At 32.7% G+C, this 57671-nt stretch carries 51 protein-coding genes and 1 tRNA gene; 23 read left to right on the top strand and 29 right to left on the bottom strand.

Going from position 1 to position 57671, the window contains the following annotated elements:
* Positions 1-236: 236 nt before the first annotated feature.
* From ACODSB_RS19595 to ACODSB_RS19550, 10 genes are all read right to left on the bottom strand, one after another.
* Complete coding sequence (locus tag ACODSB_RS19595) at positions 237-2528, bottom strand: DUF7619 domain-containing protein (protein ID WP_488938260.1); 2292 nt, start codon at positions 2526-2528, stop codon at positions 237-239.
* Positions 2529-2649: 121 nt separating this feature from the next.
* On the bottom strand, positions 2650-3078 hold the full coding sequence (locus ACODSB_RS19590; protein WP_053471431.1) for a hypothetical protein: 429 nt from the start codon (positions 3076-3078) through the stop codon (positions 2650-2652).
* A gap of 143 nt (positions 3079-3221) precedes the next feature.
* Positions 3222-4094 carry a succinate--CoA ligase subunit alpha gene (sucD, locus tag ACODSB_RS19585; protein WP_053471430.1) on the bottom strand — a complete coding sequence of 291 codons (873 nt, stop codon included), beginning with the start codon at positions 4092-4094 and terminating at the stop codon, positions 3222-3224.
* A gap of 86 nt (positions 4095-4180) precedes the next feature.
* A complete protein-coding gene (locus ACODSB_RS19580; protein WP_053471429.1) occupies positions 4181-4543 on the bottom strand; it encodes a nuclear transport factor 2 family protein in 363 nt (120 codons plus the stop codon).
* A 1-nt stretch (position 4544) separates the two neighbouring features.
* Complete coding sequence (locus ACODSB_RS19575) at positions 4545-5474, bottom strand: UDP-3-O-(3-hydroxymyristoyl)glucosamine N-acyltransferase (protein ID WP_488938259.1); 930 nt, start codon at positions 5472-5474, stop codon at positions 4545-4547.
* Between the two features lie 91 nt (positions 5475-5565).
* Positions 5566-6132 (bottom strand): elongation factor P, encoded by a 567-nt coding sequence (gene efp / locus ACODSB_RS19570; protein WP_053471427.1) that lies wholly within the window; start codon positions 6130-6132, stop codon positions 5566-5568.
* Positions 6133-6258: 126 nt separating this feature from the next.
* Positions 6259-7044, bottom strand: a complete 786-nt coding sequence (gene lpxA / locus ACODSB_RS19565) for an acyl-ACP--UDP-N-acetylglucosamine O-acyltransferase (RefSeq protein ID WP_029270176.1) — start codon at positions 7042-7044, stop codon at positions 6259-6261.
* Between the two features lie 70 nt (positions 7045-7114).
* On the bottom strand, positions 7115-8503 hold the full coding sequence (locus ACODSB_RS19560; protein ID WP_053471479.1) for a bifunctional UDP-3-O-[3-hydroxymyristoyl] N-acetylglucosamine deacetylase/3-hydroxyacyl-ACP dehydratase: 1389 nt from the start codon (positions 8501-8503) through the stop codon (positions 7115-7117).
* A complete protein-coding gene (gene lpxD, locus ACODSB_RS19555; protein ID WP_053471426.1) occupies positions 8496-9539 on the bottom strand; it encodes a UDP-3-O-(3-hydroxymyristoyl)glucosamine N-acyltransferase in 1044 nt (347 codons plus the stop codon). The genes ACODSB_RS19560 and lpxD overlap by 8 nt, the downstream gene beginning before the upstream one ends.
* Positions 9540-9578: 39 nt before the next feature.
* Positions 9579-10808, bottom strand: coding sequence for an HD domain-containing protein (locus tag ACODSB_RS19550; RefSeq protein WP_488938258.1), 1230 nt, complete (start codon positions 10806-10808; stop codon positions 9579-9581).
* Between the two features lie 221 nt (positions 10809-11029).
* Here ACODSB_RS19550 and porX point away from each other — a divergent pair, with 221 nt between their 5' ends.
* The 4 genes from porX (at position 11030) to ACODSB_RS19530 (ending at position 14901) form a co-directional block, all read left to right on the top strand.
* Positions 11030-12583, top strand: coding sequence for a T9SS response regulator signal transducer PorX (gene porX, locus ACODSB_RS19545; protein ID WP_053471424.1), 1554 nt, complete (start codon positions 11030-11032; stop codon positions 12581-12583).
* 112 nt (positions 12584-12695) lie between these two features.
* Positions 12696-13103, top strand: a complete 408-nt coding sequence (gene tsaE / locus ACODSB_RS19540; protein ID WP_488938257.1) for a tRNA (adenosine(37)-N6)-threonylcarbamoyltransferase complex ATPase subunit type 1 TsaE — start codon at positions 12696-12698, stop codon at positions 13101-13103.
* A gap of 175 nt (positions 13104-13278) precedes the next feature.
* Positions 13279-14478 (top strand): alanine dehydrogenase, encoded by a 1200-nt coding sequence (locus tag ACODSB_RS19535; RefSeq protein WP_053471421.1) that lies wholly within the window; start codon positions 13279-13281, stop codon positions 14476-14478.
* Between the two features lie 36 nt (positions 14479-14514).
* Positions 14515-14901: a DUF4258 domain-containing protein gene (locus tag ACODSB_RS19530; protein WP_053471420.1), complete on the top strand. Its 387-nt coding sequence runs from the start codon at positions 14515-14517 to the stop codon at positions 14899-14901.
* Positions 14902-15034: 133 nt separating this feature from the next.
* On the opposite strand, the gene ACODSB_RS19525 is transcribed toward ACODSB_RS19530, so the two are convergent.
* Positions 15035-15700 carry a uracil-DNA glycosylase gene (locus ACODSB_RS19525; protein WP_180860173.1) on the bottom strand — a complete coding sequence of 222 codons (666 nt, stop codon included), beginning with the start codon at positions 15698-15700 and terminating at the stop codon, positions 15035-15037.
* A 133-nt stretch (positions 15701-15833) separates the two neighbouring features.
* Here ACODSB_RS19525 and ACODSB_RS19520 point away from each other — a divergent pair, with 133 nt between their 5' ends.
* The 3 genes from ACODSB_RS19520 (at position 15834) to ACODSB_RS19510 (ending at position 19332) form a co-directional block, all read left to right on the top strand.
* Positions 15834-17999 (top strand): endonuclease MutS2, encoded by a 2166-nt coding sequence (locus tag ACODSB_RS19520; RefSeq protein ID WP_488938256.1) that lies wholly within the window; start codon positions 15834-15836, stop codon positions 17997-17999.
* Between the two features lie 355 nt (positions 18000-18354).
* Entirely contained in the window at positions 18355-18660 is a 306-nt protein-coding gene (locus tag ACODSB_RS19515; protein ID WP_488938255.1) for a GIY-YIG nuclease family protein, read from the top strand.
* A gap of 228 nt (positions 18661-18888) precedes the next feature.
* Positions 18889-19332, top strand: a complete 444-nt coding sequence (locus ACODSB_RS19510) for a thiol-disulfide oxidoreductase DCC family protein (RefSeq protein ID WP_488938254.1) — start codon at positions 18889-18891, stop codon at positions 19330-19332.
* 219 nt (positions 19333-19551) lie between these two features.
* Here the strand turns inward: ACODSB_RS19510 and ettA are convergent, their stop codons facing one another.
* The 3 genes from ettA to holA all read right to left on the bottom strand — a co-directional run bounded on the left by ettA (position 19552) and on the right by holA (position 22580).
* Positions 19552-21243 (bottom strand): energy-dependent translational throttle protein EttA, encoded by a 1692-nt coding sequence (ettA, locus tag ACODSB_RS19505; protein ID WP_111291005.1) that lies wholly within the window; start codon positions 21241-21243, stop codon positions 19552-19554.
* A gap of 82 nt (positions 21244-21325) precedes the next feature.
* Positions 21326-21508: a CAL67264 family membrane protein gene (locus ACODSB_RS19500; RefSeq protein ID WP_053471415.1), complete on the bottom strand. Its 183-nt coding sequence runs from the start codon at positions 21506-21508 to the stop codon at positions 21326-21328.
* Between the two features lie 67 nt (positions 21509-21575).
* The gene (gene holA, locus ACODSB_RS19495) at positions 21576-22580 is read right to left on the bottom strand and encodes a DNA polymerase III subunit delta (RefSeq protein WP_056209552.1); all 1005 of its coding nucleotides are present in this window, start codon (positions 22578-22580) and stop codon (positions 21576-21578) included.
* Positions 22581-22681: 101 nt separating this feature from the next.
* On the opposite strand from holA, the gene ACODSB_RS19490 reads away from it, so the two are divergent.
* From ACODSB_RS19490 to ACODSB_RS19480, 3 genes are read left to right on the top strand one after another with little or no spacing between them, the layout of a single operon-like run.
* A complete protein-coding gene (locus ACODSB_RS19490) occupies positions 22682-23134 on the top strand; it encodes a type I restriction enzyme HsdR N-terminal domain-containing protein (protein ID WP_053471413.1) in 453 nt (150 codons plus the stop codon).
* 12 nt (positions 23135-23146) lie between these two features.
* Complete coding sequence (locus tag ACODSB_RS19485) at positions 23147-24166, top strand: glycosyltransferase family 2 protein (RefSeq protein WP_488938253.1); 1020 nt, start codon at positions 23147-23149, stop codon at positions 24164-24166.
* Positions 24167-24200: 34 nt separating this feature from the next.
* Positions 24201-25034, top strand: a complete 834-nt coding sequence (locus ACODSB_RS19480; RefSeq protein WP_053471411.1) for an OmpA/MotB family protein — start codon at positions 24201-24203, stop codon at positions 25032-25034.
* Positions 25035-25224: 190 nt separating this feature from the next.
* Here the strand turns inward: ACODSB_RS19480 and ACODSB_RS19475 are convergent, their stop codons facing one another.
* The 4 genes from ACODSB_RS19475 to ACODSB_RS19460 all read right to left on the bottom strand — a co-directional run bounded on the left by ACODSB_RS19475 (position 25225) and on the right by ACODSB_RS19460 (position 30038).
* Positions 25225-25845 carry an L-threonylcarbamoyladenylate synthase gene (locus ACODSB_RS19475; protein WP_073481338.1) on the bottom strand — a complete coding sequence of 207 codons (621 nt, stop codon included), beginning with the start codon at positions 25843-25845 and terminating at the stop codon, positions 25225-25227.
* A 140-nt stretch (positions 25846-25985) separates the two neighbouring features.
* The gene (locus ACODSB_RS19470) at positions 25986-28322 is read right to left on the bottom strand and encodes an ATP-dependent helicase (protein WP_488938266.1); all 2337 of its coding nucleotides are present in this window, start codon (positions 28320-28322) and stop codon (positions 25986-25988) included.
* A gap of 534 nt (positions 28323-28856) precedes the next feature.
* Positions 28857-29156, bottom strand: a complete 300-nt coding sequence (locus tag ACODSB_RS19465; protein ID WP_488938252.1) for a hypothetical protein — start codon at positions 29154-29156, stop codon at positions 28857-28859.
* Positions 29157-29270: 114 nt separating this feature from the next.
* A complete protein-coding gene (locus ACODSB_RS19460) occupies positions 29271-30038 on the bottom strand; it encodes a sulfite exporter TauE/SafE family protein (protein WP_180860198.1) in 768 nt (255 codons plus the stop codon).
* A 115-nt stretch (positions 30039-30153) separates the two neighbouring features.
* On the opposite strand from ACODSB_RS19460, the gene ACODSB_RS19455 reads away from it, so the two are divergent.
* Positions 30154-30675, top strand: a complete 522-nt coding sequence (locus ACODSB_RS19455; protein ID WP_053471407.1) for a DUF7935 family protein — start codon at positions 30154-30156, stop codon at positions 30673-30675.
* Between the two features lie 80 nt (positions 30676-30755).
* Here ACODSB_RS19455 and ACODSB_RS19450 read toward each other — a convergent pair whose 3' ends face one another.
* The 3 genes from ACODSB_RS19450 to ACODSB_RS19440 form a co-directional block, all read right to left on the bottom strand.
* Complete coding sequence (locus tag ACODSB_RS19450; RefSeq protein WP_053471406.1) at positions 30756-31655, bottom strand: patatin-like phospholipase family protein; 900 nt, start codon at positions 31653-31655, stop codon at positions 30756-30758.
* Positions 31656-31756: 101 nt separating this feature from the next.
* Positions 31757-33817, bottom strand: coding sequence for a M1 family metallopeptidase (locus ACODSB_RS19445; RefSeq protein ID WP_488938251.1), 2061 nt, complete (start codon positions 33815-33817; stop codon positions 31757-31759).
* Complete coding sequence (locus ACODSB_RS19440; protein WP_488938250.1) at positions 33814-34650, bottom strand: transposase; 837 nt, start codon at positions 34648-34650, stop codon at positions 33814-33816. Before ACODSB_RS19440 ends, ACODSB_RS19445 begins: the two co-directional genes overlap by 4 nt.
* 93 nt (positions 34651-34743) lie before the next feature.
* On the opposite strand from ACODSB_RS19440, the gene ACODSB_RS19435 reads away from it, so the two are divergent.
* Complete coding sequence (locus ACODSB_RS19435; protein WP_488938265.1) at positions 34744-35475, top strand: Dph6-related ATP pyrophosphatase; 732 nt, start codon at positions 34744-34746, stop codon at positions 35473-35475.
* 26 nt (positions 35476-35501) lie between these two features.
* Entirely contained in the window at positions 35502-36005 is a 504-nt protein-coding gene (locus ACODSB_RS19430; protein WP_488938249.1) for a hypothetical protein, read from the top strand.
* Here the strand turns inward: ACODSB_RS19430 and ACODSB_RS19425 are convergent.
* From ACODSB_RS19425 to ACODSB_RS19415, 3 genes are all read right to left on the bottom strand, one after another.
* On the bottom strand, positions 36002-36547 hold the full coding sequence (locus ACODSB_RS19425; RefSeq protein ID WP_053471478.1) for a DUF1697 domain-containing protein: 546 nt from the start codon (positions 36545-36547) through the stop codon (positions 36002-36004). The genes ACODSB_RS19430 and ACODSB_RS19425 overlap by 4 nt on opposite strands.
* 42 nt (positions 36548-36589) lie before the next feature.
* Positions 36590-38368: a hypothetical protein gene (locus tag ACODSB_RS19420; RefSeq protein ID WP_488938248.1), complete on the bottom strand. Its 1779-nt coding sequence runs from the start codon at positions 38366-38368 to the stop codon at positions 36590-36592.
* Positions 38369-38501: 133 nt separating this feature from the next.
* The gene (locus tag ACODSB_RS19415; protein ID WP_053471400.1) at positions 38502-38933 is read right to left on the bottom strand and encodes a hypothetical protein; all 432 of its coding nucleotides are present in this window, start codon (positions 38931-38933) and stop codon (positions 38502-38504) included.
* Positions 38934-39151: 218 nt separating this feature from the next.
* Here ACODSB_RS19415 and recG point away from each other — a divergent pair, with 218 nt between their 5' ends.
* Complete coding sequence (recG, locus tag ACODSB_RS19410) at positions 39152-41260, top strand: ATP-dependent DNA helicase RecG (RefSeq protein ID WP_488938247.1); 2109 nt, start codon at positions 39152-39154, stop codon at positions 41258-41260.
* A 324-nt stretch (positions 41261-41584) separates the two neighbouring features.
* Here recG and ACODSB_RS19405 read toward each other — a convergent pair whose 3' ends face one another.
* The 3 genes from ACODSB_RS19405 to ACODSB_RS19395 all read right to left on the bottom strand — a co-directional run bounded on the left by ACODSB_RS19405 (position 41585) and on the right by ACODSB_RS19395 (position 43748).
* On the bottom strand, positions 41585-42184 hold the full coding sequence (locus ACODSB_RS19405; protein WP_488938246.1) for a PAS domain-containing protein: 600 nt from the start codon (positions 42182-42184) through the stop codon (positions 41585-41587).
* A gap of 79 nt (positions 42185-42263) precedes the next feature.
* Positions 42264-43118, bottom strand: a complete 855-nt coding sequence (locus ACODSB_RS19400) for a hypothetical protein (RefSeq protein ID WP_053471397.1) — start codon at positions 43116-43118, stop codon at positions 42264-42266.
* A 30-nt stretch (positions 43119-43148) separates the two neighbouring features.
* Complete coding sequence (locus ACODSB_RS19395; RefSeq protein WP_488938245.1) at positions 43149-43748, bottom strand: peroxiredoxin family protein; 600 nt, start codon at positions 43746-43748, stop codon at positions 43149-43151.
* A 570-nt stretch (positions 43749-44318) separates the two neighbouring features.
* Between ACODSB_RS19395 and ACODSB_RS19390 the strand changes: the two genes are divergently transcribed.
* The 6 genes from ACODSB_RS19390 (at position 44319) to ACODSB_RS19365 (ending at position 54628) form a co-directional block, all read left to right on the top strand.
* Positions 44319-45377: an efflux RND transporter periplasmic adaptor subunit gene (locus tag ACODSB_RS19390; RefSeq protein ID WP_488938244.1), complete on the top strand. Its 1059-nt coding sequence runs from the start codon at positions 44319-44321 to the stop codon at positions 45375-45377.
* A gap of 114 nt (positions 45378-45491) precedes the next feature.
* Positions 45492-48587: an efflux RND transporter permease subunit gene (locus ACODSB_RS19385; RefSeq protein WP_488938243.1), complete on the top strand. Its 3096-nt coding sequence runs from the start codon at positions 45492-45494 to the stop codon at positions 48585-48587.
* A gap of 56 nt (positions 48588-48643) precedes the next feature.
* Positions 48644-49954, top strand: coding sequence for a TolC family protein (locus tag ACODSB_RS19380; protein ID WP_488938264.1), 1311 nt, complete (start codon positions 48644-48646; stop codon positions 49952-49954).
* A gap of 204 nt (positions 49955-50158) precedes the next feature.
* Positions 50159-51022, top strand: a complete 864-nt coding sequence (locus ACODSB_RS19375; RefSeq protein WP_488938242.1) for a bestrophin family protein — start codon at positions 50159-50161, stop codon at positions 51020-51022.
* A 135-nt stretch (positions 51023-51157) separates the two neighbouring features.
* On the top strand, positions 51158-53578 hold the full coding sequence (pheT, locus tag ACODSB_RS19370) for a phenylalanine--tRNA ligase subunit beta (RefSeq protein ID WP_488938241.1): 2421 nt from the start codon (positions 51158-51160) through the stop codon (positions 53576-53578).
* Positions 53579-54193: 615 nt separating this feature from the next.
* The gene (locus ACODSB_RS19365; RefSeq protein WP_256634851.1) at positions 54194-54628 is read left to right on the top strand and encodes a hypothetical protein; all 435 of its coding nucleotides are present in this window, start codon (positions 54194-54196) and stop codon (positions 54626-54628) included.
* Positions 54629-54959: 331 nt separating this feature from the next.
* Here the strand turns inward: ACODSB_RS19365 and ACODSB_RS19360 are convergent, their stop codons facing one another.
* Positions 54960-55214 carry a hypothetical protein gene (locus tag ACODSB_RS19360; protein WP_488938240.1) on the bottom strand — a complete coding sequence of 85 codons (255 nt, stop codon included), beginning with the start codon at positions 55212-55214 and terminating at the stop codon, positions 54960-54962.
* Between the two features lie 42 nt (positions 55215-55256).
* Between ACODSB_RS19360 and ACODSB_RS19355 the strand changes: the two genes are divergently transcribed.
* On the top strand, positions 55257-56045 hold the full coding sequence (locus ACODSB_RS19355) for a sensor histidine kinase (protein WP_488938239.1): 789 nt from the start codon (positions 55257-55259) through the stop codon (positions 56043-56045).
* Positions 56029-56679: a response regulator transcription factor gene (locus tag ACODSB_RS19350; protein WP_053471388.1), complete on the top strand. Its 651-nt coding sequence runs from the start codon at positions 56029-56031 to the stop codon at positions 56677-56679. Before ACODSB_RS19355 ends, ACODSB_RS19350 begins: the two co-directional genes overlap by 17 nt.
* Positions 56680-56879: 200 nt before the next feature.
* Here the strand turns inward: ACODSB_RS19350 and ACODSB_RS19345 are convergent, their stop codons facing one another.
* Positions 56880-57392 (bottom strand): adenine phosphoribosyltransferase, encoded by a 513-nt coding sequence (locus ACODSB_RS19345; RefSeq protein WP_053471387.1) that lies wholly within the window; start codon positions 57390-57392, stop codon positions 56880-56882.
* Positions 57393-57504: 112 nt separating this feature from the next.
* On the opposite strand from ACODSB_RS19345, the gene ACODSB_RS19340 reads away from it, so the two are divergent.
* Positions 57505-57578: transfer RNA gene (locus ACODSB_RS19340), tRNA-Arg, on the top strand.
* Positions 57579-57671 lie beyond the last annotated feature (93 nt).

The following is a 57671-nucleotide window of genomic DNA, read 5'->3' as shown; positions in this document are numbered from 1 at the left end:
GGCAATGTTCCTTAATGCAGAGAATACATTATTTTAACATTATCATTTACTTTTGTTCGATAAATATATAAAAGCAAAAACTTAAAAACAATTATTTTACACAAAAGAGACAGTTTCCTAATATAGAAAACTATCTCTTTTGGTTGATATAACTGGGTTCTTAAGGAAATGTTAAAATTATTGTTCTCCCCAATAACAAATATATTTTTGAATGACTTTACTTACTTTACTAAAATTTAGTATTTAATAAATTTAGAACTTGAATTCCCTTTATTTGTTTTTACCTGTAAAATATAATTCCCTGTCTGTAGTCTTGAAACATCAATATTAGATGTTTTTTCTGCATTTGGAACCGTGATTATCAGCTGCCCTAAAATATCATAAATATTCAAAGTCTTAATTTCAATTGTATTATTTACAGAGATATTTAAAACATCTTTAACCGGATTTGGATATATATTAAAATAGTTCGAAAACTCGAAATCCTGAGTTCCTAATGTTTTAAAAGTTGAAGTAGCTTTATTGGTTAAAATTGGAAAATTATAATCGAAATAAATATTAGCTTCATTTGTAAAAGAATCACCCACTTTTAAGGTTGGTAACGTTTTAATTTTAAAAGCAATGTATCCATCATTATGAGCATCATCAAAAGGAAGGTTTATTTTTTCAAAGATGAATTCTACTTTATTTCCATTAGAAATTTTAGTGACATACGAGTGACTTGCTCCTGTTGGAACTAATGTAGAAATATCAAACTTTGACAAATCAATTAAATCCTTCACTACGATATTCTCAGCCGGGTAAGTTCCCGTATTTTCAAAACGAATTAAATAATGAACATATTCGCCTATTAATTCTGGTTTTATAACGTCGCCTTCTAAACAGGTTTTATCATTAGGGTCAAAAGATCCAACTACTGTTTGGCGCAATGCAAAAGAGTTGTCAATTGGGGTTACATCAACTTGATTTGATGCAATATTTCCTGTATAAATTAAAATATCATTATTGTTTACAGCCGGAATTTCAGTTGGAGAGTTCACATTAAGAATGATATTAATATCCCTTGCTTCAAAAGGCTTAAGATTAGTAAAACTCCATGATAATTTATTTGCTGTTTGTTCATTAACTAAAGGAGTTGACTTTACTAAATCTAAGATTGCATCATTAAAAACTAAATCTACCACCCCATCCTGTTTAAAATTACCTTTATTTTTATACGTTATTTTATACTTAGCATCAAAACCTGGTCGTGCTGCACCTAAAGGAATTATAGAAACTTCTAAGTCTGCTTTTGGATTTTTTAAACCAACACAAAAATTTTGTATAATAAAATCATCATTAGCTGGGAATTTAACTTTGATTGATTGAGGAGTGATTGTAAAATAATCTGGATTTGCTAATATAGGCGTTATAGTATATGTACCAGCCTGAACAGGGATTTGATAATTACCTGAACTATCAGAAATTACTCCCCATGAAGCTGTTCCATTCGTAATGTTGTATTTCAAATTTGGAATTAATGAATCTGAAGCATTACATTCAGTATTATCAATATTTACTTTATTATTCCCTTTAATTGTATAAAATTTTCCGCCTGGAACAAATGAGCAATATGAACTAACTTTACAGTTTTTATAACCATATTCTTTTACTAAATTTTCTGCGCGTAAAACTCCTTCTTCATCTACACAAATATATTCTAGATTTGGACAAAAACTAAATGTAAATGCACCTCCAAGTACGCTGCCTTTTTTTACAAAAATAGTTGATAAAGGCAAATTATAATCACATTTTAAAGTTTCTAAAATACTAATATGACTAAGTTCTAATGTCGATAAATTATTATTCTCACATTGCAAATATCTCATTTTAATATTATTAGAAAAATCTAAAGAAGAAATTTTATTATTAGTACAATAAAATCTATCCAGATTTTTCAATGTACTTACATCAATCGAAGTAAGTTCATTAAACTCACAATATAAATTAAAAATTTCAGTAGAACCTGTAGTATTTATCGAAGTAAGGTGATTATTATAACTTTGAACGATCTTTAGATTTGTCAGGTTACTGATATCCAAAGATGTTAATTCATTATGTGAACAATTAATACCTTGTAGATTAACTAACCCACTAACATTTAGGCTGGTAATTTTATTGACAGCGCAATTTAAATCAGCTAATGATTTCAAACCTCTCAAATCTAAAGTTTCAATCCTATTGTTATTACAATTTAATGTATAAAGATTAGAAAAATTAAGAATTCCTTCTAAACTAATGATATGGTTTTGACTAACAGAATTATAAAGATCTAGATATATTAAATTTTCAGCTTCGCTTACATCAATTTCACGATCTCCGTTTAAATCTACAGCCGTATAATTTCCAAGCTTATTTTTTGCTTTAGAACTATTACGATCTATACTCAACAATCTATTTTTAAAATTAATATCAGGGAAATCAATAATTTGCGAATTCGCTGAAGAAAAAAGGCACAAAGCCATTAATAATAAGTAGTTTTTGATCATAGGTTTAATTTGTTTTTGATGCCTAAATATATAAAACCAAAAATTAAAAACCTATCTATCAATAAAAAAAGCCTTACTAAGTATTAGTAAGGCCTTCGAAATTTTATAAATTGAAATCAGCTTAAAAAGCCACATTCCATCTTGGTAATTTTGCATTTTCATCTAAGAAATTTTGCAAAACTTGTCCTTCAACTGCAGTTGGAATTGCTTTTACATCTGCATTAAAAGTTTCGTACCAAACTACTTCAAGAACAGAAATGTTCTCTAATTTCATTTGAGCCGGCCATGAATATTTTCTTCCTGTTTTAGCAAATTGATGTCCGTTTACGATTTTATCATATAATCCGCCATTTTTGCTTTTAAGAGTTCCATCATTTTGAACAGTTCCAGTAGAACCTACCATGATTAATTCTTTTGCATCTCCGTCAATTTCATAAACTACAAAGATTCCAGCGCTTCCTTCCGGAGCGTTGCAAACTTCTTCTAAACTATCATTTACAGTAAAAGTAAAACTATTACTTGCTTTAAACTTTTCTAATTCTTTACTCATCATTTTTCATTTTTAAGCTTCTAAGATACTGAGGTTCTAAGTTGCTAAGATTTTTAATTTTATTCCGAACATTTTAAAAATGTAAAAAAGTCTCAACAAATATTGAGACTTTTTTGGAATTTGTTATTTTGAATATTTGGAGATTATCCTAATACTTCTTTTACTTTTTTACCAATTTCAGCTGGTGAATCAACAACGTAAATTCCGTTGTCTCTCATAATTTGTTTTTTAGCAGCAGCTGTATCGTCAGAACCACCAACAATAGCACCTGCGTGACCCATTGTTCTACCAGCAGGCGCAGTTTCTCCAGCGATAAAACCAATAACTGGTTTACGGTTACCATCAGCTTTTACCCATCTTGCAGCATCAGCCTCTAATTGACCTCCAATTTCACCAATCATAATGATTGCTTCAGTTTCCGGATCGTTCATTAATAATTCAACAGCTTCTTTAGTTGTAGTTCCAATGATTGGATCTCCACCAATACCAATAGCTGTAGTAATTCCTAAACCTTGTTTTACAACCTGGTCAGCAGCTTCGTAAGTTAAAGTTCCAGATTTAGAAACGATACCAACTGTTCCTTTTTTGAAAACGAAACCTGGCATAATACCAACTTTAGCTTCTCCCGGAGTGATAACACCTGGACAGTTTGGTCCAATTAATCTAGAATTTCTTTCTTTAACATAATTATTTGCTTTAATCATATCTGCTACAGGAATTCCTTCTGTAATAGCAATAATTACTTTAATTCCGGCATCAGCAGCTTCCATAATTGCATCAGCAGCAAAAGCTGGCGGAACAAAAATGATAGAAGTATCAGCTCCAGCTTGATCTACAGCATCTTTTACTGTATTAAAAACCGGACGGTCTAAATGGCTAGTTCCTCCTTTACCCGGAGTAACACCACCAACAACATTAGTACCGTACTCAATCATTTGAGAAGCGTGGAAAGTACCTTCGCTTCCTGTAAATCCCTGAACAATTATTTTGGAATCTTTATTAACTAAAACACTCATGATATATATTTTATGTAGTTTTTAAAATTGTGTTGCAAAAATAAGGTTTTGTAATGTAATTTGCCTCTTTTATTGTCAAAAAAATATTAAGAAAATTGACTCATTTGATAACCTCTATAAAGCTTATCGTCTTTTATTTGCCAAATCGTTGCAAAATGCGCTAATAACATTTCCTCACGCGGATTCTCGATTGTTTTTACATAATGAGAATAACGTACTGAAACTAAGTCATCTTCGGCAAGAATGTGACTGATTCTGACTTTAGAACGCACATAAGCTCGGCTGAGTTCATTTGTTAATTCAACTATAGCATTATAATCTAACTGAATAAAACCTTTTGTACTGTTCCATTCAATGATTACCTCAGGATGCAGATAAGTTTTTAAAATTTCACTATCAATTAAGGCATCCGACTTATAAAATTTTTGAACAAACTCTTTTATAGACATATTACTTCAATTTATTTAAAATTTCAGGAATCTTTTTGATATTAGCTAATTGCTTTAACTTTTCTCTTGATTCTTCAATTGGAGTTCCAAAATAGGACTTTCCTCCTTCAACCGATTTAGTAACTCCGGTTTGTCCCATAATAACAGCCTTCGCTCCTATTGTAATTCCGCTGGTTGTTCCAACTTGTCCCCAAATTGTAACTTCATCTTCAATAACAACACATCCTGCAATACCAGTCTGTGAAGCAATTAGACATTTTTTTCCGATAACAGAATCATGTCCAACATGCACCTGATTATCGATTTTTGTACCTTCTTTAATTGTAGTGTCTCCGGTAACTCCTTTGTCAATTGTACAAAGAGCACCAATTCCAACATTATCTTCAATTACCACTCTTCCGCCAGAAATTAGCTGATCGAAACCTTCAGGACGTTTTTTATAATAAAAAGCATCAGCACCTAAAATAGTTCCGGCATGAATAATAACATTATCACCAATTACGGTATGATCGTAAATTGAAACGTTTGAGTGAATCAAACAATTCTTTCCAATTTTAACATGATTCCCAATAAAACTATTAGGCTGAATTACAGTACCTTCTCCAATACTAGCTGAAGATGAAATCGCAACATTTGCAAATTGAAATGGTTTAAAATGTCTGGTTAAAGTATTAAAATCTCTGAAAGGATCATCAGAAATTAAAAGAGCTTTACCTTCCGGGCATTCAACCTTTTTGTTTATTAAAACAATTGTTGCTGCAGATTGTAAAGCTTTGTCATAATATTTTGGATGGTCAACAAAAACAATATCACCTGGTTCTACAACATGGATTTCGTTCATGCCTAAAACCTCAAAGTTTTTGTCACCAATAAATTCGCATTTAAGCAAATTTGCAATTTCTTCTAAAGAGTGAATTTTTGGAAATTTCATATTTTTATTTCGTTTTTAGTCTCAGTTTTCAGTCACAGTTTTCAATCAACAAACTGAAAAACTGTGACTGAAAACTGAAAACTTATAAAAACTACTCTTTTACACGCTCCATGTAAGAACCTGAAGCTGTATCGATTTTAATTTTATCACCTTCGTTGATGAACAACGGAACGTTTACAGATGCACCAGTTTCTACTGTAGCATTTTTTGTAGCGTTTGTAGCTGTATTTCCTTTTACTCCCGGCTCAGCGTAAGTAACTTCAAGAACTACAGATGCAGGCATATCTACAGATAAAGGTAAATCAGTTTCAGTATTAATCTGAACCATTACATTTGTTCCTTCTTTTAATAAATCCGGAGCATCTAAGATATTCTTGTTTAAAGAAATTTGTTCGAAAGTTTCAGCATTCATGAAGTGAAATTCATCACCTTCTGGATATAAAAACTGGAATGTATGTGTCTCAACTCTAATAACGTCAATTTTGTGACCAGCAGAAAATGTATTATCCAATACTTTACCTGAAGTTAAACTTTTTAATTTAGTTCTTACGAAAGCTGGACCTTTTCCTGGTTTAACGTGAAGAAATTCAATGATTTTATAAATATCGTGATTAAATTTAATACACAATCCGTTTCTAATATCTGATGTAGATGCCATTTGTTTTTTATTTTAGATTTTTGAATGTAGATTTTGAAAAACTGATCCACATTGTATTTTTATAATATGATTTAAATTTTATTTTTACAGCTTAGAAATCTAAAATCAGAAATCTAAACTCTAAAATTAATAATTCCCTGAATAACCTTTCATAATTCCTCGCGATGAATTTCTGATAAAATCAAGAATTTCATCTCTCTCAGGAGTTGCTTCCATTTCAGCTTCAATAATACTTAAAGCTTGTGTTGTATTGTAATTCTTTTGATATAAAATTCTGTAAATTTCCTGAATTTCTCTAATTTTTTCAGTACTAAATCCTCTTCTTCTTAAACCAACTGAATTGATCCCCACATATGATAATGGTTCTTTAGCCGCTTTTGTATAAGGAGGAACATCTTTTCTTACCAAAGACCCACCAGAAATCATAGCGTGATCTCCAATATGAATAAATTGGTGAATTGCTGCTAAACCACCAATTACAGCGTGATTACCCACAACTACGTGTCCTGCCAAAGCTACACCATTTACAATAATAGCGTTATTACCAATCTCACAATCGTGTGCAATGTGAGCGTAAGCCATAACTAAACAATTGTTTCCCAAAATAGTTTGTCCAGAAGCTACTGTACCTCTATTTATAGTAACACATTCTCTAATCGTACAGTTATCTCCAATAATTGCAAGAGAATCCTCTCCTCCAAATTTTAAATCTTGTGGCACCGCAGAAATTACAGCTCCTGGAAAAATGTTGCAATTTTTACCAATACGAGCACCTTCCATGATGGTCACATTTGAACCAATCCAAGTACCGTCTCCAATAACAACATTATTGTGAATTGTTGTAAAAGGTTCAATTACAACATTTTTAGCGATTTTAGCGCCTGGATGAACATATGCTAATGGTTGATTCATCTATGTTTTATATTTTAATTAAAATAGTCTAATTTTTAGGGCAACAAACCTAAACAATAAATTTGATTAATTATTGTTTTCTTGCAATTTGTGCCATTAATTCTGCCTCAGTCACTAATTTTCCGTTTGCATAGGCATTTGCCTGCATATGGCAGATTCCTCTTCTGATAGGAGAAATTAACTCACATTTGAAAATTAAGGTATCACCCGGCAATACTTTGTGTTTGAATTTAACATTGTCAATTTTCATGAAATATGTCAAATAATTTTCAGGATCTGGAACAGTGCTTAAAACCAAAATTCCACCTGTTTGTGCCATTGCTTCAACAATTAAAACTCCCGGCATTACTGGAGCTTCAGGAAAATGTCCTACGAAGAAATTTTCGTTCATCGTAACATTTTTTAAACCAACCACATGACGATCAGACATTTCGATAATTCTGTCAATTAATAAAAACGGTGGTCTGTGAGGCAACATAGCCATGATTTTATGAATATCCATCAATGGCTCCTGATTTAAATCATAAACAGGAACATGATTTCTCTGTTCTATTTTAATGATTTTTGCCAGTTTTTTAGCAAACTGAGTGTTTACAAAGTGACCTGGTTTATTTGCAATGATTTTTCCTTGAATACGAACTCCAATTAAAGATAAATCTCCAATAACATCAAGTAATTTGTGTCTTGCAGCTTCGTTTGGATAATGCAAAGTAAGGTTATCTAAAACTCCGTTTGGTTTAACAGAAATCTCTTCTTTACCAAAAGCTTTCTTTAAGTTAGCCATTGTAGATTCAGATATTTCTTTGTCTACATAAACAATAGCGTTATTTAAATCGCCGCCTTTAATTAAACCGTGCTCTAATAAAGATTCTAGTTCATGTAAAAAACTAAAAGTTCTAGAGCTTGCAATTTCTTGTTTAAAATCTGATAAACTTTTAAGTGTAGCATTTTGAGTACCTAAAACTTTTGTACCAAAATCTACCATTGTAGTTACCTGATACTCATCGCTCGGCATAACAAGGATTTCGCTTCCTGTAGCTTCATCAGTAAATGAAATAACTTCTTTAACTACATAAACATTACGGCTTGCGTCTTGTTCTTCAATTCCTGCTTTTTCAATTGCTTCAACAAAATATTTTGATGAACCATCCATAATAGGTAGTTCAGAGGCATCCAATTCAATAATAATATTATCCAAATCGCAGCCAACTACAGCCGCTAAAACGTGTTCCGGAGTTTGTATTTTAACACCTAATTTTTCTAAATTAGTTCCTCTTTGCGTATTAACAACATAATTAGCGTCAGCCTCAATGACTGGTTGGCCTTGCAAATCTACTCTTACAAAAGTGAAACCATTATTAATTGGAGCTGGTTTAAAAGTCATTGTAACTTCTTTTCCAGTATGTAATCCAACGCCTTTTAGTGAAATTTCATTTTTGATGGTCTTCTGTTTAACCATTATTTCCATTTTTTGGGTTTATTATTTGTTTTTTTATTTCTTCAACTTCGGCAACTATTTTAGGAAGATTTTTGAAATGAACATACGATTTATTAAAATCAGTATATCCAAGCGATGGCGTTCCTTGCAGAATTTCATCATCTTTAATGTTTCTTGCCACTCCAGACTGTGCCTGAAGCCTTACATTATTTCCTATAGTTAAGTGGCCTGCGATACCAACCTGTCCGCCAATCATACAGTTTTCGCCAATTTTAGTAGAACCTGCAACACCACTTTGAGCAGCAATTACAGTGTTTTTACCAATTTCAACATTATGGGCGATTTGAATTTGATTGTCTAATTTAACTCCTTGTCTAATAATTGTAGAACCCAGAGTTGCTCTGTCAATTGTAGTATTGGCACCAATATCTACATTATCTTCGATAATTACATTACCTATTTGCGGCACTTTACTATAAACTCCTTCTTCATTTGGTACAAAACCAAAACCATCTGCACCTATAATAGTACCGGAATGTATGGTACAATTATTACCAATTATAGTTTCAGAATAAATTTTTGCACCGGCAAAAATAAACACATTATCGCCAATAACAACATTATCGCCAATAAAACTGTTTGGGTAAATTTTTACATTATTTCCTAAAACTACATTTTGCCCAATATAACTAAAGCTTCCTAAATACAAGTTTTCTCCATATTTAGTTCCCTCAGACATAAAAGACTGTGGTTCGATTCCGTTTTTATTCAATTTTACCTGATTGTAAAATTGTAAAAGTTTAGAAAAAGAAGCATAAGCATCTTCAACCTTAATTAATGTAGTAGTAATTTCCTGTTCAGGTATAAAGCTGTCGTTAACAATGGTAACTGTAGCTTTTGTAGTATATATATAGTTGATATATTTCGGGTTAGCCAAAAAAGTAAGAGATCCTTCCTCTCCTTCTTCTATCTTAGAAAGTCGAGAAACTTCGGCATTGGGATTCCCAACAACTTCTCCTTCTAAAATTCCTGCTATTTGTTCTGCTGTAAATTTCATCGCGACAAAAATATAAAAAATAGATTTTAAATGTTAATTTTAGATAAGTTGTTTTGGAAAACAGATATAATATTTTGTCACCAATTTAGATAACGATTTCAGATTCAACTGATCAGAAGCTTCGACAACATCCTCAATTGTTTTATCTTTTTTCAAAATTCGTATTGGTTCGGCAGCTTTACTATAAGCCTGATTCTTAATTTTACCTCTAAAAATAAAATAACCGGCATCAAGTGCCGAAATATTATGTGCTTCTGCAAATTCTTCTTTTAAAGATTGGGATTCTTCCATCGGAATTTTGTCTGCACTAAGTTTAATCTTTAATAAATCTCTGTTAATGATCATTTTACTTAAAGTAGAAAGTATAAAATCAGGATTTCTCTGCCACGCTTTTAAAGCGCTGATGATATCAAAATCATCTAACTGTGAAAATAAATCCAGTTTTTCGGCATCAAAATCTTCAAGACTAATTTTGTTTTGCATAAAATACAAAAGCGGTTCACTACAAGGAAGTTTAACTCCTTTTAAAGTCAATTCTTTAGCTCTTTTCAGTACTTTCATCAAAATTAACTCGGCAACCAGACTTGTTTTATGCAAATAAGCCTGCCAGTACATTAATCTTCGCGAAAGCAGAAATTTTTCTACAGAATAAATACCTTTTTCCTCAATCACCAAAACGTCGTCAACAACATTCATCATCTGAATCAAACGTTCTGAATTCACATTTCCTTCTGCAACTCCAGTATAAAAACTATCTCGTTTAAGATAATCCATTCTGTCCATATCTAACTGACTTGAAATCAACTGTAACATGAATTTTCTATGATATTCACCTTTAAAAACCTGAATTGCAAGGCTTAATCTTCCGTCAAATTCATCATTAAGCCTGTTCATAAACAATAATGAAATGGCTTCGTGATTAACATCTTCAACAATACTTTTTTCCATAGCATGCGAAAACGGTCCATGCCCAATATCATGCAGTAAAATAGCAATTAATAAAGCACATTCTTCATCATTTGAAATTGCAACACCTTTAAAACGAAGACTTTCAACAGCTTTTTGCATTAAATGCATACAGCCCAAAGCATGATGAAAACGAGTATGATTTGCTCCCGGATAAACTAAATACGATAATCCCATTTGCGATATACGTCGCAAACGCTGAAAATAAGGGTGTTGAATTAGGTCGTAGATGAGTTCGTTCGGTATAGTTATAAACCCGTAAATTGGGTCATTGAATATTTTTAATTTGTTAATTTGAGTCACTCTTTGGTTATTTTTTGGTCAACAAATATAAGTAATTAAGTATAAATTCATTTCAGTTTTTAACTTAAAAAACAGATATTTACTATAAGTATTTTCTTAAACATTAAAAAGGCGCAAAAAATAATTCTAAATAAATTTCAATTCGTCATCCTTAATTTTATACTATTTTTAATACTTTTTAAGTTCTATACTTTTAAATTGCATTAAAATTAAAACTGTTTATGGATAAGATAAAAATACTTTGGGTCGATGATGAGATCGATCTTTTAAAGCCACATATATTATTTCTCGAAAAAAAGAATTACGAAGTTACCACAAGCAATAACGGACTTGATGCCATTGCTTTGTTTGAAGAAGAAAATTTCGACATTGTTTTCCTTGATGAAAATATGCCGGGAATGAGCGGACTTGAAACTCTTTCTGAAATGAAAGAGAAAAAATCTGCCATCCCGATGATTATGATTACCAAAAGTGAGGAAGAATATATAATGGAAGAAGCGATTGGTTCTAAAATCGCCGATTATTTGATAAAACCAGTAAATCCGAACCAAATTTTATTGAGTTTGAAGAAAAATCTGGACGATTCCAGATTAATTTCAGAAAAAACAACGCTCGATTATCAGAAAGAATTTCGCAAAATTTCAATGGAATTAGCGATGGTAAATTCGTATGAAGACTGGGTTGAATTGTATAAAAAGCTCCTTTTCTGGGAATTAAAATTAGAAAACATCAACGATCAGGCAATGGTTGAAATCCTTGAATCTCAAAAGGTTGAAGCCAATTCTCAATTCGGAAAATATATTGAAAGAAATTATGAAGACTGGTTTGCACCAAAAGCAGATAAACCAATTCAATCGCACAATTTATTTAAAGAATTAGTAGTTCCTGAAATCAAAAAGAAAGACAAACCAATCTTATTTGTTGTTATTGATAATCTTCGCTACGATCAATGGAAATCTTTTGAAACTGTGATTTCTAATTACTATAAATTAGAAAAAGAAGTTCCGTATTTCTCAATTCTTCCAACCGCTACACAATATGCCAGAAATGCCATTTTCTCTGGTTTAACGCCTTTAGACATGGAAAAACAATTTCCGCAGTATTGGAAAAATGACGTTGAAGACGGAGGAAAAAACCTTTACGAAGCTGAATTTCTTTCGGCACAAATAAAGCGTTTAGGATTAAACATTAAAGAAGATTATTTCAAAATCACCAATTATGCAGGCGGTAAAAAGCTGGCAGAAAATTTCAAAGCTTTAAAGGGAAACGACTTAGTAACGGTTGTTTACAATTTTGTGGATATGCTTTCGCACGCTAAAACGGAAATGGAAGTCGTAAAAGAATTAGCTTCTGATGATAAAGCATATCGTTCACTTACGTTGAGCTGGTTTAAGAATTCTCCTTTACTGGAAATTATTCAACAGGCACAAGTTTTAGGTTTCAAATTGATTTTAACCACAGATCACGGAACAATTAATGTAAAAAATCCGTCGAAAGTTGTGGGAGATAAAAATACAAGTTTAAATTTGCGCTACAAAACAGGCCGCAGTTTAACATACGAACAAAAAGATGTTTACGTAGTTAAAGAACCTAAAACAATTGGTTTACCTGCCATAAATATGAGTAGTTCGTTTATTTTTGCCAAAAATGATTTTTTTCTGGCTTACGTAAACAACTATAATCATTATGTAAGTTATTATAAAAATACCTATCAACATGGCGGAATTTCGTTAGAAGAAATGATTATTCCGTTCTTGGTATTTAATCCGAAATAAAAATATATCGCCACGAATTTCACGAATTGACACTAATTTTTATTGAAATTGAAAAGAAAAACACTTTTAATTTGTGAAAATTTGTGAAATTCGTGGCAAAAAAATAATAAAAATGACTATCGTTTTTTCATTAGATCAAATTCAGGAAGTTGCACAGCAGATTTTAGATTCAAACCCTAAAAAAATCATTCTCTTTAATGGAGAAATGGGCGTTGGAAAAACTACTTTAATCAAGCAGTTATGCAAAAGTTTAGGAGTTCAGGATGCTACCAGCAGTCCGACTTTTTCTTTGGTAAATGAATATTATACATCTAATAATCAAACCGTTTATCATTTTGATTTCTATAGATTAAATAAAGAAACAGAAGCACTCGATATGGGTGTTGATGATTATTTATATTCAGGAAATTGGTGTTTTATTGAATGGTCTGAAAAAATTAGGAATCTGCTTCCGGAAGAATATTCTACAATTAATATTGAATTATTGGCAGACGGAAAAAGAGAATTGAAATTAGCTTAGAAAACTCTGCGAACCTCTGTGAATTCTTTGTGTCCCGAGGCTTCGCGATTGCGGTAAAATTTAACACAAAGATCCTCAAAAAATAACTTAACATTAGACTTTACTATTAGCAGAATTTTTGCACTAATTTTAAAACTTTTTACGTAATTTGTACCCTTAATATTTTGCACAATCCATGTCAATTACCTTAACTCCATTTACAAAACAACAATTGCTTCCGCAAGAAGAAAAACTTGAGGTTGGTCGTTTTAAAAGAGAACTTTTCATAGGAATTCCTAAGGAAACAAGCTATCAGGAACGTCGTATCTGTTTGACTCCTGATGCCGTAAATTCCCTTACTTATGAAGGTCATCGTGTTATGATTGAATCTGGAGCCGGAGAAAGTTCGAGTTATACCGATAAAGAATATTCAGATGCAGGTGCAGAAATTACAAAAGATACCAAAAGAGTTTTCGGCTGTCCGCTTCTATTAAAAGTAGAACCGCCAACATTAGCTGAAATTGAAATGATAAATCCGGAAACTACAATCATTTCGGCTATTCAGTTAAAAACCAAAAAGAAAGCTTACTTTGAAGCTTTGGCACAAAAAAAAATCACAGCTTTAGCTTTTGAATATATTAAAGATGAAGACGGTTCCTACCCTGCCGTGAAATCGCTAAGCGAAATCGCAGGAACAGCTTCTATCCTTATCGCTGCCGAATTAATGATTACAGATGAATTTGGAAAAGGACTTTTATTCGGAAATATTACCGGCGTCCCTCCTACCGAAGTTGTAATTCTTGGAGCCGGAACGGTTGGTGAATTTGCAGCAAAAACAGCCATAGGATTAGGTGCAAACGTAAAAGTTTTTGATAATTCAATCACAAAATTACGTCGTTTACAAAATAATTTAAACCAGCGAATTTTCACTTCAACGATACAACAAAAAGGCTTATTAAAAGCTTTAAGGCGTTGTGACGTTGCGATTGGAGCGATGAGAGGAAAAGAAAGATGCCCGATTGTAGTTAATGAAACTATGGTCGAACATATGAAAAAAGGTGCCGTAATTGTTGATGTGAGCATTGATACCGGAGGTTGTTTCGAAACCTCTGAAGTTACAACTCACGAAAAACCTACTTTCATAAAAAGTAATGTTTTACACTATTGTGTACCAAATATACCTTCACGTTATTCCAAAACTGCCTCATTATCAATTAGTAACATTCTAACACCTTACCTGCATCAGATAGCCGAAGATGGTGGTTTAGAAAGTGCAATTCGATGCAATAAAGGACTTAAAAACGGAATTTATTTATATCATGGAATCCTAACAAATAAAGCAATTGGCGACTGGTTCGACCTGCCAGACAACGATATTAATTTACTTGTATTTTAAAGGAACTTTAATGTACCTTTGCCAAAATTTTATTTCATGAAGTTCGTACACCGTTTTGCATATTATTTGATTGGATTAATTATGGGATGCTTTTTTGTAGCCCTTGTATTTAGTGGTAAAGACACTCGCTGCAATTATTTTCCAAACGCCCGAGTTTTAAACAATCTAAGAACAAAACCTTTTAAATATTCCGATAAAGCAATTCAGACTTTAAACGAAAAATGGGTTGATACTGCCGATATTAAAAATACTTTAACTTACGGTGATGTTGATTTTGATCAAAGTAATGTTCCGTTTAACAAGGGAAAATTATATGTCATTGAAGGAAAAACAGTTAAAAATCAAGAGATTATTCTAAAAGTTACTAACTACGAAAACGAAGCTGTTTTAGAAGAAATTATTAAGAAAGCTGTCGAAAAATAGTCTATAAATTTATTAAGTTTCTTGTCATTTCGAGGAACGAGAAATCGCACACGAAACTCGACAAAGATTAGTGATAATCTTGACGGAATTACTAGTGCGATTTCTCGTTCCTCGAAATGAAAAATTAAGCTTTTTACCACTCTATTTCCTTAAGTCCTTTTGATTTTAGAAAAGTATTTGTCTGGCTGAAATGTTTATTTCCAAACCAAAAACCTCTATTAGCACTCAAAGGAGACGGATGTCCTGATTTTAAAATATGATGTTTAGAAGCGTCGATCAATGCTGCTTTCTTTTGAGCAAAACCGCCCCAAAGTAAAAACACAACATTTTCAGATTCAGCAGAAATTTGCTTAATAACAGCGTCAGTAAATTTTTCCCAGCCTTTTCCCTGATGACTTCCGGCTTCAGATTGTCTAACGGTTAAAGTAGCATTTAAAAGAAAAACACCCTGATCTGCCCAGCGCTCTAAATTTCCGGTTTTTGGAAGCGGCTTTCCTAAATCAGTTTCGATTTCTTTGAAAATATTATATAAAGATGGAGGAAAGGGAATTCCGTCGTTTACAGAAAAACACAAACCATTTGCCTGATTAGGTCCGTGATAAGGATCCTGACCAATGATAACCACTTTTACCTGATCGAAATGACAATGATCAAAAGCTGAAAAAATCTGGCTTCCTTTTGGATAACAAACCTTTGTTGAATATTCTGATTTTACAAAATCGATTAATTCATTGAAATAAGGTTTTTCAAATTCTTCATTCAAAACCGGTTTCCAGGAAGAATGCATTTTTACGTCCATAATTTTTTTATGCGAATTTCAGAAATTTTTAAGTTAAATCATACTTTAACAAACAATAAAATAACACAATAACTTTACAGTATTCAATGATACTATTTTTGTATTTTTGCCTGTACTTTCTTAAAGAAATTAAATGATTAGTATTACCGAAAAAACATTACAAGATTTACAATTTCCAACAGTGCTCGAAACCATTTCGGCTGGCTGTAATACAGATATTGGAAAAGAAAAAGCTTTACAAATAACACCATTCAGAGATAAAGAAACCTTAATGCAGTCTTTAATGCAGACTTCAGAATATGTTTCGTCTTTTGAAAATAACAACGCAATTCCAAATCATGGATTTGACGCTATAACGCACGAAATTAAGTTTTTAGCAATCGAAGACAGTTTTCTTGAAGTAGGCAGTTTTAGAAAAATTGCGAATCTTTCTGCGACAACAAATGTCTTATTGAATTTCTTAAAAAAATTCGATGATTATTATCCAAACTTAAATGCAAGAGCTTCTCGTGTAGAATTAACAAAAGACATCATAACTCATATTGATGCAATTGTTGATAAATACGGAGAAATTAAAGACAATGCTTCTCCCGCACTTTTAAGTATTCGTCAGAATATGAACTTGGTTCGCGGAAAAGTAAACCAAAGTTTTGGTGTAGCTTTAACGCAATACAATGGTTTAGGATATTTAGATGATATCAAAGAAAGTTTCGTTCAAAACCGACGTGTTTTGGCTGTAATTGCTATGTACAGACGTAAGGTAAAAGGCTCTATTTTAGGAAGTTCTAAAACCGGAAGCATTGCTTACATTGAACCTGAAGCTACTTTAAAATATTCAAGAGAATTAGCAAATCTTGAATACGAAGAAAAAGAAGAAATTACGCGAATTTTAAAGAATTTATCGAATATAATTCGTCCGTATTTACCTTTACTAATTGAATATCAAGATTTTTTAAGTGATATTGATGTCGTTGCCGGAAAAGCAAAATATGCAAATCGAATCAACGGAATTTTACCAGCAATTACTGAGGAAAGAAGATTGTTTTTTAGAGAAGCGTATCACCCAATTTTGTATTTGAACAACAAACAAAAAAATGAAGTTACGCATCCGCAGACAATTAAATTAAAACAAGAAAACAGAATTATTGTAATTTCTGGACCAAATGCCGGAGGAAAAACAATTTCCTTAAAAACAGTTGGTTTGTTACAATTGATGCTGCAGTCCGGGATATTAATTCCGGTTCATGAAAGAAGTGAAACTTTCTTGTTTGACAGAATCCTAACAGATATTGGAGATAATCAATCTATTGAAAATCATTTAAGTACATACAGTTATCGATTAAAAAACATGAATTATTTCTTGAAGAAATGTAACAAGAAAACCATGTTTTTAATTGATGAATTCGGTACCGGTTCTGATCCTGAATTGGGTGGAGCTTTAGCTGAAATTTTCCTAGAAGAATTTTATCATCGTGAAGCTTTCGGAATTATCACAACGCATTATTCAAACTTAAAAATTCTGGCTAACGAATTGCCTTTTGCCACTAATGCCAATATGATGTTTGACGAAAAGTCTTTAGAACCAATGTACAAATTGGCTTTAGGACAGGCAGGAAGTTCTTTTACGTTTGAAGTGGCGCAAAAAAATGGGATTCCGTTTGGATTGATTAATCGTGCCAAAAAGAAAATCGAAGTTGGAAAAGTTCGTTTTGACAAAACCATTGCAACACTTCAGAAAGAAAGATCAAAGCTCGAAAAAACTTCTTTAAATTTAAAAGAAGAAGAAACGCGCGCTCGCGAGGAAAGCAAAAAGATGGAAAACATCAATACAAGAATCCAGCAGAAATTAGAAAGCTATCAGGAATTATATGACAGTAACCAGAAGATCATATATATAGGACAAAAAATTGATGATATTGCTGAGAAATATTTCAACAACAAAAACAAAAAAGAACTTATTGGAGAATTTTTGAAAATTGTTGAAATCGAAAACTCAAAACGTAAAAAAGCAACTCCAAAAGAAGTTAAGGCAAAAGTTGAAAAACAAAAAGAAGTTATTGCCGAAGTTCAGGTAAAAGTTGAAGAAATTCGTAAAGAGAAAAAAGAGAAGAAACTCAAACCAGTTATAGAAAAACCAAAACCAATTTTAAAAGTTGGTGACCGAGTTAGAATGCTCGACGGAAAATCTGTTGGAAGTATTGATTCAATAGAAAAAAATAAAGCAACTGTCAATTACGGAATTTTTACTTCGAAAGTAAGTTTAGACGAATTGGAATTTGTTGAAGCTGGAAAGAAATAAGTTTTTTTTTAGTTTTCAGTCATAGAGACAGTTTTAGTTTGAAAAATGGGAGAAATTGAGACAAAATTAAAATAAAGCGATTTAAGAAACGATCTTAAAAAAGACGATTATGAAGATGTAATATTTTTGAAAATCGCTTAAAAATAATTTATGAAAGCTGTTTTTGATTCATAAAATTTATTGATTTCGATATATTTATAAATAAAATAAATAGAAATAAAATTCTTACAATTTAATTTTTATTTATAGTTTTGTCATTGCGAGGTACGAAGCAACCACACTAACATAAGCAAATATAAAGTTTATGTAATAATGAGATTGCTTCGTTCCTCGCAATGACTTAACAATAAAAATTATGAAGCCAGGTTTTGTTTATATCATAACCAATAAATACCAAACCGTTGTCTACACCGGTGTAACATCAAATCTTCCACAAAGAATCTTAGAACATAAAAACAAAAAATATCCAAAATCATTCTCAGCAAAATATAATCTAAACATTCTGGTCTACTACGAGCAATTCCAATGGATTGAAGATGCAATTACGAGAGAAAAGCAAATTAAGGCCGGATCAAGAGAAGTAAAAAACAATTTGATTCGTTCAATAAATCCTACTTGGAAAGACTTGTTTGAAGAAATTGAAGATATAATGATTGTGTAAAATACTGTATAGAAATACATAGTGAGATTGCTTCGTTCCTCGCAAAGACGCACGCAAGGTCATTGCGAGGAACGAAGCAACCACACTAAAACAAGTAACTATTATGAAAACTTAAAATGAGATTGCTTCGTTACTCGCAAGGACATACAGACGCAAAGTCATTGCGAGGAACGAAGCAACCGCACTAAAACAAGTAAACATTATATATAAAACAAGCAACCATAAAATATGAAAACCCAAAATGAGATTGCTTCGTTCCTCGCAATGACAGCTCCTAATAAAAAAATAATCCTCTTCGATGGCGTTTGTAATCTTTGCAACGGCGCGGTTCAGTTTATTATCAAACACGACAAAAAAGATATTTTTCGTTTTGTGGCTTTGCAGTCAGATTTGGGAAAAGAGATTTGCAATTATATTGGCGTTGATCAAACTAAAATTGATAGCATAATTTTGTATAATCCCAGTGTTGCTTATTATCATAAATCATCTGCAGTTATAGAAATTGCAAATGACTTAGGTGGAATTTACAGTTTACTTTCTGTTTTTAAAATTTTACCTGAAAGACTTCGAAATTATATTTACCACTATATTGCTAAAAACCGCTATAAATGGTATGGCAAAAAAGAAAGCTGTATGATTCCTACTCCGGAATTGAAGGCTAAGTTTTTGTAAATCCCAATTTATAAAATTCCAAATTCCAATTTTTACGCAATATTGTAATTTCGACGTAAGGAGAAATCGTACAAGTAATTCCGTATAGAATGTCGCCAATCTTTGTCGAGTTTCGAGTGCGATTTCTCGTTCCTCGAAATGACAAAAAATAAAAATCCCAAATTTCAAATCTATTACAATTTGGAATTTGGGATTTTAAAAATTTGAAAATTATTAAAACTATCTAATCAATTTTCTATATTTCAAACGTTTAGGAGTTAAATCACCACCAAGGCGTTTCTTTTTGTTTTCTTCATAATCAGAGAAACTTCCTTCGAAGAAATAAACTTCAGAGTCACCTTCAAAAGCTAAGATGTGAGTACAAATTCTATCTAAGAACCATCTGTCGTGAGAAATAATTACAGCACAACCTGCGAAATTCTCTAAACCTTCTTCAAGTGCACGAAGTGTGTTAACATCTAAGTCATTCGTAGGCTCATCCAGTAAAAGTACGTTTCCTTCTTCTTTCAATGTCATAGCTAAGTGTAAACGGTTACGTTCTCCACCAGACAACATTGATACTTTTTTGTTTTGCTCGCCGCCGCCAAAATTGAAACGAGATAAGTAAGCTCTTGAATTTACTTGCTTCCCTCCCATCATAATCAATTCCTGACCATCAGCAAAATTTTCCCAAATCGATTTATTTGGATCGATATTAGAGTGTGACTGGTCTACGTAAGCGATTTTTACAGTTTCTCCAACCGAAAATTCTCCGCTGTCAGTAGCTTGCTCTCCCATAATCATTTTGAAAATGGTAGATTTACCTGCACCGTTTGGTCCAATAATTCCAACAATACCAGCTTGTGGCAAAGTAAAGTTCAAATTATCGTATAATAATTTTTCACCAAAAGCTTTGGCAACATTTTTAGCTTCAATAACATTCGTACCTAAACGTGGACCATTCGGAATATAGATTTCCAAGTTTTCGTCCAATTGTTTTTGGTCTTCATTCAATAATTTATCGTAATTCTGTAAACGTGCTTTTTGTTTTGTCTGACGTCCTTTTGCTCCTTGGCGAACCCATTCCAACTCACGCTCTAAAGTTTTTCTACGTTTAGAAGCTACTTTTTCTTCCTGAGCCATACGGTTTGATTTTTGGTCTAACCAAGAAGAATAGTTTCCTTTCCACGGAATTCCTTCTCCTCTATCCAACTCAAGAATCCAGCCTGCCACATTATCAAGGAAATATCTATCGTGCGTTACCGCAATTACAGTTCCTGAATATTGTGCTAAGTGCTGCTCTAACCAAAGTACAGATTCAGCATCAAGGTGGTTGGTAGGCTCATCAAGTAACAATACATCCGGCTGTTGTAATAACAAACGACATAAAGCTACACGACGACGCTCACCTCCGGAAAGGTTTTTAATAGGCGTATCACCTTCCGGCGTACGCAAAGCATCCATTGCAATTTCTAATTTAGTATCGATTTCCCAAGCACCAAGAGCATCAATTTTGTCTTGTAAAGCCGCTTGACGATCCATCAATTTATCCATTTTATCCGGATCTGAATAGTTTTCTTCAAGACCGAATAAATCATTAATTTGGTTGTACTCTTCCAAAACTGCCATAGTTTCAGCAGCACCTTCACGAACAATTTCGATAACCGTTTTAGAATCATCAAGAATTGGTTCCTGCTCTAAATAACCTACAGTATAACCTGGTTGAAAAACCACATCTCCTTGATAATTTTTATCAACTCCTGCAATAATTTTTAAAAGAGAAGATTTTCCAGAACCGTTAAGACCTAAAATACCAATTTTAGCTCCATAAAAGAAACTTAAATAAATGTTTTTAAGTACTGGTTTGTCTGCTCCCTGATAGGTTTTACTCAATTTTTGCATTGAGAAAATTACTTTCTTATCGTCTGACATTCTATTTATTTTTTATTTTAATTAATTATTTTTTTACTGTCCTTAAATTGCAATTGATTTTTGCAATTGATATTGAATCAAATTAAACTCTACCTTTTAAAGCGTTAAAAACCCAGGCATTAGCAAAAAAACCAACACCTGCCGCCGCAAATCCCCAGCCAGAAACATCGCTATATCTAAAAGCGCCAAGACCTATAAGCAACAATCCCATAAGTATCATTATAAAAGTAGCCCATCCTAAAACGGTATTTTTATTCATTCCCATAATTGTGTAATTATTATTTTTAAGTAGTAAAATTTTTAGAAAGGCAAATATCGTGAATTTTCATGGCTTAATTAAATATTTTATACAGCATTTCTTTTAACAAATCTGATTGTGGTAAAGCGTTGGCCCCTACTCCTTTACTTTTTACATCAATATCACGTAAAGCTCCAACAATCTGACTGACTTTTCGCATGGGATAATTTTTTACCGCCAAATCGTATTCTTTTAAAAAATACGGATTTACTCCAATTGCCGCTGCCACGTTCTTTGGATTTTTATCTTTAAGTCCGTGGTACTTTAAAAGCTGTACAAAAAATCCGAAAACTAAACCTGTTGTCATTACCAGCGGGTATTCCTTTGGGTTATGAGCAAAATTTTCGGCTATCTTATAAGCTTTCAACTGATTACGTTCGCCAATTGCTTTTCGAAGTTCGAATACATTATAGTCTTTACTGAAACCAATATTTTCCTCAATATGCTGTGGCGTAATCATTGTTCCTTGCGGTAAAATAATCTGCAGTTTTTCTAACTCATTATTTATTTTACTTAAATCAGTTCCCAAAAACTCAACAAGCATGGCGTTTGCCTTTGGATCGATTGTATATTTTTTTCCAGCCAGAACTCGCTTAATCCAATCTCCAACTTGATTTTCATATAGTTTTTTACTTTCGTAAACAATACCCTTTTGCGCTAAAAGTTTGGTAACTTTTTTACGTTTATCGAGTGTTTTATATTTGTAACAAAAAACCAAAACTGTAGATGGCATCGGATTATCTACATAAGACTCAATTTTATCAATTGTTCTGGACAAATCCTGCGCTTCTTTCACAATAACAACCTGACGATCAGACATCATAGGATAACGTTTCGCTGTTGAAACAATATCTTCAATAGAAACATCTCTTCCGTATAAAACCGTTTGGTTAAATCCTTTTTCTTCTTCGGCCAGTACATTTTGCTCAATGTATTCAGACAATTTATCTATATAATAAGGTTCTTCGCCCATTAAAAAATAAATAGGTTTTATATCTCCTGCCTTGATATCATTGACAATTTTTACAACTTCGTCCATTAAATTTAGTTTTCAGTATTCAGTATCCGTTTTCAGTTTAATTCGAAATAAAATAATTAACTAATTTTCAAATTGACTAATTTTCAAATTATATTTGCTTTATGTTAAAACTAAATTTCCCTACATATACTTTCCGATTCAAAAATAGCGAAAATAAAGTGTCTATTTTTGATGAAATCAGGAAAAAATTTATCATTCTTACTCCAGAAGAATGGGTTCGTCAGCATGTTGTTCATTATTTAATTAATGAAAAAAAATACCCAAAATCGCTTATCAATGTAGAGAAAGTTTTAACTGTCAACGGATTACGAAAAAGATATGATGTTGTGGTTTTTAATTCTGACGGTTCTATACATATATTAGTAGAGTGCAAAGCGCCTGAAGTTAAAATATCACAAGCAACTTTTGATCAAATTGCCCGTTATAACATGACCATGAAGGCACGGTTTTTGAATGTCACGAATGGGTTAAGTCATTTTTATTGTCAAATGGACTTTGAAAATGAAAAATATCAGTTTTTACAAAACTTACCAGATTACCATATTAATAAATAAAATAAAACACTTTTGGATAAAATAGCAGTTGTCATTTTAAATTGGAACGGAGTTAAATTGTTAGAACAATTTTTACCTTCAGTTTTACAATATTCAGAAGAAGCTACTATTTATGTAGCTGATAATGCATCAACAGATAATTCTGTAAATTTTGTTAGAGAAAATTATCCTTCAATAAAAATTATTCAAAATACTGGTAATTACGGTTTTGCAAAAGGCTACAATGATGCACTTCAAAGTGTAAATGCCGAGATTTATGCTTTAGTTAATTCTGATATTGAAGTAACCGAAAATTGGTTAAAACCCATTATTGAAACTTTCGATAAAGAAAAAGAAACCGCTATTATTCAACCAAAAATCCTGGATTATAAAAACAAAGAATATTTCGAATATGCCGGAGCAGCGGGCGGATTTATTGATAAATATGGTTTTCCATTTTGCCGAGGCCGAATCTTTGATACTGTCGAAAAAGACAACGGTCAATATAATGACAGCTGTAAACTTTTTTGGGCATCGGGCGCTTGTTTCTTTATTAGAAAAGAAGTCTATCATGCTTTAGGAGGCTTTGATGAAGCTTTTTTTGCGCATCAGGAAGAAATTGATTTATGCTGGCGTGCTACAAATGAAGGACATATTATAAAATACAATTCAGAATCAGTTGTTTATCATGTTGGAGGAGCAACTTTACAGCAGGGAAATCCTAAAAAAACGTATTTAAACTTTAGGAATTCATTGTTAATGCTTGTCAAAAATCTTCCTAAAAAAGGATTGTTCTTTGTAATTTTCTTTCGAATGGTTTTAGATGGAATTGCCGGTATCCGTTTTCTTACACAAGGAAAGTTTGGGCATACTTTTGCAATTTTAAAGGCGCATTTTTCATTTTATTGCCTATCTTTAAAATATCTAAACAAACGAAAAGATTTTCAAATACAGCAATACTATACCGTAAAAAGTATCGTTTTCCTTTATTATATAAAGAAATTAGAGGTTTTTAAAGAAATCTTTAACAGTAATCAAAATATTAAAAACTAAATTTGTAATCAACGTTTAATTAAATATAATACCTATGAGAAAAATAGTTATCGCACTATCAGTATTAATGGCCTTAACTTCGTGTGTATCTAAAAAGCAATATGCTGCTTTAGAGGCTAAGCAAAAAGAGACACAAGATTTATTAAACTCTTGCACAGTTAAATTAAATTCTTGTCTGGAAGAAAAAGCAGGATTAGCAGCAACAGCTGAAAGCTATAAACAACACAATCAAGATTTAATCAACAGCTCTAAAGATTTAACAGTTTTAACTACTAAAGGTGCAGAAAACTTAGAAAAATCGCTAGAAAGCTTAAAAGAGAAAGATTTAAAAATATCTAGACTTCAAGATGCTCTTACAAAAAAAGACAGTGTAACATTAGCATTAGTTACAAGTTTAAAAGGTGCAGTTGGAATCAACGATCCGGATATCGAAATCAATGTTGAAAAAGGAGTTGTATTTATCTCTATTGCTGATAAATTATTATTCAAAAGCGGAAGCTATGAAGTAAGTGATAAAGCAAAATCAGTTTTAGCTAAAGTTGCAAAAGTGGTAAATGACAAACCTGATTTTGAGTGTATGGTTGAAGGACATACTGATGACGTACCTTACAAAAGCAACGGAGTTTTGCTAGACAACTGGGATTTAAGTGTTAAACGTTCTACTTCTATCGTTCGTGTCTTGACAAATGACTTAAATGTTAACCCTGCAAAATTAATTGCTGCTGGTAGAAGTTCATACGTTCCATTAGTTGCAAACGATTCTCCAGAGAACAAAGCTCGTAACAGAAGAACTCGTATTGTTGTTATGCCTAAAATTGATCAATTCTACGATATGATCGAGAAAGAAATGAAAAAACAGGCAAAATAAATTTTAAAGTAACATATACTTTATATACAGAAAAGGCTGGTCAATTGACCAGCCTTTTTTTGTACCCTTAATTTTTTTTAACAACCAATTAAAATAAATTAAGACAACATTGCTTTTATTAACTAACTAAATTTTAACTATACTAAAGTTAGGTATAATTTTTTAAGTTTTATGCAATTTAAGTTTTTTTTTACAAAATATCAATATCGCCTTTTCCTTCCCTTACAATAACCGGCTCATGTTCTGATAAATCTATAATGGTTGACGGAATATTATCTCCATAACCACCGTCAATTACCATATCAACCAGATTCTGCCATTTTTCAAAAATTAATTCAGGATCAGTAGTATATTCAATTACATCATCTTCATCACGAATCGAAGTCGAAACAATTGGATTCCCTAACTGGCGAACAATTTCTAAAACTATATTATTATCAGGAACACGAATACCAACAGTAGTTTTCTTTTTAAACTCTTTTGGCAGATTATTATTTCCCGGCAAAATAAATGTATAAGGCCCAGGCAATGCTCTTTTTAATATTTTAAAAGTCGATGTATCGATCTGGCGCACGTAATCTGAAAGATTACTTAAATCATGACAAATGAAAGAGAAGTTTGCTTTCTCTAATTTAACTCCTTTTATTTTCGCTACTTTTTCTAATGCCCTCGAATTGGTAATATCACAGCCTAAACCGTAAACAGTATCTGTTGGATAAATTACCAAACCACCATTTTGAAGCACTTTTACAACCTTTGCAATTGCAGCTTCACTAGGTTTATCTGGATATATTTTTATGAATTCTGCCATTTTGGTTTTTGTTTAAAGTTTTGTTTGTTTCAGGTTTCAGGTTTGTCAGGCTGAGCGAAGTCGAAGCCCACGTCCAATTAGAGCGCCCTTCGACTTCGCTCAGGGTGACAAATATTTTCAAAACTTGAAACTTTTATTTATTATCCTACAACATCTAATTTAGCAAATCTTAACAGAAGTTTTTTAATTCCTCCTACTTCAAATTTAATTTCGGCTTTTTTATCAGCTCCAACTCCTTCTAAATTAATCACTTCTCCTTTTCCGAAACGTTCGTGCATTACGACATTTCCAATTGTTAGTTTACTGTCAAACAAATTAGTATTAGAACTCTCCGGCGCATTTCCAGATACAGGTTTTAATTTTCGAATGTTTAAATCCGGTTTCGGGTTATTATCTGTAATATGTTTTGGCGGCGTTCCACCTACTGGTTTTGCTAATCGCAATTTTGATTTATCAATGTCTCCAAAAATATCACCATCGATTGGTGATTTATAACGATAATTACTTTCTGACGGAGTTAGATATTCTAGAAACTGCCCGTCAATTTCTTCAATAAAACGAGAAGGCTCACTATCTGTCAATTTCCCCCAGCGGTAACGAGATTGCGCGTAAGTCAAATATGCCTGATGTTCTGCACGCGTTAGCGCTACATAAAACAGACGGCGTTCTTCTTCCAATTCACTTCTCGTACTCATACTCATCGCACTCGGAAACAAATCTTCTTCCATACCAACCACAAAAACATGCGGAAATTCTAATCCTTTTGCTAAGTGAATCGTCATCAGCGCCACACGATCTTCATCATTGGTATCTTTATCCAAATCTGTTGCCAAAGCCACATCTTCCATAAATTCAGAAAGTGCACCTCTAGCTCCGTCAATTTCTCTTTGTCCTTCTGTAAAGTCCTTAATACCGTTTAAAAGTTCTTCGATATTTTGAATTTTTGCCATTCCTTCCGGAGTAGCATCTTTCTTCAATTCCTGAACCAAACCGGTTTTCTTTGCAACATGATCTGTAATGTAAAAAGCATCCTGATTCTGATCAATAACCTGAAAACTCTGAATCATCGTTACAAAATCTTTCAATTTGTTTTTAGTTCCCGCGTTTAGTTTAAGATCAATTTTATCGATGTTCACCATTACTTCCCAAATCGAACGTTTGTAATGATTGGCAGCAATAGTTAATTTTTCTACGGTTGTATCTCCAATTCCACGTGCCGGATAATTAATTATACGAATCAAAGCTTCTTCATCTTTCGGATTCAGAACCAAACGCAAATAACATAAAACATCTTTAATTTCCTTACGTTGGTAGAAAGATAATCCACCATAAATTCTATACGGAATATCACGTTTTCTCAACGCGTCCTCCATTGCACGCGACTGAGCATTAGTACGATACAAAATTGCAAAAGCTCCATTATGCAATTGATTCTGCATTTTCTGTTCAAAAATTGTACTGGCTACAAAACGACCTTCTTCGGCATCTGTCAAACTTCGGTGGACTTTAATTCTTGGACCAAAATCATTTGCAGTCCAAACTACTTTATCCAGTTTAGTTTTGTTGTGCTCCATAACCGTATTTGCAGCTTCCACAATATTTCGGGTTGAACGGTAATTCTGCTCTAAACGATACATTACTACACCATCGTAATCCTTTTGGAAATTCAAAATATTATTGATATTCGCTCCACGGAAAGCATAAATACTCTGTGCATCATCTCCAACCACACAAATATTCTGAAATCTGTCTGACAAAGCTCTAACAATCAAATATTGAGAGTGGTTTGTATCCTGGTACTCATCAACCAAAATATAACGGAAACGATCCTGATATTTTGCCAAAACCTCTGGAAAACGAGTCAATAACTCATTGGTTTTCAAAAGCAAATCGTCAAAATCCATTGCTCCTGCCTTAAAACAACGTTCTACATACTGTTGATAAATTTCTCCTAATCTCGGTCTTTTTGCCATTGCATCAGCTTCGACTAATTCCGGATTATTGAAATATGCTTTTACTGTAATTAAGCTGTTTTTATAACTAGATATACGGCCTAAAATCTGTTTTGGTTTATAGATATCACGGTCCAGCTGCATTTCTTTAATAATAGAAGAAATCAGTCTGGCCGAATCCTGGGAATCGTAAATTGTAAAATTGGATGGATAACCTAAATGATCTGATTCTGAGCGAAGAATACGGGCAAAAATAGAGTGAAAAGTTCCCATCCAAAGGTTTTTAGCCTCAGATGCTCCCACAATATCCGAAATCCTGTGCTTCATTTCACGGGCTGCCTTATTGGTAAAAGTCAGCGACAAAATGTTGAAAGCATCAACACCCTGAGCCATCAAATAAGCAATTCTAATTGTTAAAACACGGGTTTTCCCCGAACCTGCACCAGCAATAATAATCATTGGCCCGTCTTTTTGTAGAACAGGCGCTCTCTGTGCTTCGTTGAGCTGGTCAATATATTTCTGCATGTAATTTTTCTCCTTTATGCAAAAATAAGAATTAAAAAAGAAAGTTCCTAAGATACTAAGATTCTGAGATGCTAAGTTTTTTTGAAGCCAAAGAATAGGCTTTTTATTAAACATGGTTTCCCGCTTTCGGCTATATGTCTCATCCGATAGCCATCGGGAGGAGAGGATACCGCCTCAATCGTGGCTAGGTTCAAACATTTGGCATTCTTTAAATATTTTTGAAAGAAAAATCTTTAATTAATTTTATCTTTGTAAAACTTACAAAATAAAATGAAAATAATTCTTACCGAAAATGCTGAAAAAACTTATTTTGAACTTACTAACAAATATTCAGAAAAAAAGGCAACATTGTTTTCTAAAAAAACAATCGCAATTTTGGAAATGATTCAAATAAATAATCACATTGGTGCGAGGTATAAAAAAACCAACTATCGAAAGTTCTTGATAACAAATCAAGTGTATCTTTTTTATAGAATTGAGGAAAATATTATTTACGTAACACTATTTTGGGACAATAAAAGAAATCCCTTAAATTTAGATATTATACTTAGTTCGTAGTTTTTGTTTAAAATCAGAAAAATCTACAGTCCTTCCCGCTTTAATATCTTCTTCGCTTTTTTGAAGTTCCTGAATCAAAATTTCTTCAGGAAACAATAAAGTCGTAATTAACTTTACTTCTTGATGTGTGAAGCTTTTTGATTTTAATTTTCTATAATATGTAGCATGTTTCAAACCTAGTTTTTGCATGAAAAACTCAGCTTTATAATAAGATTTACTAATTAATTCTGGGAGACTATTAATATAATTCTCGTAATTTTCAACTATCTGTATCATTAAATGATATTTTAAGTATTATAGTTTCACAAATATACTCTAATAAAATGATAATTAAGATAGAAAAAACAACAAAAAACTTAGCATCTCAGAACCTTAGCATCTTCGCAAACTCTATTTATAAAATACATCGTAAGCAAATCGAATCAAAGTTCCCACAACAACAATCAAAAAGAAAATTCTAATAAAACCATTTCCTTTATTGATTGCGAGTTTTGCACCAAGCCAGCCGCCAAGTCCGTTGCTGACTGCCATTGGGATTGCAATTGTCCAGATGATTTTTCCTTTTATCATAAACAAACAAATCGAACCGAAATTTGTTGCCAGATTTACCATTTTAGCATTCGCGGAAGCGTGCAAAAAATCAAAGCCTAAAAGTGCAATAAATGCCACAACGAAAAAACTTCCCGTTCCGGGACCAATAAATCCGTCGTAAAAACCGACGATTATACTAATTACAACCGCATAAATTATTTGTGTTGCTGCCGAATGATCTTTGGCAACATGCTGTCCGAAATTTTTCTTTGCATAAGTATATATAAATAACAATGATAAAACTACAAGCAAAAGCGGTTTCATAAAATCATTGCTAACCAGTGTCAAAATAGTAGAACCTAAAAATGCTGAAGGAACTGCTAAACACATCATAATCAAAAGCAATTTCCATTGAATAACTACTTTTTTCAGATATTGAAAAGCCGCGAAAGCTGTTCCGCTAAAAGCCGGAATTTTTAAAGTTCCTATAACTGTTGAAACTGGCAGATTTGGCAATAAAATTAACCCCATTGGTGTTTGGATTAATCCGCCGCCGCCCACAATTGCATCAATAAATCCTGCTGCAAAAGCAGCTAAACAAAGAAAAAGTATTATGTATGAATCCATTAAAAGTGTATTAAAAAACAAGTAGCAAAAGTAAGTTTTACAATTTGTTTATTCGTGTAAATTTAAAGTGGATTTCTCGTCAAAAAGTATATTTTTGCTAAAAAAAATTACCCAAATGGATTTTACAAGAATTATAGAATTAGCAAGTTATACTTTACCTGCCATTGTTACCGGATTTGTAGCCTACAGTTTTTTTGAACTGCATATTAAAAACAATGATAAAAAGCGTGCTTTTTTGTTAAACAGACAAGCACATAAAGAATCGCTTCCGATACGTCTACAAGCTTACGAACGTATGACATTATTTTTAGAGCGTATCAATTTGACCAAATTATTAATCAGAATCACTCCTATTTCTCACGATAAACATGATTACGAAAATTTTGTAATTGACCAAATCGAACAAGAATTTGAGCACAATTTAACGCAGCAAATTTATATGTCTGATGAATGCTGGACAATAATTACGACTGCAAAAAACTCAACTATCCAAATGATTCGTAAAGCTGCTATGAGCGACCGTGTTGACAGTGCAGATAAACTTCGTGAAGTTATTTTAAATGAATTATTAGAAAAACAATCTCCAAGCAATGCTGCTTTAGGTTACATTAAAAACGAGGTTGCTGAACTTTGGTAAGATAATAATTTTAGATTGCAGATTTTAGAGTTCAGATTAAAAGCATTTCCAATCTAAAATCTGCAATCTAAAATCTAAAATCATCTGTTATCACTCATAACCTCAGACTTATTCTGAGCATATTCATAACCTTGTTTCCACCATTCTTTCATTATTTCCTTATTGAAAATTAAAGCGTTATCAGTCAATTTGGTTGGAGTATAATATAAATTAAGTTTTACATCTTTAGTGTTTGCCATAAGTTTTCCTATAGCAATGTCATGTTTTTCAACCTGATCTAAAGCAATTCGGAACAAATCAATCATTAACGAAAATGGATTTTTACCAATAACCATTTTGCTTGTATTGACTTCTGTTTCCAAAATAATAACATCAATTTCTGTAGCGCCGCGGTTAATAGCTTCACGAATTGGAACCAAACTTGAAAACCCACCATCGCCATATTCGTAGTTGTTTTTTGAAACCAAACTCATAAACGGAACATAATTACTGGAGATCCAAGACCAATCGCAAAACTCTTCATAACTGCAATCTTTTACTGATTTGTATTCTGATTCATTTTTAGTGAAATTGGTGACCGTAATAATTACGTCATTATTCATTTTTTTAAGATTATTGAAATCAGAAAGAGAAAAATTATTTCTAATGTATTTCTTCAAACCTTTGCTTTCGCCAAAAGTTCTCTTTCCCTTAAAAAACTGACGAAGTACATTAAAGTGATTAATCGTCACGATATCCACTCCTTCTTTTACTTTTACTACAAAGGGGCAGATATTAAAAATACTGGACATTGTAACATTGGTATAAACGGAATGTATTTTTTTGATATGACCGAGAGCTAAATGCGGAATAAGCAAACTTCCTGTAGATGTTCCTATAAATAAATCGTATTCATGATGTTTTTCTTCAATTAAATACTGTGCAACTCCTCCGGCGAAGGCTCCTTTACTTCCACCACCAGAAATAACTAATGCTCTCATAAAATATATAGTAGGTTTTGTTTTTGGTTAGAAAATAGAAGAAAGAAAATAGAATATAGACTCACCTAAAAATCTATTTTCTTTCTTCTATTCTCTATTTTCTATTCTTTTAATAAACGATTCAATTGAAACTGTTCATCGGGGTTCAAATTAGGTAAAATTCTATTAAATGAAGCACGCATTTCTGAATTTTTTAATAAAATCCTAATCGAATCTCTTCCAAATTTTGAAAACTGCCACATATGGTGCGTTGTGGCGTTAACTAAATTGGTTAAAACTTCATCGTTAATAAACTTAAACGCAATCAATTTTTCTAGCGCATTCTGGCGTGTTGTTGCTTCATATTTTGTTGTAGAAAAAGAAATTAATTCATTTATTAATTCCTCAGGATTACTGCTGTAATCTTGGGTAGACAAAGCAAGCGAAAGCCATAATGTGCGAAGGTTATAATCGTTAAAACCAATCCAGTTTTTCGATTTATCAAGATATTCTTTTCTATGATTCGGGAAGTTATTCCATAAATAGAATAATGCGGCTTCTTGTGTTTGATACGATTTATCGTCTAAAAGTGTTTCATATTCTGTTCTAAAATCTTCCGGGATTTTTGATAAAGTTTCTGCTAAAGTCTGACGAAGCTGTACGTTATTTTGATGCAAAGCTTTCAATAATAACTCTTTTTTATCTTCATATTTTTCAGTCTGTAATTGCGAAATAATTGCTTCTTTTACTGAATGATGAATATCTGAATCCATAGTTTTAGTGAAGAAATCAAGCTTTTCTTTTAAAGGTGTTTTCTTTAATTTATCAACTTCTAAGTGCACTTTAATTGCATTGTTTTTGCTTAATAAAGCATTGGCAGTCGGCGTATCAAAAGCTGTAGATTCCAGCCAGGTTTTTTGAAACTGAACCAAATCAAAATCCGAAACTTTTTTAATTTCGTCGAAGAAATTCTCTGTATTTACATTCTTGAATGCATATTTATTCAAATAACTTTTTATCGCTTTTTTAAAGGCTTTATCTCCAATGGATTCGTGTAAAACAAAAAGTGCCCACGCTCCTTTTTCATAAAAAGTCAGCGAACTGGCTTTTCCGTTTAAAACCGGAATAGTGTCTGTTCTTGATGCAAATTTTATCTGTTGTGCCGTATCATATAATTTGGCATAAAAGTAATCATCTCCAAAAATATTTCTTTCTGCCAATAATGCATAATACGTTGCAAAACCTTCCTGAAGCCAGTGATGTGTGCTGCTTTCGGCAGTAATTAAATCTCCAAACCAATGATGTGCCAGTTCATGTGCATCAACATTAGTATAATTTCGATCTGTAAAACCAATATTATCCACTACATAACGAGTTGTAAAAAGTGTCGTTGTTGTATTTTCCATTCCGCCATACAAAAAATCGCGAACCGGAATCTGCCTGAAAACTTTCCACGGATATTTTACGCCAATTTCTTTTTCCAGGAAATCAAAAATTCGTTTTGAATAACGGTATGTTGGCTCAAAACGTGAAGCATCTTTGTTTTCAATATAATATTCTAACGGAATTTTAGATTTAGATGTAAATTGCTTTTTGTCATATTTTCCAATAGAAAGCACTAATAAATAAGAACTCATCGGATTTTCCATTTGGTATTGCCAATGCACCAAATTATCTTTCTCTGTTTTACTTTTTAAGACTCCATTTGAAACGACTTGATATTCTTTTTTATAAGTTATTCCGAGATTGAAAATTACTTTTTCATTTACATCATCAAAACTCGGAAACCAGTTGCTGGTATATCTTCCCTGCCCTTGCGTCCAGATTTGAATATCGTCATTTTCAATATTTACAAAATACAATGCCTGTTTTGGTTTTACGTTGTAACTGAAAATCAGATGATTATTTCCTTTTTGAAAATTATTGATGATTTGTAATTCTTTGTTTGTATTAATAAATTTTACATCTTTTCCATCAATTTGAACATTGGTAAACTGCATGTTTTTAGCATCGATTTTTATGGTATCAATTGATTGTAAAACCTCAAAATCGTAATCTACTTGTCCGTAAATTATTTTTTGGGAATCAACGATATTTAATTGACCTGAAACCGATTTAAAATCAACATATTTGGTTTGCTGTGCAAAAATGAATGTGGTTATAAAAGAGAAAATGTATTTCATTGCAATTGTGAATTTATAGAATCCGTATCCCAAGATATTGGATTATTTTTAATATAATCATAAATTGTTTCAAATGTTTTGTAATTTCTAACAATATGATCGTGATAGTTTTGCTGCCAAATTGTTTCAAAACCATTGATTTGTTTTGTTGTAACCGATTTAAAAATAGCAACAAAAGAGGAAATGGAATTGGGTTTACGATAAAATGTCTGCAAAGATTGGTTCTGTAGAGACGCACAGCAGTACGTCTCCGCAAAGTGTGTCGACAAAGATTGGGTTTCATTCGTTGTAGATGTGCCGGACGTAGACGCACTGCTGTGCGTCTCTACAATATGCGACCTTTTAATTGGTACGTTTAAATTCGATTCGTTTGATGATTTCGACAAAGATTGGTTCTGTAGAGACGCACAGCAGTGCGTCTCCGCAAAGTGTGTCGACAAAGATTGTGTTTCATTCGTTGTGGATATGCCGGACGTAGACGCACTGCTGTGCGTCTCTACAATATGCGATGTGTTAATCTGCAACGTTTTAATTTGTGACGTTTCAACCCGTTTTTCCATATTTTCCTGAATTTCAATCAACAAATGAATATGATTTGGCATCACAATCCAATTATGAAAAAACCAATTTTTACGAATCTTTATCGATTTCAAAAGCTCATTCTCAATAATCTTTCCATTTTCATTTAAAATCATTTTTCCATCTTCAACAGATCCAAAAATGCATTCTCTGTCTTTTGTAACCATTGTAATGAAATAAACTGCTTCACTAGAATAATCCCAATCTCTCAATCGATTGGAATCAATTTTTAATTTGTCCTTATATAATGTCATAAATTGGCGTGTAAAAACCCAAAGTTACAAAGGTTCAACAACAAATCGAATGAAATTTGTAAGTTTACAACACAAAAATAACCAAACGTGTCTATACCTAAAAAAGCCTTATTTAACTGGAGCAGCGGAAAAGATTCTGCACTAACATTATATAAAATTCTTCAAAATCCTGAATTTAAAATCGAATGTTTATTAACGAGCGTAAATCAGCAATATCAGCGAATTTCAATGCATGGTGTTCGTGTTGAATTATTACAGGCTCAGGCAGAAAGCATCGGAATTCCGTTAAAAATTATGCAGGTTCCGGAAATGCCGACAATGGAAGTTTACGAAACTGTAATGACAGAAACCTTGACGGAATTAAAAAATCAAGGAATTATGTACTCTGTTTTTGGAGATATTTTTCTGGAAGATTTGCGAAAATATCGTGAAGAACAATTGGCGAGAATAGGTTTTGAAGGTGTTTTTCCCATTTGGAAAATTCCATCTCACAATTTAATTCAGGAATTTATTTCGCTTGGATTTAAAACGATTGTGGTTTGCGTAAACGAAAGATATTTAGATAAAAGTTTTGTCGGCCGAATTATCGATCAGGATTTCATAAATGATTTACCTGAAAACGTTGATGTTTGCGGAGAAAACGGAGAATTTCATACTTTTACTTTTGATGGACCAATTTTTTCGAAACCTATTGATTTTGAAATTGGAGAAATTGTTTATCGAAAATATGAAAAACCAAAAACCCAGGATTCATCCAATAAAGCCTGTGACACTAATGCAGCAGATGCTTTTGATTTTGGATTTTGGTATTGTGATCTTATTTAATTGTTTCAATATAAAAACAAATTTATATGTCTTTGCAAGAAAGTTACGAAGTAAAAAAAGTGCTTCAGTTTCTAAATGAAATTAACATCAATATAATTGAAAAAGAATTGGGTACAACTTTTTTACCCGGATTGGATTTAGGGCCAAATTGCATTTATATTGATTATAATAATTTACTTTATCCCGGAGATATTTTACATGAAGCTGGACATCTTGCCGTTACAACTTCTATAGAAAGAAAATTAATAGGTACAGACGAAATATCACCTGAATGGCCTACTCATGGAGAAGAAATCGCAGCTATTCTATGGTCATTTGCTGCAGCCACTTATTTGAATTTACCTTTAGAATTTATATTTCACCCAAATGGATATAAAAATGATTCTGATTGGTTAATTTCAAATTTCAGTAATGAAAATTACATAGGATTACCTCTTTTGGAATGGATGGGTTTATGTCTGGGAAATGAACTTGCTGCTAAAGAAGGAAAATCAGCTTTTCCAGCAATGCTAAAATGGATGCGGGATTAATTCTGTTCCTCATACATTGCTAACAAATTCGTAACCGTATTCAAGTTACGCATTGTGCCAATTACATTTAGTTTTTTCTCGATATATTTCAATTCCAGTCTTGTCTTTCCGGCGCCAACAGCATATTTAATATAAATCCTGTTTTCGTCAATAGTTGCTTCATCTGGTTTAAACTGGCTGATTTTTAAATCATGAATGCTTTCTTTTTTCAAGGCAATCGCAACAAAAACAATATAAAGCTTTTTGATATCTATATCTTTTTCCTTTAAATAAAGATTGTTTGCAAAACACAATTCTAAATCCTTTTTTGCAATTACAATGGCAGGAACTTCATGTCCAAAAACCTTAAAAATTTCCTGTTTGATCATAAAACCCACTTTCGCAGCATCTTCTTCACTATCAACAAAAACATTTCCGGATTGCAGATAAGTACGAACGTTTTGAAAACCAATATTTTCAAGCATTGTTTTCAAAGCGTCCATTTTGATCATATTGTGACCAGAGACATTGATTCCGCGAAGAAGTGCTAAGTGTGTTGCCATTTTTAAAATTTTAGTCAAAGATAAATATTCATTGTATCAAAACTAGTCTTCATCTTCACCAATTTCTATATCGAATTTGATTAAAAAATCATTGAGTTGTTTTTTATACTTTGCTTTTGCTTCATCAACGATTTCATCAGCTTCTTCGTTTGTTTCTATTGCATTAAAACCAAATTCCTTTTTAACCCATTGCTGGAACTCTTCTTTGTTTTCATTTTCTTCATAATATTCTTCATCTTTATAGAAATAAGCATTGTCAAAATCGACTGAAATTTCAGTATCCAAAGTTAAAAGATGAATCAATTTTCGGGTATTTTCAGCTACAACATGAATTCCGCCTTCGTCACCAAAAACTACTATTGGGCAATTATTTAAATCTTTATCGATAAGCCAGTACGCATACGAACTTCCTGAACCATTTGCGCCTGCAAATTCAATAAAACTATTGTAGAATTCTTCTTCTTCAGACCATGTTTTTATTCCGGTTTTATCATCATAAATTAACAAACCAAAACATTCTGAATAGGTTTCAGATCCATATTTTTGATCAAATCCGTAAAGTTTCACTAAATCTTCTGGTAAAGCATAATTGTCAAACTGAACCGAATATTCTTCTAGAGAAAAACTATTATCATATTCCTGATATTCAGTTTCTTCATCGTCATCGTTGTCTTCATCTTCTTCATCAGAAGTTTCTTTTGTCAAAACTTCAAAAGCTTCTAATGCTGCACATTTTACAGTAAACATTTCTATTCCGGGTGCAGTTTCATTATTGGCCCATTGATATTTGGTATCTCCTTCTTCATCAAGATATTCTAAAACAAGCGTAATTTCTTCATCATCATGACACCATAAAGCACGCATTTTAATGTTAAAACCATTTCCAATTTCTTCAGAAAGCTGGCTGTATTTCTTTCCTTCATAAGTAAACGGAATAAAGGAATATTCGTTTGTACCGCTCTTTTTACTAATTCTGCCTATGTGTTTTACATATTCTAATTGAGATAAAACTTCTACCATATTTATAAACTGACTGCGAAAATCAGTATACATATATTTTTCTTTTTTATCGTAATCAAGAATCGAAAGCCCTTCTTTAAAAACGTCTTCGTGGTAATTGTTTCCTAGTATTTCAGTTCCATTTGAAACCTCGATAAAAGAATCATCGACAATGTCAGATAATTTATGTGTGGATGGAAAGTAGTTTTCAATTATAATTATATTGCCGTCAGCATCACTTAGATTGCTGCAAATCATTATATCCGGTCTGTTTACGCTCACAATTGCCTGAATATCTGTAAAACGTTCAAAATGCATCAGCATATCGTCGCTGTAAATTAACCACGATGTAACATCACCTTTTACAAAAAGTTCTCCGTGATTGTATTCACCAATAATGGTATCACATTTTAAACCTCCGCCTAAATAATGAACATTTCCAAACAAAGTGATATTAACCGTTTTAGTTTCTCCCAAAACAATCAAAGCGGGCGAATTATCGGTATCAAAAGAACTTATAAGTTTTTTGACATTCAGGCTTCCTTTAAAAATAAATCCCAGAATAAAAATATCCTGATGTTGTTCTGTAGTGAAATCCATCTCGAAGGAATCCATTTCTACATCTTCTTCTGCTAATAAAAAGATTGGATTTTCTTCATAATCAGGAAAACGCCAGGTATCTTCAAAAACATTGTAGATTTTTTGACCGTTAAAATCCGTAAGATCTCCAATAATAGTGTGGGCTTCGTTTCTATTAATAACTTTAAACGTAACACCTGCAAACACAATAGTTTCAAAAGGAACTTTTTCTTCTTTACTCATTTTCTTAGTGGCTTATATTTAAAACAAATCTAATAATTATCTTTATTTATTAAAACAAAACTGACTATAAACGAAAAAACTCTGTTAAGTTTCTAACAGAGTTTTTATATTTTGAATTTCGTGAAATCTACAACTATTTTGTTTTTTCGTATACCAATGTCGGGCCATCGCAATTTTGCCATGTACTTATTAGTTCTTGTGCTTCATTAATAAATAATTCTTCACTTAAATTTCCGGTACAGCTTTCTATAATTTCGCTTGTACTGGTATATGTTAATTTAAAGTGCTTCTGATTTTGAATTTCTGTTATCGAAAAAGTTCCTGATGCCGTTGTTGTAACTCCATCTTTTGTTCTGGTTTTTATAAACGTATTATCTTTTTTTAAATCATAATATTCCAGATATTGCGGCTTGCCTATAATATAAATAGCTTCAACAAAAGAACCAGTAGATCTGGTCAGTTTCCATTTTCCGTAATAAGTAAAAGAAGATCGGGAATCGGCATTATCACTTGAACAGGAAACAATACTTAACATTAATATAAAAATAGAGGCAAATTTTTTCATTTTGATTTTATTTTTAAAGTTTAACTATATAAATAGATGATAAAATTGTTAAAAGGTTGCTTATCTGTGTAATAAAATTTTTCAAAAGTAATGTACTTTCAAATTTCCTAATTAAAATTTATCTTCGCTTTTCAAATTAAATCCCAAAATAGAAATTCCAAATTCCAATACCGAAATCTAAAATCAACAATCTAAAGTCTAAAATCTAAAATTCATAAATGTCTAATAATCTCCTGGATACTCCTATCGAATACTTAAAAGGTGTTGGCCCAAGCCGTGGTCAATTGCTTCGTAAGGAATTGGGAATTCATAAATATGGAGATTTAGTCAATTTTTATCCTAATCGATATATTGACAGAACACGTTATTATAAGATTAACGAACTGCAAAATACGGGAAGTGAGGTTCAGATTGTTGGTAAAATCATCAACATAAAAACGGTTGAATTTGCTAAAAACAAAAAACGTTTAGTTGCCAGTTTTGTTGATGAAACCGGAATGATTGAACTGAACTGGTTTCAGGGTCATAAATGGATTCGAGAAAGTTTAAAACTGAACGAACAGCTTGTTATTTTTGGAAAATGTTCTTTATACGGAAGCCAATTTAGTATGGCACATCCTGAAATTGAGTTGTTGAGCGAGCACGAAAAAAGTCTTCGTTCTGCCATGCAGCCGGTTTATCCTTCTACAGAAACGTTGACAAACCGAGGCATTTCAAACCGAACTATCAATAAAATGATGGAACAATTGTTTATTGAAACTCAGGCTTTGTTTACCGAAACTTTCCCGGCTTATTTACTTGAAGAATTGAAGCTGATTCCGAAAAGGGCGGCTTTATTTAATATACATTTTCCAAAAAGCGCCGATGCTTTGGCGAAAGCCCAATTCCGATTAAAGTTTGAAGAATTATTTTTTATTCAATTACAATTAATTACTAAAAACTTAATCAGAAAACATAAAATAAAAGGGCATCCGTTTACAAAAGTAGGGGAACTTTTTAATGATTTCTACCAAAATCATCTTCCGTTTGATTTAACCAATGCTCAAAAAAGGGTTATAAAAGAAATCCGCTCCGATATGGGAAGCAACGCCCAAATGAACCGATTACTTCAGGGAGATGTTGGTTCAGGAAAAACGATTGTGGCTTTTATGAGCATGCTTTTGGCGATTGACAATGGTTTTCAGGCGTGTTTAATGGCACCGACAGAAATTCTGGCCAATCAGCATTTTCTTGGATTGTCGGAATTTGCTAATACACTAAACATCAACATTAAAATATTAACGGGTTCAACTAAAACTTCTGAAAGGAAAATTATTCATGAAGAACTGGAGAACGGAAGTTTGCAGATTTTAATTGGAACTCATGCTTTGTTAGAAGATAAAGTAAAGTTTCAAAGTTTAGGTTTAGCGGTTATTGACGAACAGCACCGTTTTGGTGTAGAACAACGCTCCAAATTGTGGAAGAAAAATGATATTCCGCCGCATGTTTTGGTTATGACGGCAACGCCAATTCCGAGAACTTTGGCTATGAGTTTATACGGAGATCTTGATATTTCTGTAATTGATGAATTACCACCGGGAAGAAAACCTATTGAAACGGCACATCGTTTTGATAGTAACCGCCTAAAAGTCTGGAAATTCCTGCGCGACGAAATTGCAAAAGGAAGGCAAATTTATATTGTGTATCCGTTAATTCAGGAATCTGAAAAAATGGATTATAAGGATTTAATGGACGGTTACGAAAGTATTTCAAGAGATTTTCCGCTGCCGCAATATTCGATTTCAATTTTGCACGGAAAAATGAAACCTGCGGATAAAGATGCAGAAATGAAACGTTTTTCTGAAGGGAAAACTAATATTATGGTCGCAACAACTGTAATTGAAGTTGGTGTAAATGTGCCAAATGCCAGCGTTATGATTATCGAAAGTGCCGAACGTTTTGGTTTATCGCAATTACATCAGCTACGCGGACGTGTGGGCCGTGGCGCGGAACAGAGTTATTGTATTTTAATGACTAGCCACAAATTAAGCGCCGACAGCAAAACGAGAATGGAAACCATGGTACAAACAAACGACGGTTTCGAAATCGCCGAAGTCGACTTAAAACTTCGCGGTCCCGGAGATTTAATGGGAACGCAGCAAAGTGGAGTTTTAAATTTACAAATCGCTGATATTGTCCGCGATCGTGATATTTTATCTTTGGCACGAAACTACGCCTTAAAAGTTTTAAAAGAAGACGCTCCGCTACAAAAACCGGAACATGCTATTTTAAAAATGGTTTTTATAGAATTGACCAAGAAGAAAAATATTTGGAATTATATATCTTAAAAAAGTTGCTAAGATGCTGAGATACTAAGATACTAAGATTCTAAGTTTCTAAGTTTCTAAGACTCTAAGTTATTAAGGTTCTAAGATACTGAGTTTTTTTAAGATTTTAAGATTTATCTTAATACAGAATTGTCATCCTGAGCGAAGTCGAAGGCTTATGAAACCAAAAAAATCTTAGAATCTTAGCATCTCATAACCTTAGCATCTTAAAAAAAATACACTCCACTGCATCAATAAGTTTTAAATATTCAGGTGATTAGATTTGTTGGGGAGCAAACTTTTGATTTGAATATTACTTCGACGCAATGAAGTATATTTATTAAACTATTTCTTGGGCGGCGTTTTGTCAAATAATCCGCTGAATAAGCCTTTGCTTACTTTGTTTTTATCATCTTTTCCTGTGGCGATTAAATGGTCGATATATTCCATATAAGTTTTTTTTCGCTCTTCTAAAAAGCCAACCAAATATTCTTCAGAAGCGATTAGGCCGCTGGCTTCTTCAATCTGTAAAAGCTTTTTATATAATGGTTCAATAAATTTCGTAATGAGAGGTTCCGGAACTGATTTTCTTGTTCCAAAGTAGCCTACAATACCTCCATCAGCATCGGCAATAATTTTAAAATCGGTTACAACCCAGTAATAACGACCGGTTTTTGCCATATTTTTTATAATAACATGAATGTTTTCACTTGATTTAATGCTGTCCCACAAGAATTTAAAAATAACTTTTGGCATATCAGGATGCCTCACAATATTGTGAGGCTGTCCTACAAGTTCAAATTCATCATATCCTGAGACATCTATAAAATCTTCATTGGCATAAAGAATCGTTCCGTTTTTATCTGTTTTACTAAGTAATACTTTATTTTTATTCCAATCCACTTCTCTGTCAGAAGGCGTTGGACGGTTAAATCTCGTATCCATAAATTTGCTGCTAATAATTAATAAATGGTTGATTGTGCGTGTAAAAATGTTGGTGCGGGGAAGTTGGTTTTTACAGTTTTTAATTTCTGGTATTAGTCGATTTTACATGAATATCATTGACTAAATCATCGATTTTTTTGGCACTTTCACGCATCATATCCAAATAGGTCAAAAGCTTGTCATTATCGGTATGTCCTTTTGAAACATCAATTAATTTTAAAACAGAATTCACCGGAAGTTTTAAATCCAGGGTTGTTCTGTGAATAAAATCGTTGTATTCTTTTGTTGCCGATAAAGAACTGTATTTAGCAGAAGCCAGTTTCATGTTTTCTAATTCGTATTCATCAGAAATTTTAGAGATATGATTGTGACTGTGTTCTTTAAAATAATAAGCCCAATACCCATTCATAAAAAATACAACGGCAGCCAAAACAGTATGAATAATAAGCGTTTCTAAATCAAAATTTACCTGAGAGAAATAAACCTGAAGTCCGTTTGCGTCATTATAAACAAAGTTTTGCAAATAAGCCAAGCCAGCGTGATGAAGCACAACCAAAAGCGTTAGCGGAATCTGTAATTTCCAGTTTTGGTAAATAATTAAAATGGTACTGGCAATGAAAACTGTAAAGTGCATTTCGAATAAACCATGCATTTGGTAAATATATTGTGCCATAAATACTGCCAGTATAACTGACAGAACGTATTGATAAAATTTAGAATTCTTTAGAAAAAACTTTGCCGAATAATAGGCCAAAAGGTTCAGCGTTCCAACTCCTACTCCAATTTCGAATGTATCATACTTAAAGGATAATCCGATTCCGAGAAGAAAATAAACGGCTAAAACATAATTAATAATGATATCTGATTTTTGCGTCATAGTCGACATAAAACTGTGCAGATAATCTTGCTCATTTAAACTGGCTTTTGTTTTCATAGGTTTAAAAATTTTAGTTAGTGATAGATTTTATTTAGTGCAATTTGGTAATGAACATCCGTAAGCTCTAAGAGCTAAAGCATTAAATGAGGGCGAAATATTTTGTTTTAACAGCGATTCGATCGCCATTTGGGCGTAATTACTATCGGCATCTGTGCAATATCTTGTTTTATTGTAATTACCACGATAATATAAATTATGATCAGCATCCAGCAGAACTGCTTGCGGAGTCGAAATCACGCCGCATTTTTGAGCGATGCCTTCATCAAAATAAACCGGAATTGGTGCGCCGAATTTTTCCTGAATTTCTTCGATAGAAAAAGTTTTCTTTTTGTTTAACACCACAATTTTAAAATTGATTTTATCTCCGTATTTCTTTATCAAATCACTTACATGCGGCACATTGAAACGTGAGCACGGACAATCCGGATTAAAGAAGTGAAAAAAAACAGGTTTATTATCAAACACACAGCATTGCGACAAATCAACTTTGGCGCCCATTGCTATAGCATGATAATTTTTCGGAATTGGCGTTGGCAGACTATATTTAAATTCATTCTGCCAAAAAAGATAACCAACTGAAAATAGTAAAAGTGTAAACCATAAAGCTAAGAGTATTTTTTTCTTCATATATTATTTTTTTAGTAATTAAGAACAAAAAATATAAACACTTGTTAATATAATTATCAAATAATTTCTGTAAAAAACCTAAAAAATTACACCTAACTCATTATTTTAACTAATAAACTTACATAATTTAGTAAGCATTAGTAGCAAAACCAACATTTTGTTTAACATAGTAATGTTACAAATAAATTCGATAAACTGCAAAGAAAATCGGACAAAAGCAAAAAAAAATTATGAAGCCTGAGCAATCATTGAAGTTCTGAGATGATAAAACCAGAAACATTAAGTTTTACTTTTTAAAATAAAAAATTACATTTATTTGATTATGAGACAGATAACTTACAAAACATTTTAATTGTTAAGAATTACAAAAAAAAGTAATATTTACATTTAAACCTTTTCTTAAAAACGATGTCTAAAAGCAAACTTTTGCTGTTAGAGCTCATTAAAACGATTTGAAATTATTGTAAGCCAAGTGTTAAATAAAAGCTAACGCCTTTTGGTTTCAGCACAAAAAGTTAAATTTGCTAGTTGCAAAAAAACATACAACAAAAAAACATTCACCTAAATTTTATGAAATTAAAACACCTAATCTACGCCTTGATCATCATCGTTTTAGGAGGATTTATTACTTACCGAATAATATCCAACAAAGGCAAAAATGACGAATCAAAAAAATTTGGCGATAAAGATAAGCCAACAACTGTAACCGGGCTTGTAGTTAAAACTTCGACATTTGATAACAACTTATCTTTATCTGGCTCAATCGAAGCAAACGAACAAATTGAAATTCACAGTGAAGTTTCGGGAATTGTAGAAGGTATTTATTTTAATGAAGGAACTTACGTGAATAAAGGTCAGGTACTTTTTAAAGTAAACGACATTGAATTAAAAGCACAATTAAGACAAGCTGTAACCAAAGAAGGCTTAGCTGCAGAAAATGAAAGAAGAGCCAAACTTTTACTTCAAAAAGAAGCCATCAGCCAGGAAGAAGCAGATGTTGCAAGAGCAGATTACGCTTCGGCACAAGCACAAAGTCAGCTAATTAGAGCCCAAATATCTAAAACCTCTGTAAAAGCACCATTTTCAGGAAAAGTAGGTTTACGTTCTATTTCGCCGGGAACTTATATTACACCAACAGTTGTAGTAGCAAAACTGGTTAATACAGGAAAATTAAAAATTACATTCTCAATTCCGGAAAAATATGCAGCGCAGGTAAAATCCGGTTCAATAATCGATTTTAATGTTTCAGGATCTGATAAAACCTATTCAGCAAAAATTTATGCAATCGAGCCAGAAATTGCAGTTGCAACACGTACATTACAAATTCGCGCTATTGCAGATAATATCGACGGAAAACTTTTCCCAGGGACTTTTGCCGATGTAAAATTACCATTAAATATTATTAAAGATGCTATAGTTGTACCTTCTCAGGCTATCATACCTGTTCAGGACGGTAAAAAAGTGTTTATTGCAGATATGGGCAAAGCCAAAGAAGTTATGGTTGATGCCACAACAAGAACTGATGCTTCTATTTTGATTTTATCAGGATTAAAAGCCGGAGATACTTTAATAACAAGCGGTGTTATGTCATTAAAAAATGAAGCACCAATAAAAGTTAAAGTAAAATAGTCATAAAGCCGAAAGTCCAAAGTCGTAAGACTTAAATATAGATTTAAAGATGGCAGTAAGATTTAGCAATAAATCTGAAATCTAAAATCAACAATCTAAAATCTAAAATCACACATGAGTTTATCAACTACAAGTATAAGAAGACCTGTTTTAACCATTGTACTGAATTTATTAATCATATTATTCGGCTTTATTGGTTATACATTTTTGGGTGTTCGTGAATTTCCTTCCATCGATCCCGCACAGGTTTCTATTAGAACCAATTATACAGGAGCCAATTCTGATATTATAGAATCACAAATTACAGAACCTCTTGAAAAAGCGGTAAATGCAATTGACGGAATTCGAAACATAACATCATCCAGTAATCAGGGAAGCAGTAATATTACCATCGAATTTAATCTGGATAAAAATCTGGAAGAAGCTGCAAATGATGTTCGTGATAAAGTCTCGCAGGCTGTTCGAAGCTTACCACAGGATATTGATGCGCCGCCGGTGGTTTCTAAAGCGGATGCAGATAGTGAATCTATTATTTCGATGACGGTTCAGAGCGATACCCGAAGTTCTTTAGAACTAAGCGATTATGCCGAAAATGTAATTTCACAGCGTTTAGAAACTATTCCCGGAGTAAGCGGGGTTCAAATTTGGGGACAAAAACGTTACGCCATGCGTTTATGGATTGATCCGATAAAATTAAATGCTTATAACTGTACTGTTGCTGATGTTCGGGATGCCTTAAATGCGCAAAACGTAGAATTACCATCTGGAAAATTAACTGGAAACAATACCGAATTGACCGTAAAAACCATTGGAAACCTTTCAAAACCAGAAGAATTTAATAATATTATCATTCGAACAGACGGAGAGAAAATTGTTCGTTTGAGCGATGTGGGCGGTGCCGAACTAGGACCTGAAAATATCGAAACTTCTTTAACATCTTCGGGACTTCCTATGATTGGTTTAGCCATAGTACCGATGCCGGGAGCCAATTATCTTGATATTTCGAAAGAATTCTATAAAAAATATGATGCTTTAAAAAAGGATCTCCCAAAGGATATAAAACTAAATATTGCACTTGATAATACGCTGTTCGTAAAAAAATCAGTACTTGAAGTTGCCGAAACTTTAGGAATTTCGATCATTCTTGTAATCATTATTATTTATCTTTTCTTTAGAGACTGGGCAATTGCGTTCAGGCCTTTAATTGATATTCCCGTTTCGTTAATTGCTACTTTCTTTATTATGTGGCTTTTTGGGTTCTCTATCAATGTATTGACTTTATTAGCAATTGTTTTGGCAACAGGTTTGGTTGTGGATGACGGAATTGTAGTAACTGAAAATATCTTTAAAAAGGTGGAAGAAGGAATGTCGCCAATTGAAGCGGCTATTAAAGGTTCTAATGAAATTTTCTATGCCGTAATCTCTATTTCAGTAACACTTGCGGCGGTATTTTTACCTGTAATTTTCTTAGAAGGTTTCGTAGGCCGACTCTTTAGGGAATTTGGGGTCGTTATTGGTGCGGCTGTATTAATTTCTGCCTTTGTATCATTGACTTTAACACCAATGCTGAATGCTTATTTAATGAAAGGCGGAGAGCAGAAAAAATCAAAATTCTATATTAAAACAGAACCATTTTTCGAAAAAATGAACAGCGGTTATGCGGAGTCTTTAACCAAATTCATGGATAAAAAATGGATCTCCTTCCCTATTCTTATTGTTTGTTTTGGATTGATCTATTTGTTTTTTACTATACTCCCAAAAGAAACTGCTCCTTATGACGACAGAAGTTCGGTAACCATGAGAATGACCACTCCAGAAGGCTCTTCTTATGAATATACCAACCGTTTTATGCAGGAAATATCAAAATTGGTTGATGATTCTATTCCGGAGAAAAAAGTCAGCTTGGTAATTACCGCAGGAGGTTCCGGAGGTTCTGCAACAAATTCCGGTTTTATCAGGCTTTCGCTGAAAGAACCAGACGAAAGAAACAAGTCTCAAAAAGATATTGCTGATCAATTATCAAAATGGACAAAAAAATATCCAGATGCTAAAACATCTGTGATTCAGCAGCCTACAATTGCCGTGAACAGACGTGGAGGTCTTCCGATTCAGTACATTATTCAGGCTCCAACTTTTGAAAAACTAAGAGAAAAAATCCCTGTTTTTATGAATGAAGTAGGTAAAAGCGATGTTTTCTCGACAACAGATGTTAATTTAAAATTTAATAAACCTGAAATCAACGTAAGTATCGATCGTGAAAAAGCAGAGAGTTTAGGAATTTCTATTATTGATATTGCACAGACTTTACAGCTTTCGCTAAGCGGACAGCGTTTTGGATATTTCATTAAAAACGGAAAACAATATCAGGTTATTGGCCAGTTTGATCAAAAAGACAGATCGAAACCGCTGGATTTAACTTCGATGTTTGTAAAGAACAAAAGCGGACAATTAATTCAAATGGACAATGTTGTAAATGTTGTCGAGCAGAGTAATCCGCCGCAATTGTACCACAACAACCGTTATATGTCTGCAACCGTTTCTGCAGGTTTAGCTCCGGGAAAAAGTATCAGCGACGGTATTGAGGAAATGGACAGAATTAAAGCCAAAGTTTTAAACGAAAGTTTTACAACAGATTTAAGTGGAGAATCGCGAGATTTTGTGGAGAGTAGTTCGAATACATCTTTTGCATTTGGATTAGCTTTACTATTAATTTTCCTGATTCTTGCAGCACAGTTTGAAAGTTTTATCGATCCGTTTATTATCATATTAACAGTACCAATGGCGGTTGCGGGAGCTTTATTTTCACTTTGGTTATTCAACCAGACCTGGAATATTTTCAGCCAGATTGGAACCGTAATGCTTATTGGTCTGGTTACGAAAAATGGTATTTTGATTGTCGAATTTGCCAATCAGTTACGCGAACAGGGCAAACCAAAAATGGAAGCTATTCTTGAAGCATCAGAGGCACGTTTACGTCCTATTTTAATGACGAGTTTAGCGATTGCATTAGGAGCATTACCAATTGCAATGTCACTTGGAGCCGCTTCTACCAGTAGAATTGGTATGGGAGTTGTAATTGTGGGAGGAACTATTTTCTCTTTGGCGCTGACTCTTTTTGTTATTCCGGCGATTTATTTTATGTGGTCAAAAGCCAGAAAACATTATCCTGAATTTGATCGTATCGACGAATACGAAAAAGAAAGTAAATAATATTAGCCATGAATTCACGAATAAAATTTGTGAATTCATGGCAAAAGAAAAATAATATGAATATTAAGAATATATACTGCACTTTAATAGTTCTGTTCTTTTGTATTTTTAAAACAAATGCACAGGAAGTTTTGACTATTGAAGAAGCAATGAAAATCGCTTTAGAAAATAATTTTGAGATTAAAATTGCCAAAAATAATTCGACAATAAGCGAAACAAATGTTACTGTAGGAAACGCAGGAATACTGCCAACAGCTACAGCTAATATTGTTGACAACAATAGTGTTACCAACTCAACTCAGGTACGTCAGGACGGAACATCGACGACGTTAAACAATGCAAAAAACAACAGTTTAACATATGGAGTTAGTTTAGGCTGGACAGTTTTTGACGGAATGAGAATGTTTGCGAGATACGATCAGTTAAAAGAACTTCAAAAATTAGGCGATTCCGAATTAAAAAGAACAATTCTCGTAAAAATTGGTCAGGTAAATGCTGCTTATTATGATTTGGTTCAGCAACAGCATCAATTAGCGGCTTTGGATACTACAATTGTAATTTCTAAACAAAGAGTAGAATTAGCACAAAATCGTTTCACCATTGGTAAAGCTTCAAAACTAGAAGTATTAAATGCACAGGTTGATTTAAATACTGATCAGGTTACTTTATTGAGACAAAAAGAATCGTATGCTAATGCCAAAATATTATTGAACCAATATTTAGCGCGTGATCCTAAAATTAATTTCAAAGTAACTGATGTTGTTACTGTTGATGATAAACTGGTTTTGGCTGATTTAATGAATTTGGCACAAAAACAAAATCCGGCTTTAGAATCTCAAATCATCAATAAACGTATTGCCGAATTACAGCTGAAACAAGTAAAAGCAAGTAGATATCCAACTGTCAACTTAACTTCAGGTTATAATTTTGCCGAAAGTCAGTCAAGTTTAGGATTTACAAGCGAAAACTCTTCAAAAGGTTTTACTTATGGTTTTAATGCTTCGATGAATATTTTTGACGGATTTAATCAGCATCGAAATGAAAAAGTAGCCAAGCTTCAAATCGAAAATTCTCAAATTGCAATTGACCAGCAAAATATGATTTTAAACACGCAATTAAGCACTGCTTTTCAAACGTATTTAACCAATTTAGAACTTATTGATTTAGAAGAAAATAACGAAGCAATTGCCAGACAAAATTTAGAAATTACTTTAGATAAATTCAGAATTGGAACTATCACAACCATTGATTTTAGAACGGCTCAGCTCAATTATGTAAACGCGAAAGTTCGTTACAGCAACGCACAATACGAAGCAAAATTATCTGAAATTGCCTTAAAAGAATTAGCAGGAAATATTAATTTTTAATTTTTCAGCTAATAATTAAGAGAACCAGAACCACTTACCTATAAAATACAAAGCATTAGTTTGAACTTATTTTTCATCTGCTAATCTCCTAAATCTGCGGAAAAAAAATCAGCTCGCAGATTCAGCAGATTCAGCAGATTTTTTTTTCATATTACAACAAATTAGGTGATTTTTTAGTTTAAATTTGTTTCAAAACAAACTTAGATGATCTCTTATAATACCAAAGAATGGTTTACGTTCATATTCCATTTTCATAAATCAGATACCGTTAGAAAACTATTTCCAATCATGCTTGCGATTGGTGTTTATGCCGCAGCCGTTGGATATCTGGAAGTTGAATACTTTAAAGTTGGCAAAAATGATTATATCCACAACATTCCTATTATGCACGGAATGCTTGGTTTTGTCATTTCGTTATTACTGGTTTTTAGAACAAACACCGCGTATGACCGTTGGTGGGAAGGACGTAAACTTTGGGGAGGTTTGGTAAACAGCAGCCGTAATCTGGCTATTAAATTGTCTGCAATTTTAAAAGACGAAAATGACAAGAGTTTCTTTAGAAAATTTATCCCGTTGTATGCTGATATTCTGCACAAACATTTAAAAGATGCTGATACCAGCAAACAGCTTTTTGAAGATGTTGATTTAGAAATTGACCATCATAAACACAAGCCAAATCAGCTAAAAAGAATTATGTATCATAAAATCAATGATTTGTATGATGCAAAGAAAATTACAGGCGATCAGTTAATTATTTTAAATGACGAATTACAGTCTTTTACAGATATCTGTGGTGCGTGCGAGCGTATCAAAAACACGCCTATTCCCTACTCGTACAGCGCTTTTATCAAGAAGTTTATCTTCTTTTATACCATGACGCTTCCGTTTGGGTATTCTATTAGTTTGGGCTATTTTGTAGCGCCGGTTGTCGTTTTTATATTTTACGTTTTAGCGAGTTTGGAGCTTATTGCTGAGGAAATCGAAGATCCTTTTGGTGATGACGAAAACGATCTTCCAACAAAAAAGATTTCTGAAAACATCAAAAAACACATTGAAGAATTGATTTAAACAAACTAAAGGTCAAAAGAATAACATACTATTTTGAGTTAAACAGATGTTTTAAGGGAGAAAAACCAAATAAATTCTTTCTTACTACAATTCTCAATCCTTATATTTGTATCCTGATAAAAGAATAAAACTAACATGAAAATATCTTATAACTGGTTAAAACAATTCATTAAAACGGATTGGACATCTGAGCAAACTTCTGAATTATTGACAGATCTGGGTCTTGAAGTTGAAGTTGTTGAGAAATACCAGTCTATTAAAGGCGGATTAGAAGGCGTTGTTGTAGGTCATGTACTTACCTGCGAAAAACATCCTGATGCAGACCGATTAAAAGTTACTACAGTAAATATTGGTTTAGAAGCTCCTGTGCAAATTGTATGCGGTGCTGCGAATGTGGCTGCGGGACAAAAAGTTCCTGTTGCAACTATTGGAACCGTTTTATATGATAAAGATGGTGTTGAATTTACTATTAAAAAAGGTAAAATTCGCGGACAGGAAAGCCACGGAATGATTTGTGCCGAAGATGAATTAGGTCTTGGGAATGGTCACGACGGAATTATGGTTCTGGATGAAAATCTGGTTCCGGGAACTAAAGCTTCAGAAGTTTTTCAAATTGCTGATGATGAAGTTTTCGAAATTGGTTTAACACCAAACCGTGCCGATGCAATGAGCCACTTTGGAACGGCGCGTGATTTAAGAGCCGGAATGCTTCAAAGAGGCGTAAATGTTGAATTGATTACACCATCTGTAAGCAATTTTAGAGTTGATATGCGTACACTTAAAATTGATGTTAATGTTGAAGAACCAACTTTAGCGCCAAGATATTGCGGTGTAACAATTTCTGGAATTACCGTTCACGAATCTCCAAAATGGCTTCAGGATCGTTTAAAATCGATTGGTTTAACGCCAAAAAATAATATTGTAGATGTTACTAATTATGTTTTACATGAATTAGGACAGCCGCTTCATGCTTTTGATGCTGCAAAAATTACCGGAAAAGTAATCGTAAAAACATTACCGGAAGGAACAAAATTCACTACGCTTGATGATGTTGAAAGAACATTGCATGCTGAAGATTTAATGATTTGCGACGAAAAAGGCCCGCTTTGTATTGCAGGTGTTTTTGGAGGAAAAAAATCTGGAGTTACAGACGGAACAACTTCTATTTTCTTAGAAAGTGCTTATTTTGACGCTGTAAGCGTTCGTAAAACAGCAAAAAGACATCAATTGAATACAGATGCTTCTTTTAGATTTGAAAGAGGAATTGACCCAACAATTACAGAATATGCTTTAAAACGTGCGGCTATCTTAATTCAGGAAGTTGCAGGTGGAAAAATTACATCAGATGTTGTAGAAGTTTATCCTAAAAAAGTTGAAGATTTTTCGGTTTTATTGAATTTCAGCCACGTTTCTAAAATCATCGGACAGGAAATTCCAAAAGATACCATCAAAAAAATCCTTGTTTCTTTAGATATTAAAGTAAACAGCGTTTCTGATACTGGTTTAGGTTTAACTATTCCGGCGTATCGTGTTGACGTCCAAAGAGAAATTGATGTTATTGAAGAAATTCTAAGAGTTTATGGTTACAACAATATTGAGTTTTCTAAAAAATTCAATGCAACGGTAGCTAATTCTCCAAGAACAGAAGATTATAAAGTACAAAATGTTATCGCTTCTCAATTAAACTCTCAAGGTTTTCATGAAATGATGGCAAACTCTTTAACAACAGCTGCTTATGCAAAATTATCGACTGTTTTAAAAGAAGAACATAATGTTACCATGTTAAATCCTTTAAGCAGTGATTTATCAACAATGCGTCAGTCGTTGTTGTTTTCTGCTCTTGAAGCGATTTCATACAATATCAATAGAAGAAATTCTGATTTAAAATTATTTGAATTCGGAAAATCTTATCACAAATACCTAAACGGTTACGAAGAGCACAAACATTTAACTTTATCTATTTCTGGAAACAGAAATAAAGAAAGCTGGACAACGCCTCAAAAAGGAACTGATTTCTTCTTATTGAAAGGGTATGCAAAAGGTATTTTGGCTCGTTTGGGAATTGAAAAAATTTCGAATGCTCCGGTGCAGTCTGATGTTTACTCAGAAGGAACTTCTATTTGCTACAACAATGATACATTGGTTGAAATGGGAGTTGTAAAGAAATCGATTTTAAAGCATTTCGGAATTAAACAAGATGTTTATTATGCTGATTTCAACTGGGATTTGATTTTAAAAATCATTACAGGAAAAATTAAGTATACGGAGATTCCTAAATATCCTGAAGTTCGCAGGGATTTAGCTTTGTTAATCGACGAGAAAACGACTTACGAAAGTATTTTTAACCTGGCGAGACAAACGGAGAAAGTGCTTTTAAAAGACATTAATTTATTTGATGTATATCAGGGAGACAAACTTCCGGAAGGTAAAAAATCGTATGCTTTAAGCTTTACAATCCAAGATAATACAAAAACGCTTACTGATGCTCAGATTGATAAAATCATGTCTAAATTACAACAGACTTTTGAAACTGAACTTGGCGCAAGCTTAAGATAAATCTTGAAGTTATTAAATAACAAACCCGACAGGTATTATACTTGTCGGGTTTCTTTTTTTGTTTCAAGTTTTTTTTGTTTCAAGTTTCAGGTTTCAGGGGCTGCCTGAGTATTGTTTTACCATAAAATTCGCAAAGAATTTCACAAAGTGTCTGAATGTTTTTGTTGACCCACATCTTCAAAACATTTCTTTCTTTACGTAATCCTTTGCGGACTTTGAGGTAAATTAACAAGCTGCCGAGCCTGAAACCTTAAACACCAAAAAACAAAACACTAACTAATAAAATATTTATTTCAAATTTGATCCTAAAATCTTAATTGTTAATTATGGATTTTTAGTTATAAGTTTTCATTGTGTCTTTTTCTGCTAAAAGAATTTTCTTTACTGTTGTTTATGTGCTTTTAGCATCTGTTCTTATTCCTAAAAATTGACATCGTAAAACTATTTAATTACAAAATAGTATTAAGCCGTATTTTAACCCGTTTTTTTAGATAATTTTACCTGTAAAAAAAGGGTGTTTTTCCCCTTGCGTTGTTTTTGGGCATCAAATAATTTTGTCGTCTACAATTAAAAAAACAGTAAACTAAACCAGTAACCAATTAAATTAAAAAAACAATGAAAAATCCTCCCGCAAAACCGAATCAGTTAATATCTAAAGAATTTGCAAAACAATTAAATGTTAACTACAATGCTAAAAAAGCGGCTTCCTTAACTGGTAAACGCGCTAAGAAAGAAGATGCAAATGCTGTTTGGTATTCATTAGAAGCTTTAGAAAGTTATATACACTATATTAAAACCCATGGCGCACAAGACGGATATAACGTAGATGGAATACGTTTTTATTTTGGTGTATATCCAGATGATGAACAACACGGCGAAAAAGCCGGATTAACAACCCTATTCTTGGTTCCAACAGGAAAAAAAGTTGAAGATAATGCCGCAAAAGTTCAAAGCTTTGCCATGGTGCAAGAATCAGCTCCAGCTGATATTCAAAGTCTTGACCCTATGAATTACGGTAATATCGGCAGACCGCCAAGCTTAATCTATTAATAAAAAATATGTTTGAATTTTTAAGATCGTATATCATTTATTTAGCTTTATTATCAGGAGGCATCGGATTAATTTCAATGCATAAATTACCTGGTAATAAAGCTAAATTTTTAGTAATTTTAATCTTTTTTTCTGCACTAATAGAATTAGTGGGATATTATTTTACCTATTTGACAGGCTTATTAAATTATTATGTCTATAATTTCTATATGTTTGTCAGCTTTTCTGCCTATATACTACTGCTCCGAAGTCTTTTGTCGAAGATAAATTATAGAATGACGGCAGTTTACTTTTTAATTCTGTTTATTGTTTCCTTCTTTTTAAATATTATTTATTTTAAAGAAGATACAAATCGTTCCTTTACATACAGTTTTGCCATAGGTGTAATGTTAGTATTAATATTATCCTGTTTATATTTGGTGGAGATTTTTAATTCAGACAAAATTTTAAATTTCAAACGATCTGTTTTTTTCTGGTATATTTTAGGAATATTGGTTTTCCACGTTCCTTTTACGCCTTTTATGTTAGCCATCAATTGGTTTCTTATCAAACAAGACGAATCGGTATTTAGTTTAGTATTGTTCATCTTAAATTTTTTAGCACATAGTTGTTATATTATAGGTTTTTTATGGAGCGAAAAGAAATACAACTATTAGTAATTTCATTAGGTATTGTTTTTTTTACTTTACTGGCCGTTGTACTTGTACTTTTCTTTTATTTTTTAAAGAAGAAGAACAGCTATCTGGTCGAAAAAATGGAATCTGAGATGTATTTCCAATCGGAATTGGTAAAAACCCGCATCGAAATTAAAGATCAGACACTTTCTGAAATCAGTAAAGAACTTCATGATAATATTGGCCAGATTATATCCGTTGGAATCATGCAGCTTAATATGTCGATAAGCAGTAAAAGTATTCAGGTAGAAGAATTAAAAGATCTTAAAAATGTACTTGCAAAAGCACTTGACGAACTCAGGATTTTATCGCGCATTATTAGTAAAGATAATTTACTGCAAAGCAACTTTATTGAAGCTATAAAACAGGATTTAATACGTATAAAAAAACTTAGAAGAATTCAGTACCGATATAATTTAACTGGAGAAATTCCCAATATAAGTGAAGAACACGATTTATTCATTTACAGGATTTTTCAGGAAGCTTTACACAATAGTTTAAAACATTCCCACAGCGATTTATACGAGGTAAATATTGTAACAACTGAAGACCTTTTTCAATTAAAATTAAAGGATTTCGGAATTGGCTATGATCCTCTTAAAGCAAATTCCGGACAAGGATTAACTAACATGAAACTTCGGGCTAAACTTATTGGAGCTCAATTAATCATGGAATCAGATTCATCAGGAACAACCGTAACTTTAGAATACCCTTTAACCACAACCAATGAAACCGAATACTAAAAGTAAAATTATTATTGTCGACGATCATCAGCTTTTTTCCCAATCATTAGAACTTTTAATTAAAAGTTTTGGAGATTACGATGTTATCGAGCGATTTGAAAACGGAAAGTTGTTTATTTCCTACCTTCAGGAAAATCCGGATACTAATATCGATTTGGTATTATTAGATGTTAATATGCCCGTTTTAGACGGTTTAAGCACCATGAAATGGGTTAAGGAAAACAGACCTGATTTAAAAGTAATTGCACTTTCTGTAAACGACGATGAAGAAATCATTATAAAAATGATTACAAACGGTGCAAAAGGTTATTTATTGAAAGATACATCACCCGAAATTTTTAAGGAAGCTATTGAATGCGTTATCGAAAAAGGTTATTATTTTACCGAATCAGTTTCAGCAATGCTCGTTAACAAAGTCAACAGCGATAATAAAAAAATCAGTTTAAAGGAAAAAGAACTGGTTTTTATAAAACATGCCTGCACGGAGATGACTTATAAAGAAATCGCCTCAGAAATGTGTTTAAGCCCTAAAACCATTGATGGTTACAGGGAATCTTTATTTGATAAGTTAGAGATAAAAACGAGAATAGGTTTAGTTTTGTACGCTGTTAAACATAAAATTGTTTTTGTTTAAACTTTTTGGGCGTAGTTATTTTAACACATAGAAACATAGATTTAGCACTCAGAAAAAAGACGTTTCACTTATTTTAAACACACAGAGACAGCTATATTTTAGAAACATGTTTCTTTTTATATTCTTTTAATGCATTTAAAGCCTATGTTTCTATGTGTTAAATGATTTTTATTAATTATATAACCAACGAGTTTGTTTAATTAATAAGACAGCGCGGCAAAAACTGGAAACTCTTTGATTTTTTCTCTTCCGTTAAGGAAAGTCAGTTCCATTAAAAAATTACATTGTACAATTTCACCGCCTAACTTTTCCACCAGTTCGCAGACTGCTTTTGCAGTTCCGCCAGTTGCCAGAACATCATCGTGAATTAATACGCGGTCTCCTTTTTGAATAGCGTCTGTATGCATTTCTAGGCTGTCCGTTCCATATTCTAATGCGTATGAAGCCGAAATCGTTTCATAAGGCAGTTTTTTAGGTTTCCTTACCGGAATAAATCCAGCATTTAGTTCTTGCGCCAATAACATTCCGAAGAAAAAACCACGACTTTCTGCCCCTACTACTTTATCAATTTTCTGTCCTTTTAAAGAATTTACCAAAATAGATAAGCATTCTTGCCTTGCTTCAACGTCATTTAAGAGCGGAGTGATATCTTTAAATAAAATTCCTTCTTTAGGAAAGTCCTGAATATCACGTATATAATTTTCAATCTTCATTTTTTTTTATTTTTCTGTATTTTTTTGCTTGTTTATCTCACATTTATCTCTATATTTGCACCCGCAAACAGCGTTCAACAAAGCTACGAAAATTAGCTGAACCAAGCAAAAAGGCCTCGTGGCGCAACTGAATAGCGCATCTGATTACGGCTCAGAAGGTTACTGGTTTGAATCCAGTCGAGGTCACTACTCGGGACAAAAGAAAAATATCATCTTTTGTCCCGTTTTTTTTTTTTTTTTGCCCGTAATCTATTGTTTACCAGATAGATACAGTTGAAC

It is taken from the genome of Flavobacterium sp. FG68, from assembly GCF_057808895.1.
This window is presented reverse-complemented; position numbering and strand designations above follow the sequence as displayed.

Bases quoted from the DNA above. Each gene is read 5' to 3' on its own strand.
- ACODSB_RS19595 (WP_488938260.1), bottom strand. From the start codon at position 2,528: ATGATCAAAAACTACTTATTATTAATGGCTTTGTGCCTTTTTTCTTCA.
- ACODSB_RS19590 (WP_053471431.1), bottom strand. From the start codon at position 3,078: ATGAGTAAAGAATTAGAAAAGTTTAAAGCAAGTAATAGTTTTACTTTT.
- sucD (WP_053471430.1), bottom strand. From the start codon at position 4,094: ATGAGTGTTTTAGTTAATAAAGATTCCAAAATAATTGTTCAGGGATTT.
- ACODSB_RS19580 (WP_053471429.1), bottom strand. From the start codon at position 4,543: ATGTCTATAAAAGAGTTTGTTCAAAAATTTTATAAGTCGGATGCCTTA.
- ACODSB_RS19575 (WP_488938259.1), bottom strand. From the start codon at position 5,474: ATGAAATTTCCAAAAATTCACTCTTTAGAAGAAATTGCAAATTTGCTT.
- efp (WP_053471427.1), bottom strand. From the start codon at position 6,132: ATGGCATCTACATCAGATATTAGAAACGGATTGTGTATTAAATTTAAT.
- lpxA (WP_029270176.1), bottom strand. From the start codon at position 7,044: ATGAATCAACCATTAGCATATGTTCATCCAGGCGCTAAAATCGCTAAA.
- ACODSB_RS19560 (WP_053471479.1), bottom strand. From the start codon at position 8,503: ATGGTTAAACAGAAGACCATCAAAAATGAAATTTCACTAAAAGGCGTT.
- lpxD (WP_053471426.1), bottom strand. From the start codon at position 9,539: ATGAAATTTACAGCAGAACAAATAGCAGGAATTTTAGAAGGAGAAGTT.
- porX (WP_053471424.1), top strand. From the start codon at position 11,030: ATGGATAAGATAAAAATACTTTGGGTCGATGATGAGATCGATCTTTTA.
- tsaE (WP_488938257.1), top strand. From the start codon at position 12,696: ATGACTATCGTTTTTTCATTAGATCAAATTCAGGAAGTTGCACAGCAG.
- ACODSB_RS19535 (WP_053471421.1), top strand. From the start codon at position 13,279: ATGTCAATTACCTTAACTCCATTTACAAAACAACAATTGCTTCCGCAA.
- ACODSB_RS19530 (WP_053471420.1), top strand. From the start codon at position 14,515: ATGAAGTTCGTACACCGTTTTGCATATTATTTGATTGGATTAATTATG.
- ACODSB_RS19525 (WP_180860173.1), bottom strand. From the start codon at position 15,700: ATGGACGTAAAAATGCATTCTTCCTGGAAACCGGTTTTGAATGAAGAA.
- ACODSB_RS19520 (WP_488938256.1), top strand. From the start codon at position 15,834: ATGATTAGTATTACCGAAAAAACATTACAAGATTTACAATTTCCAACA.
- ACODSB_RS19515 (WP_488938255.1), top strand. From the start codon at position 18,355: ATGAAGCCAGGTTTTGTTTATATCATAACCAATAAATACCAAACCGTT.
- ACODSB_RS19510 (WP_488938254.1), top strand. From the start codon at position 18,889: ATGAAAACCCAAAATGAGATTGCTTCGTTCCTCGCAATGACAGCTCCT.
- ettA (WP_111291005.1), bottom strand. From the start codon at position 21,243: ATGTCAGACGATAAGAAAGTAATTTTCTCAATGCAAAAATTGAGTAAA.
- ACODSB_RS19500 (WP_053471415.1), bottom strand. From the start codon at position 21,508: ATGGGAATGAATAAAAATACCGTTTTAGGATGGGCTACTTTTATAATG.
- holA (WP_056209552.1), bottom strand. From the start codon at position 22,580: ATGGACGAAGTTGTAAAAATTGTCAATGATATCAAGGCAGGAGATATA.
- ACODSB_RS19490 (WP_053471413.1), top strand. From the start codon at position 22,682: ATGTTAAAACTAAATTTCCCTACATATACTTTCCGATTCAAAAATAGC.
- ACODSB_RS19480 (WP_053471411.1), top strand. From the start codon at position 24,201: ATGAGAAAAATAGTTATCGCACTATCAGTATTAATGGCCTTAACTTCG.
- ACODSB_RS19475 (WP_073481338.1), bottom strand. From the start codon at position 25,845: ATGGCAGAATTCATAAAAATATATCCAGATAAACCTAGTGAAGCTGCA.
- ACODSB_RS19470 (WP_488938266.1), bottom strand. From the start codon at position 28,322: ATGCAGAAATATATTGACCAGCTCAACGAAGCACAGAGAGCGCCTGTT.
- ACODSB_RS19465 (WP_488938252.1), bottom strand. From the start codon at position 29,156: ATGATACAGATAGTTGAAAATTACGAGAATTATATTAATAGTCTCCCA.
- ACODSB_RS19460 (WP_180860198.1), bottom strand. From the start codon at position 30,038: ATGGATTCATACATAATACTTTTTCTTTGTTTAGCTGCTTTTGCAGCA.
- ACODSB_RS19455 (WP_053471407.1), top strand. From the start codon at position 30,154: ATGGATTTTACAAGAATTATAGAATTAGCAAGTTATACTTTACCTGCC.
- ACODSB_RS19450 (WP_053471406.1), bottom strand. From the start codon at position 31,655: ATGAGAGCATTAGTTATTTCTGGTGGTGGAAGTAAAGGAGCCTTCGCC.
- ACODSB_RS19445 (WP_488938251.1), bottom strand. From the start codon at position 33,817: ATGAAATACATTTTCTCTTTTATAACCACATTCATTTTTGCACAGCAA.
- ACODSB_RS19440 (WP_488938250.1), bottom strand. From the start codon at position 34,650: ATGACATTATATAAGGACAAATTAAAAATTGATTCCAATCGATTGAGA.
- ACODSB_RS19430 (WP_488938249.1), top strand. From the start codon at position 35,502: ATGTCTTTGCAAGAAAGTTACGAAGTAAAAAAAGTGCTTCAGTTTCTA.
- ACODSB_RS19425 (WP_053471478.1), bottom strand. From the start codon at position 36,547: ATGGCAACACACTTAGCACTTCTTCGCGGAATCAATGTCTCTGGTCAC.
- ACODSB_RS19420 (WP_488938248.1), bottom strand. From the start codon at position 38,368: ATGAGTAAAGAAGAAAAAGTTCCTTTTGAAACTATTGTGTTTGCAGGT.
- ACODSB_RS19415 (WP_053471400.1), bottom strand. From the start codon at position 38,933: ATGAAAAAATTTGCCTCTATTTTTATATTAATGTTAAGTATTGTTTCC.
- recG (WP_488938247.1), top strand. From the start codon at position 39,152: ATGTCTAATAATCTCCTGGATACTCCTATCGAATACTTAAAAGGTGTT.
- ACODSB_RS19405 (WP_488938246.1), bottom strand. From the start codon at position 42,184: ATGGATACGAGATTTAACCGTCCAACGCCTTCTGACAGAGAAGTGGAT.
- ACODSB_RS19400 (WP_053471397.1), bottom strand. From the start codon at position 43,118: ATGAAAACAAAAGCCAGTTTAAATGAGCAAGATTATCTGCACAGTTTT.
- ACODSB_RS19395 (WP_488938245.1), bottom strand. From the start codon at position 43,748: ATGAAGAAAAAAATACTCTTAGCTTTATGGTTTACACTTTTACTATTT.
- ACODSB_RS19390 (WP_488938244.1), top strand. From the start codon at position 44,319: ATGAAATTAAAACACCTAATCTACGCCTTGATCATCATCGTTTTAGGA.
- ACODSB_RS19385 (WP_488938243.1), top strand. From the start codon at position 45,492: ATGAGTTTATCAACTACAAGTATAAGAAGACCTGTTTTAACCATTGTA.
- ACODSB_RS19380 (WP_488938264.1), top strand. From the start codon at position 48,644: ATGAATATTAAGAATATATACTGCACTTTAATAGTTCTGTTCTTTTGT.
- ACODSB_RS19375 (WP_488938242.1), top strand. From the start codon at position 50,159: ATGATCTCTTATAATACCAAAGAATGGTTTACGTTCATATTCCATTTT.
- pheT (WP_488938241.1), top strand. From the start codon at position 51,158: ATGAAAATATCTTATAACTGGTTAAAACAATTCATTAAAACGGATTGG.
- ACODSB_RS19365 (WP_256634851.1), top strand. From the start codon at position 54,194: ATGAAAAATCCTCCCGCAAAACCGAATCAGTTAATATCTAAAGAATTT.
- ACODSB_RS19360 (WP_488938240.1), bottom strand. From the start codon at position 55,214: ATGAACAATACTAAACTAAATACCGATTCGTCTTGTTTGATAAGAAAC.
- ACODSB_RS19355 (WP_488938239.1), top strand. From the start codon at position 55,257: ATGGAGCGAAAAGAAATACAACTATTAGTAATTTCATTAGGTATTGTT.
- ACODSB_RS19350 (WP_053471388.1), top strand. From the start codon at position 56,029: ATGAAACCGAATACTAAAAGTAAAATTATTATTGTCGACGATCATCAG.
- ACODSB_RS19345 (WP_053471387.1), bottom strand. From the start codon at position 57,392: ATGAAGATTGAAAATTATATACGTGATATTCAGGACTTTCCTAAAGAA.